Annotated in this window: 37 protein-coding genes and 2 pseudogenes; 11 read left to right on the forward strand and 28 right to left on the reverse strand. The window is 67.2% G+C overall.

The window, feature by feature from the left end; genetic code table 11:
* Nucleotides 1-65: 65 nt before the first annotated feature.
* The 11 genes from QT17_RS12550 to QT17_RS12600 all read right to left on the reverse strand — a co-directional run bounded on the left by QT17_RS12550 (nt 66) and on the right by QT17_RS12600 (nt 15,601).
* Nucleotides 66-1,880: a hypothetical protein gene (locus tag QT17_RS12550; RefSeq protein ID WP_152607420.1), complete on the reverse strand. Its 1,815-nt coding sequence runs from the start codon at nt 1,878-1,880 to the stop codon at nt 66-68.
* Between the two features lie 187 nt (nt 1,881-2,067).
* Entirely contained in the window at nt 2,068-6,072 is a 4,005-nt protein-coding gene (locus QT17_RS12555; protein WP_039460513.1) for an N-6 DNA methylase, read from the reverse strand.
* A gap of 12 nt (nt 6,073-6,084) precedes the next feature.
* On the reverse strand, nt 6,085-8,838 hold the full coding sequence (locus QT17_RS12560) for a helicase-related protein (RefSeq protein WP_039460514.1): 2,754 nt from the start codon (nt 8,836-8,838) through the stop codon (nt 6,085-6,087).
* A gap of 163 nt (nt 8,839-9,001) precedes the next feature.
* On the reverse strand, nt 9,002-10,303 hold the full coding sequence (locus QT17_RS12565) for a TRAP transporter large permease (protein ID WP_039460547.1): 1,302 nt from the start codon (nt 10,301-10,303) through the stop codon (nt 9,002-9,004).
* Nucleotides 10,300-10,761, reverse strand: a complete 462-nt coding sequence (locus tag QT17_RS12570) for a TRAP transporter small permease (RefSeq protein ID WP_039460515.1) — start codon at nt 10,759-10,761, stop codon at nt 10,300-10,302. The genes QT17_RS12565 and QT17_RS12570 overlap by 4 nt, the downstream gene beginning before the upstream one ends.
* On the reverse strand, nt 10,758-11,714 hold the full coding sequence (locus QT17_RS12575; RefSeq protein WP_039460517.1) for a TRAP transporter substrate-binding protein: 957 nt from the start codon (nt 11,712-11,714) through the stop codon (nt 10,758-10,760). The genes QT17_RS12570 and QT17_RS12575 overlap by 4 nt, the downstream gene beginning before the upstream one ends.
* A 22-nt stretch (nt 11,715-11,736) precedes the next feature.
* Complete coding sequence (locus QT17_RS12580; RefSeq protein WP_039460519.1) at nt 11,737-12,726, reverse strand: ABC transporter substrate-binding protein; 990 nt, start codon at nt 12,724-12,726, stop codon at nt 11,737-11,739.
* The gene (locus tag QT17_RS12585) at nt 12,723-13,493 is read right to left on the reverse strand and encodes an ABC transporter permease (RefSeq protein WP_039460520.1); all 771 of its coding nucleotides are present in this window, start codon (nt 13,491-13,493) and stop codon (nt 12,723-12,725) included. The genes QT17_RS12580 and QT17_RS12585 overlap by 4 nt, the downstream gene beginning before the upstream one ends.
* Nucleotides 13,480-14,253, reverse strand: coding sequence for an ABC transporter ATP-binding protein (locus QT17_RS12590; RefSeq protein ID WP_039460521.1), 774 nt, complete (start codon nt 14,251-14,253; stop codon nt 13,480-13,482). The genes QT17_RS12585 and QT17_RS12590 overlap by 14 nt, the downstream gene beginning before the upstream one ends.
* Nucleotides 14,250-14,798, reverse strand: a complete 549-nt coding sequence (locus QT17_RS12595) for a peroxidase-related enzyme (RefSeq protein ID WP_039460523.1) — start codon at nt 14,796-14,798, stop codon at nt 14,250-14,252. The genes QT17_RS12590 and QT17_RS12595 overlap by 4 nt, the downstream gene beginning before the upstream one ends.
* Nucleotides 14,792-15,601, reverse strand: coding sequence for a cyclase family protein (locus QT17_RS12600; RefSeq protein ID WP_039460525.1), 810 nt, complete (start codon nt 15,599-15,601; stop codon nt 14,792-14,794). The genes QT17_RS12595 and QT17_RS12600 overlap by 7 nt, the downstream gene beginning before the upstream one ends.
* Before the next feature lie 383 nt (nt 15,602-15,984).
* Here QT17_RS12600 and QT17_RS12605 point away from each other — a divergent pair, with 383 nt between their 5' ends.
* Nucleotides 15,985-16,782 (forward strand): endo alpha-1,4 polygalactosaminidase, encoded by a 798-nt coding sequence (locus QT17_RS12605; RefSeq protein ID WP_018112005.1) that lies wholly within the window; start codon nt 15,985-15,987, stop codon nt 16,780-16,782.
* Here the strand turns inward: QT17_RS12605 and QT17_RS12610 are convergent.
* The 15 genes from QT17_RS12610 to QT17_RS12685 form a co-directional block, all read right to left on the reverse strand.
* Entirely contained in the window at nt 16,763-17,464 is a 702-nt protein-coding gene (locus QT17_RS12610) for a hypothetical protein (RefSeq protein WP_018112006.1), read from the reverse strand. The two genes, QT17_RS12605 and QT17_RS12610, sit on opposite strands and share 20 nt — an antisense overlap.
* Nucleotides 17,445-17,921: a hypothetical protein gene (locus tag QT17_RS12615; RefSeq protein ID WP_152607421.1), complete on the reverse strand. Its 477-nt coding sequence runs from the start codon at nt 17,919-17,921 to the stop codon at nt 17,445-17,447. The genes QT17_RS12610 and QT17_RS12615 overlap by 20 nt, the downstream gene beginning before the upstream one ends.
* Nucleotides 17,922-18,031: 110 nt before the next feature.
* Entirely contained in the window at nt 18,032-18,709 is a 678-nt protein-coding gene (locus tag QT17_RS12620) for a hypothetical protein (RefSeq protein ID WP_039460528.1), read from the reverse strand.
* Nucleotides 18,706-20,127 (reverse strand): GT4 family glycosyltransferase PelF, encoded by a 1,422-nt coding sequence (gene pelF, locus QT17_RS12625; protein ID WP_052155220.1) that lies wholly within the window; start codon nt 20,125-20,127, stop codon nt 18,706-18,708. Before pelF ends, QT17_RS12620 begins: the two co-directional genes overlap by 4 nt.
* Nucleotides 20,108-22,219 (reverse strand): hypothetical protein, encoded by a 2,112-nt coding sequence (locus QT17_RS12630; protein WP_018112009.1) that lies wholly within the window; start codon nt 22,217-22,219, stop codon nt 20,108-20,110. The genes pelF and QT17_RS12630 overlap by 20 nt, the downstream gene beginning before the upstream one ends.
* Before the next feature lie 4 nt (nt 22,220-22,223).
* Nucleotides 22,224-24,173 (reverse strand): hypothetical protein, encoded by a 1,950-nt coding sequence (locus tag QT17_RS12635; RefSeq protein WP_020397795.1) that lies wholly within the window; start codon nt 24,171-24,173, stop codon nt 22,224-22,226.
* Between the two features lie 782 nt (nt 24,174-24,955).
* Nucleotides 24,956-27,037 carry a dockerin type I repeat-containing protein gene (locus tag QT17_RS12645; RefSeq protein WP_152607422.1) on the reverse strand — a complete coding sequence of 694 codons (2,082 nt, stop codon included), beginning with the start codon at nt 27,035-27,037 and terminating at the stop codon, nt 24,956-24,958.
* A gap of 360 nt (nt 27,038-27,397) precedes the next feature.
* Nucleotides 27,398-28,783: an endo alpha-1,4 polygalactosaminidase gene (locus QT17_RS12650; RefSeq protein ID WP_039460533.1), complete on the reverse strand. Its 1,386-nt coding sequence runs from the start codon at nt 28,781-28,783 to the stop codon at nt 27,398-27,400.
* Between the two features lie 17 nt (nt 28,784-28,800).
* Nucleotides 28,801-29,598 carry an ABC transporter permease gene (locus QT17_RS12655; RefSeq protein ID WP_018112014.1) on the reverse strand — a complete coding sequence of 266 codons (798 nt, stop codon included), beginning with the start codon at nt 29,596-29,598 and terminating at the stop codon, nt 28,801-28,803.
* Nucleotides 29,591-30,526, reverse strand: coding sequence for an ABC transporter permease (locus QT17_RS12660; RefSeq protein ID WP_018112015.1), 936 nt, complete (start codon nt 30,524-30,526; stop codon nt 29,591-29,593). Before QT17_RS12660 ends, QT17_RS12655 begins: the two co-directional genes overlap by 8 nt.
* Complete coding sequence (locus QT17_RS12665) at nt 30,527-32,008, reverse strand: ABC transporter substrate-binding protein (RefSeq protein ID WP_039460535.1); 1,482 nt, start codon at nt 32,006-32,008, stop codon at nt 30,527-30,529.
* Nucleotides 32,009-32,033: 25 nt separating this feature from the next.
* Nucleotides 32,034-33,122, reverse strand: coding sequence for a DUF3137 domain-containing protein (locus QT17_RS12670; protein ID WP_039460537.1), 1,089 nt, complete (start codon nt 33,120-33,122; stop codon nt 32,034-32,036).
* A gap of 3 nt (nt 33,123-33,125) precedes the next feature.
* A complete protein-coding gene (locus tag QT17_RS12675; protein ID WP_039460550.1) occupies nt 33,126-33,689 on the reverse strand; it encodes a LemA family protein in 564 nt (187 codons plus the stop codon).
* A gap of 45 nt (nt 33,690-33,734) precedes the next feature.
* Nucleotides 33,735-34,892 (reverse strand): M20 family metallopeptidase, encoded by a 1,158-nt coding sequence (locus QT17_RS12680; protein ID WP_039460551.1) that lies wholly within the window; start codon nt 34,890-34,892, stop codon nt 33,735-33,737.
* Nucleotides 34,889-36,313 carry a CoA-acylating methylmalonate-semialdehyde dehydrogenase gene (locus QT17_RS12685; RefSeq protein WP_039460538.1) on the reverse strand — a complete coding sequence of 475 codons (1,425 nt, stop codon included), beginning with the start codon at nt 36,311-36,313 and terminating at the stop codon, nt 34,889-34,891. The genes QT17_RS12680 and QT17_RS12685 overlap by 4 nt, the downstream gene beginning before the upstream one ends.
* An 85-nt stretch (nt 36,314-36,398) precedes the next feature.
* Between QT17_RS12685 and QT17_RS12690 the strand changes: the two genes are divergently transcribed.
* The 4 genes and pseudogenes from QT17_RS12690 (at nt 36,399) to nikC (ending at nt 40,945) form a co-directional block, all read left to right on the forward strand.
* Entirely contained in the window at nt 36,399-37,190 is a 792-nt protein-coding gene (locus QT17_RS12690) for an SDR family NAD(P)-dependent oxidoreductase (RefSeq protein WP_039460540.1), read from the forward strand.
* Nucleotides 37,191-37,509: 319 nt separating this feature from the next.
* On the forward strand, nt 37,510-39,072 hold the full coding sequence (locus QT17_RS12695) for an ABC transporter substrate-binding protein (RefSeq protein ID WP_039460541.1): 1,563 nt from the start codon (nt 37,510-37,512) through the stop codon (nt 39,070-39,072).
* Nucleotides 39,073-39,121: 49 nt separating this feature from the next.
* On the forward strand, nt 39,122-40,129 hold the full coding sequence (locus QT17_RS12700) for an ABC transporter permease (protein ID WP_039460542.1): 1,008 nt from the start codon (nt 39,122-39,124) through the stop codon (nt 40,127-40,129).
* Nucleotides 40,122-40,945, forward strand: a pseudogene (gene nikC, locus QT17_RS12705) (nickel transporter permease). The gene QT17_RS12700 and the pseudogene nikC overlap by 8 nt, the downstream one beginning before the upstream one ends.
* Here the strand turns inward: nikC and nagA are convergent.
* Nucleotides 40,942-42,018: an N-acetylglucosamine-6-phosphate deacetylase gene (nagA, locus tag QT17_RS12710; RefSeq protein WP_052155221.1), complete on the reverse strand. Its 1,077-nt coding sequence runs from the start codon at nt 42,016-42,018 to the stop codon at nt 40,942-40,944. The pseudogene nikC and the gene nagA overlap by 4 nt on opposite strands.
* A gap of 45 nt (nt 42,019-42,063) precedes the next feature.
* Here nagA and lysA point away from each other — a divergent pair, with 45 nt between their 5' ends.
* On the forward strand, nt 42,064-43,218 hold the full coding sequence (lysA, locus tag QT17_RS12715) for a diaminopimelate decarboxylase (RefSeq protein WP_039460544.1): 1,155 nt from the start codon (nt 42,064-42,066) through the stop codon (nt 43,216-43,218).
* Between the two features lie 540 nt (nt 43,219-43,758).
* Here the strand turns inward: lysA and QT17_RS12720 are convergent.
* Entirely contained in the window at nt 43,759-44,529 is a 771-nt protein-coding gene (locus QT17_RS12720; protein ID WP_039460545.1) for a hypothetical protein, read from the reverse strand.
* Nucleotides 44,530-44,674: 145 nt separating this feature from the next.
* Here QT17_RS12720 and QT17_RS12725 point away from each other — a divergent pair.
* The 5 genes and pseudogenes from QT17_RS12725 (at nt 44,675) to QT17_RS13910 (ending at nt 47,557) form a co-directional block, all read left to right on the forward strand.
* Nucleotides 44,675-45,855: pseudogene (locus QT17_RS12725) on the forward strand (IS256 family transposase).
* A 518-nt stretch (nt 45,856-46,373) separates the two neighbouring features.
* Nucleotides 46,374-46,568 (forward strand): hypothetical protein, encoded by a 195-nt coding sequence (locus QT17_RS14620; protein WP_235283933.1) that lies wholly within the window; start codon nt 46,374-46,376, stop codon nt 46,566-46,568.
* A gap of 63 nt (nt 46,569-46,631) precedes the next feature.
* Complete coding sequence (locus tag QT17_RS14625; protein WP_235283934.1) at nt 46,632-46,877, forward strand: hypothetical protein; 246 nt, start codon at nt 46,632-46,634, stop codon at nt 46,875-46,877.
* A gap of 264 nt (nt 46,878-47,141) precedes the next feature.
* Complete coding sequence (locus QT17_RS12735; RefSeq protein ID WP_039460546.1) at nt 47,142-47,372, forward strand: hypothetical protein; 231 nt, start codon at nt 47,142-47,144, stop codon at nt 47,370-47,372.
* Between the two features lie 38 nt (nt 47,373-47,410).
* Nucleotides 47,411-47,557 (forward strand): hypothetical protein, encoded by a 147-nt coding sequence (locus QT17_RS13910; RefSeq protein WP_161791380.1) that lies wholly within the window; start codon nt 47,411-47,413, stop codon nt 47,555-47,557.
* Nucleotides 47,558-47,653: the final 96 nt, after the last annotated feature.

Below are 47,653 nucleotides of genomic sequence, written 5' to 3' on the forward strand. Positions count from 1 at the left end.
GGAGGCATGCTGACCAGCAAAGCGTAGAGATCCCCGCAAAAAGTGGCCAGAGGCTGCTTTGGCACTTAGTCCCCCACCTTATGGGTGCCCGGGTGACGCAGTTTATCCCACTCCGTCTCGTCTGCCACACTTAGAGGGACCGTCCCCGGGTGGTAAAGCCCCCCTGCGGGCTTGCTGAGCCAGTAGACCTGAGCCACCGCTTGCTCAAGCGGTAGATCGCCCTGGGCCACCTGTATCCGCAAGGCTCGAGGCCATCCCGGATGACCAGGATGAACGAGGAGATACGCCATCTCCGAAGAGGCGAGAAAATAGGTCCCGAGGGGAAGCTTTTTGTGGGAGAAGCGTAGGTTGGTTCGTTCTATCCACACCACAGGGTGGTGGGTCCAAGAGAGGATGTTGTCCAGCGCCTGGCCACTCCCGAGGAAGTGAATCACCAAACGGTGGGGGAGTTCCTCGGTCTTGGGCAAACCGCTCCCCTTGGCGAGGACAAAACCCTCGGGGCTTAGAAGGCGCCAAAGATAGCCTTCGTCGCGACTGGTTCGTAGGCCAAGGATGGGGTGGTCAAGACAGGCCAAGGCATAGGGGACAGCGTTGCAGAGTCTGACCAGGAGGTCGTACGCAAGGGAATGTATGTTTGGCGGAGTCCCCATGAGCGTTTTAGGCTGCACCACCTGGCCTTTGGAGTTAGGGAAAAGGCTCTTCAAGCTCTGGATGAGGCGCTTTAAAGCTTCGCTTCTCACTTCGGCCGGAGCCAGGATCAGGTTGATCTGGGGCTGCGCACCTTTCTCCAGCGTTGTCGCTTCTGAGGGTGCACCACGGGCCACCTCTCCAGTTAGAGGAGCGTACCGAATGGCGGGGAGGAGGAGTTGGAGCTTCACACCCAGTCGCTCCAGTTCTTGTTGGAGGGAATTCTCCCCATTGGCGGGCGTAAAGTGGGCCAGGATTTCCTTACCTTTTTGCGACTTCTCTAAATCCGAGCGCGGCACCAGGTGGTAAAGCAAAAGCCATCTGGGGTTATAGCTGTGCTTAAGGGTGTGCGCCAGTTTGCCCGAGCGTTGCGGGGGCCTGCCCCGTTCTTGGATCTCTATATGGGTGCTGGGTTCATATTGGGTAACCGAGGTAACCTCCCCGTTAACTCCCTCGGGAAAGACGGGGCGAATATATAGGCTTTGGGGGGCGCTCAGAAAGCCCAAGCGTCGCACCTCCTTCGGTTCCGCAGCCATGCCTTTGGCCATGCGTAGGCCTCGGCCCTCCACCCGAAATAGAGCATCTGTAGGAACGGCGAGGGGCTCGGGTACGAGGAAGTCTTTAAAAGAGCCCACCTTCCTCAGGAGATCCGCAAAGTCAAACTGGCTCGCCTCAAAAGCCTCTTGCAAGGAAGAACGAAAGCCGCCTTGCTTCCCTGTAATGCCGAGTTGGCTTAGGTGTCCAGGATGGAGAAGCAGATGGGCTTTGGGCCCGGCTTCTTTCCAATCGGTGGATTTGCCCGTGGCAAGCTCTACTGCCTTAAGACGATGTCTAGGGGCGGCCGCCTCTAAGGTGCTCATAACCCCCTTGTCCAGAGCGCCAAGGGGCAGATCGCTGAGAACTTGCTTGGAAAGGTCCACCAAAGCGTAAAAGATCCCGTCCAAGCAAATGGCTTCTATGGAATAGGCCTGATGTTGCCGAATGGGAAATGGCTTGCCCTGATGGGGGCCAGAAAGCAGAAAGCCTTCAATGCGTACCCAGTCTTCCGGATCTACCCACAAGCTTCCCGCGCGGTAAAAGCCGTTTTGTTTAAGGATGCGGTTAATGTGGCTGTTGAGCGCTAGGGTGCGTTCCCGGGTGGAGCTTGCGGGAGCATCCCCTAGGTACTTGGCAGCGACCTCGGGGCGCTCCAAAGCGAAGACCCAAACCTCCTGTCTCACGATTTGTGCGTACCAACCTTGACTACGAAGGTACGCTATAAACCCCTCAGGGTTTCTGTGTACATAGCGAAAAACGCGTCCATTAGCCGGGTCCACTTTAAGGGGAAAAAGGTTCACGTAAAGGGGGCTTGCGCTCCATGGTGCCGCGGTACGCATAGGTTCACTCCTCTTTGGATAGCCGTTCCCAAGCTTCCAGCACGAGCCTCCGGGTGCGGTACTCGCCGTAGCGCTTGATCTCCTTTTCCCTGAGTACCCGGAAGGTTTCCCCGGGGAAGGCGCTGGCTCGGTGGCGCTTCTGGTAGTGGCGCTCCTCCAGGGGGTCTTCCACCTCCTCGTAATCCGACAGGATGTCGGCGAGCTCCTTTGGCGTGAGGTCCTTGGGGTCCAGGATGTAGCGGAGTTGCTTGCGGTTCAGGCCGTAGAGCCTGGCGTAGTAGGCGTCAAGCTCGGCCCGGAGGATGGCCCGCCGCTCCTCGTCCCAGCGGAAGGGCGGGAAAGGGTAGGGGCCCTCTAACCACTCGGGGGGTTCGTCTGGGTGGGTTTTGGCCTTTTCCCGCCAGCGCCCGATGGCTTCCCGGAGGCCCTCGTCCGCTTCCTCCCAGACTTCCTGGGCGAAAGGCGCCAGGTCCCAGGCGGTGTAGGTGAGTTCCAGGACGCGGGGGACGATGAAGCGGAGGTCTTCTTCCGTGTAGCGGTCGGGGGGGAGGATGGGGAGTTGCTTCACCACGTGGTATTTAAGATGGGTTCCGCCGATTTTTTGCCGGGTGGCGTAGTCCACCACCAAGGCGTTGAGGGAGCCCAGTAGGAGAAGAGCTTCCGGGGCAAGGCAAGAAGGAAGCATCTGCAAGAAGGTATCCCCTGCACCCACGCGCGGGTACACGGAGGCGATTAGGGTGCGCTCGTTAGTGGCATTGGTAATATCCCGCCACCCCATGGACCAAGGGCGCTCCCACCGCCATATCACATTTCCCTGCCTGTCCCTGACCTCGAGGCGCCCCTCCACCTCTTGAGCCGCCACAAAGTAGCGGGGCAGGGGCAGGCGGGTGGGGTCTTGGTGCTCTTCAGGGGTGAGGTCCCGGGTGTCTTCCCCCTCGTAGGTGGCGAAGCGGTGGTCGTAGTGCCAAATCATCTTGGCCTCGTAGAGGGGCAGGTAGACCTCCTCGCCCCGCACGAAGCGGTTCCCCACCAGGCGGAAGCCTTGGGCCAGAAGGGCTTCCTGGGTGCGGAAGAGGTGGGCGTCGTTGGACATGTGAAAGAGCGCCAGGAACCGCACCCCCCAGGGGTTCTCTTCAAGCCCCTCCCGCCACAGGACGGGCACCCTCCGGTAGACCGCCCGGGTGAGCTCGGCGTCCTGCCGGGTGCGGAAGACGGGGCAGGTCTTGGTGTTGGGGTTGAGGAGGGCGAAGTCCTCGGGGGCCAGGGAGAAGACCCGGGCAGCGTCCTCCAGGTCCTCGGGGCGGGTGAGGAAGAAGGCGAGGCGGGCGGGCTCCTTCCCCGGGGGCTTGAGGGCGAAGACGGTGAACTTGTAAGAGCGGTGTACCCCGGGAAAGAGGCCCTCCCGGTTCTCAAAGTCGTAGAGCGCCGCAAGCTCCCCCCGCTCCACCACCTGGGCGAAGAACTCCTTGTTGGAGTCGTCCGTGGCGATGCCCGTGGGCAGGACGAGGCCCGCCCTTCCCTGGGGGGCCCGGAGGGCGCGGGCCAGCTCGGCGAAGAGGGGATAGGTGTTCACGTCCCCTCGGGCGGTGAGGGGAAAGCGCCCTGAGTGGCGCACGAACCCCGAGACCGCCTCGGCCTCGGCCAGGGCCTCCTGGTAGGCCCGGAAAAGCTCGGGGTTTTTCTCTTTTAGGGCCTGGATGAGGCGCTTGCGCTTGGCGGCGTTCTCCGCCTGGGCGATCTCAGGGGCCTTGTCGGCGAAGAACTCCTTGTCCTGGAGCTTCAGCTTCTCCCACGGCGGGTTCCCCAGCACCACGTCAAACCCGCCCTTCTGGAAGACATCGCGAAACTCCAGCCACCAGTGGAAGAAGCGGTGGCGGCGCTTGGCGGCCTCTATAGCGTGGCGGGTGGGCGGGGAGAGGTAGGAGCTTCCCTCCCACTGGGCGAGGGAAGCCCCCATCTGCTGGGCGAGCCAGTTGAGGCCCTGGGCGTCGGGGAGGCGCACCCCGGGGGTGGGCCGGAGGAAGAAGGCGGCGGTCCAGTAGTCGGCCAAAAGCTCCCACTTCCGCACCTCCTCGCTCTCCCGCCACGCCCGGTAGCGCGCCCGCTTCTCCTCCACCTGGGCCGCGTTCTCCTCCTCAAAGTCCAGGAAGGGGGGTTTGAGGAGGGGGAAGAGGAGGCTTCCCGCCCCGGGGCCGAAGCTGAGCCCCTTGCGCACCTCCTTGGGCACGCCCTCCCGGTCGTAGGCCTCCTTGGGGATGCCCCGCGCCAGGAAGTCCTCCGGGGCCCCCACCAGGGAGTTCCCCACCTTCAGGTGGTGGTCCAGGAAGGAGAGGGGCTTGCCCTTGGCGGCGGAGGCCACCCAGAGGGCGAGCTTGGCGAGTTCCACCGCCATGGGGTTCAGGTCCACCCCGTAGAGGCACCGGGAGGCCACCAGGTGGCGGGCGGCGTAGAGGGCCTCCAGGTCGTCCTTCCCCTGGCCCCGCACCTCCAGAAGCTTCTCCGCCAGGTACTCCAGGGCCGAGATGAGAAAGGCCCCGCTTCCCATGGCCGGGTCCAACACCTTGAGGGAGAGGAGGGCCTCTTCCTGCTTTTTGGGGTCCTCCCCGGCCTCCCGGAGGCGGGCCTCCACCACGGGGACGAGGCTTTCCTGCAGGACCAGCTGGACGAGCTCCCGCGGGGTGTAGTAGCTTCCCGAGGCCTTGCGCTCCAGGAGGTGGCCCTCCAGGGTGTAGCGCCCGTCCACCATCCTGGGGGCCAGGGAGAGGATGCCCTCGTAGACGTGGCCGATCTCCTCCACCTCGAGGTCCCGGTAGTTGATGCGCTCCAGGGCCCCTTCCCGCTCCACGTGGGTGAGGAGGCGGATGGCCCGGAGGAGCTCGCCGTTCTTGGGCCGGGGGAGGTCAGGATGGAGGGCCCGCTCCCCGGGGTCCAGGACGCCCCCCGTGAGGAGGGGAAGCCCCTCCGGGGCGAAGAGCTCCCCGTTCAGGGCGGGCACGCCCAGGCGTTCGTCCCCCCGGTAGACGAGGCGGAAGGTGGCGAGGAGCTTTTCCCAGAGGTCGGTGTGGCGGTCTTCGTACGCCACCAAGAGGTCCTGGCGGGAGGCCTTTTCCCTGAGGGCGCTCACGCCGTACTCCCGCTCGTAGACCCAGGAAAGCTCCCCCCCGTGGGGGATGAGGTCGCGGCTTTCGGCGTAGAGGAGGAAGAGGAGGCGGTAGACGAGGCGGAGGAGCTCCTCGTGGTAGGCCCTGAGGTGCTCGGGGTCTTGGAGCTTTCGCCGCAGGTCCTCGGTGAGGAAGGCGTTGCCCAGGACCTCGAGGGCCTCCACCACCCCCTTGCGCAAGGCGTCGCGGGCCTTGATGCCGCTTTGGCGGGCCGCTTCGTAGTAAAGGTCCAGGGGGGTATTCTCGCCGTTACCTTTTTGGAAGCGGCTAGGGGAGAGGAGAAGGAGGAGGATTTGGAACTCCTTGAGGGCTTGTTCCCGAGGGGCCTCAAAGAGCTCCACCAGGTTGAAGGCCACGTACCCCGGAAGGGAGACGTGGTAATACTTCCGCAAAAGCCGCACCTCCCAGGGGGCCGCCAGGATGCCCCAGCTTTGCGTGGGGTGCAGGTTGAGGTAGGTCTGCAAAAGGGCCTGCGGGCTCTTTTCCCTGCGGCTTGGCCGTAGGTCTAGCTCGGTGGCCACCAGGTGCAAGGGTGGGGCATCCTCCCCGTCCCAGCCCCGGTGGCTGATGGGGAAGGACTGGTCCCCCGCCGCAAGGTGGCTTCGGTTGAAGACGGGCTGGAAGCCCAGGGCGCGGAAGAAGGGCAGAAGCCAGGACTCCCGGGCCCGGGAGGTGTCCCTAAGTTGGGATAAGGGCGGCTGGCGCTCGTAGAGGCTCAGCAGGGCGTAGAAGCGGTGCCGCACCTCCTCAGGGGTCAGGGCGAGCTCCTTGAGGGCCTCGAGGCGGGTCAGGCTTTGCAAGAACTCCTCGGTGAAGAGGCCGCCGGAAACGCGTATGGCGTGGAACACCCACAACCTCCTTTAGCTCGGCACAGGGGCCAAGAGGGTGATGGCGAGCAGCTCGGAGCCCAAGACCTCCAGCTGGTCTAGGGCTTGGAAGGCCTGGGGCAGGACGCCGTAGGCCCGTTCTAGGTCCCGCTTTAGGGCCGTTCGTTCGGCCTTTACCCGGGCCAAGGCTTCCTCGGCTCCCCGCTTCCCTAACTCCTCCAGGGGAGCCTTGAGGGCCCGCTCGGCCAAAGCCTTGGCCTGGTCCTGGGCGAGGGGGCGTGCCTTGAGCCGGGCGCGCCAAAGGGCTTCCGCCTCCTCGGGGGGGAGTTCGCTTAGATCCAAAAGGCGCACCGCCCGGCGCACCAGGGTTTCCAGCACCTCGCCGCCCGGTCCGGCGAAGCGGGCCCGGTAGTGGTAAAGGGCGACAGGGGGGGTACCCAGGGGGCCGGGAAAGGCCATGAGGGCGGTGCGGGCCCCGTCCAGGTCCCGGTAGGCCCGGTAGCGCAGGTGGGCTATCAGGTGCTCCACCAGGGGATGGGAGAGGTCCAGCACCTCCACCCCCAGGGGCGCTTCCGGATGGAAGCTGAAGGGGCCAAAGGCGTTGGGCAACCCGGGCACCGCTTCCCCCGTGCCCCGGGTGGCGGTGTAGGGGTCTTCCCCCTCCACGCGCCAGCCCAGGTAGCGGAGCCCGTCCAGGACGAAGGCTTGCAAGACCTGGGGACTCCCGGCCCGTTCCAGGGCTTCTTGAAGGCGGCGCTCCACGTCGGGGAGGCTAAACTCGCTGTGGCCGTAGAAGCCTTCCTGGATGGCCTTCTTTGCCGCCTGCAGCTCTGTGGCCTCTTCCTCGGCGAAAAGGGGGGTTTGCAGCCGCCGTTCGCCCCGCCAGTCCTGGGACCACAGGGCCTCGAGGCGGCGCCGCAGGTAAGCCTCTTCCCCGAAGAAGGCGGGTACCACCCCCAGTTCCTTGCGGATGCGCTCCGCCTTTTCCAGGAGGAGGCGGAAGACGGCCACGTCAAAGGAGCGTTCATAGTAGAGGGTCCGGATGCGGACCACGGGCTCGGGTTGACCGAAGCGGTCAATCCGCCCGTTGCGCTGCTCCAGGCGGTTGGGGTTCCACGGCAGGTCGTAGTGGACCAGCTGGGCCGCGTAGTGCTGCAGGTTGAGGCCTTCGGAGAACACATCCGTGGCCACCAAAACCCCCACCTGCTCCTTGGCGAAGGCCTGGAGCACCTCGTTGCGTTCTTCCTCATCCATCTCCCCGTGCACGGCGAAGACGGGTTGGGGAATGGTCTCCCGAAGCTTTTCCACCAAGTATTCCAGGGTGTCCCGGTAGCGGGTGAAGATCAGGGTCCGGCCCTTCCCGAGCCGTAGCGGGTCCTGGAGCATTTCCCGTAGGACCTCCAGTTTGCTGTCTTTGCGCCAGGTCTTCAAGTGGCGGAGGAGGGCCTCGAGGTAGCCCTTTTCTGCCTGGGCTCGGGCTTGGTCCGCCAAGCTAAGTTCCAGGCTGGCCTCCGCTTCCTCGGGCAGCAAGCGCTCCGGCGCGGTGTCAAACAGGGCCGCCACCTCGTCGGCGGTGGCGTCCATTCCCCCGGCCAGGACGCTTTCCAGGAGGGCCTTACGCCGTTCCAAACTCCTTTGCAACGCCCGGGGGGAACTGGTGGCGCGGCGCATCAGGTGCATGGCGAGCCAGCGCCCGAGAACGGGCACCTTGGCCGGGTCGGGGTCGTAAACCTCCGCTTGGTAGCGGCGCACCGCCTCAAAGAGTTCCAGCTCGGCGCGGTTGGGCTCCACCGCCACCTCCTTGGTGTCCCGCTCCGGGAAGGGGCTTTTTTTGCCTTCCTTGCGGAACCACTCTTCCACGTCCTTTCGGCGGCGCTGCACCACGTGCTTCTTGGCCGCTTCCCGGTCCAGGCTTCCCCCTTTGAAAAGCCCCAACCCCCGGGCGTCCAGGTGTTCCAGGAGGCTATAGAAGCTTTCCGTGTAGCCGTTGTGGGGCGTGGCGGTGAGGAGGAGGAGGTGGGGCACCCGGCGGGAAAGCTCCCGTACCAGGCGGTAGCGCTCCATCTGCTTGCCCTTTTCCGTGGGGGGGCGGGCGGCCATGTGGGCTTCGTCCACCAAAAGGAGGTCCCAGTCTTGCAAGAGGACCAGGTTCCGGACCTCGTCCTGTTTGGCGTAGTCCACGCTGGCGATGACCCGGTCAAAGTGGGCCCAGGGGTTTGCTCCCGGGGGGAGGGTGCGGGTGAGGCGCTTCAGGTTGGGCCCGGATAGGATTTCAAACTCCAAGTGGAAGAAGCGGCGGAGCGCCTCTTGCCACTGGGCGAGGAGGTGGGCTGGGGCCAGGACCAAGACCCGTCGGGCCTTGTTCCGCAGAAGGAGCTCCTTCACGATGAGGCCCGCCTCCACGGTTTTGCCTAAGCCCACGTCGTCGGCGATCAGGAGGCGCACCTCCGGCAGCCTCAGCGCCATGAGCAAGGGCACGAGCTGGTAGTTGGCGGGGACCACCCGCGAGCGCTGCAGGGCCAGGAAGGGGGCGTCGGCGTGGAGGGTGGAAAGCTCTAGGGCCCGGAGGAGCAGGTCGTGCAGGGCGGGATCCCCAGGGGTGGTGGGGGGAAGCCCCAAGGAGGTGAGTTGGAGGGCTTCCCCTTCCAGCGGGAGGTAGAAGAGGGCTTCCTCATCGGTGTCCACGGCGCGGGCAAAGAGCACGTCCCCGTGCCGGCGTTCCAGGCGGTAGTCGCGGCCTCGAGCCCGAAACAAGGTCCCGGGTTGGAAGGAGTCCACTGGGTTCACGTTGGCCCTCCTTTGGGTAGGGGATGGGAAAGCGCCTTGGGGGCACGGTAAAGCGCCCCATGCCAGCCAACCCAGGAGGGGGATGGCGTTCTGGCCCGTCCAGCCATGTTCTAAATCCTAGTACCTTGTGGGCCAGGCTTCCACAAAAAGCGACACTTCTGGGCTAACCCCCCGTCATGGTGCGGGGAAGCCAGGTGGCGAGCCCCGGGAAGGCCACCAGTAGGGCCACCATGAGGAGGAGGACGCCCATGAAGGGCAAGGCGTAGCGGGCGATCTGGAAGAGCTCCTCCCCGGTGAGGGACTGGAGGACGAAGAGGTTGAAGCCCACGGGAGGGGTGATCTGGGCCAGCTCCACCATGAGCACCAGGTAGACGCCAAACCACAGGGGGTCCACCCCGATGGCCTTCACCACGGGGAGGATCACGCTGATGGTGAGGACCACGATGGAGATACCATCCAGGAAACACCCCAAGACGATGTACACCAGGCTGAGGAAGAAGATGAGGGCCAAGGGGCTGATCCCCGCCTCCACCGCCCAGGTGGCGAGGGCCCGGGGGATGCCGGTGAAGCCCATGGCCAGGGTGAGCACCCCTGCCCCCGCCAGGATGAGGCCGATCATGCTGGTGGTGCGCACCGCCCCCAGGAGGCTCTCCCAGAAGAGCGTGGGGGAGAGCTCGCGGTTTAGGGCGGCGAGGAGAAAGGCCCCCGCCACCCCGATGGCCGCCGCCTCCGTGGGGGTGGCCACGCCGAGGTAGATGGAGCCCAGGACCAGGAGGATGAGGAGGAGCACAGGGAGGACCCCAAGGAAGTCCCGAAGGGCCTCCCCCAGGGGCTTGACCGCCTCTTTTGGCAGCTCGTCCCGCCTGAGAAAGGCGAGGAAGGCCAGGAGGAGCATGAAGAGGAGGGTGAGGACCACCCCCGGCACCACCCCGGCCATGAAGAGCCGGGCCACCGACACCTCGGCCATGACCCCGTAGACGATCATGACGATGCTGGGGGGGATGAGGAAGCCCAAAGTACCCGCCCCGGCTAAGGAGCCCAGGGCCAGGGCCTTGGGGTAGCCCCGCCGTAGGAGCTCCGGCAGGGTGAAGCGGCCCACGGTGGCGGTGGTGGCGGCGGAGGAGCCGATCACGGCGGCGAAGAGGGCGCTCGCCACCACGTTCACGTGGAGAAGCCCCCCGGGAAGCCGGGAGAGGAGGGGGGCGAGCCCCTGGAAGAGCCCCTGGGCCAGGCGGGAGCGGTAGAGGACCTCCCCGAGCCACACAAAAAGGGGCAAGGCGGCCAGGCTCCAGCCCGAGGTGGCGGTCCAGAGGGCCGTGGCCAGGTTGGGGCCCAGGGGGGCGGTGGTGTAGAGGGCCAGGGCCAAAAGGCCCACCAGAAGAAGGGCGAGGCCCACGTAGACCCCCAGGCCCAAGAGGGCGAAGAGGGCGAGGATGAGGACCAGGCTGGCCTCGAGGAGGTTCACCGCCACCCCCTTACCGTCCGCCCGAAGGCCTCCAGGAGGGCCAAGCTGAAGAAGCTAAGCCCCAGGGCGAGAAAGCTTTGCGGGATCCAAAGGGGGAGGGGCAGGAGCCCCGGGGCCAGGTCCCCGTAGCGGTGGCTTTCCAGCACCCGGGCCCAAGCGTGGTAGGTGGCGTAGAGGCTTCCCCCAAGGCCAAGGAGGAGGGAAAGCGCCTCGAGGGCCCTCCTCGGTCCCGGGGGAAGCCGCTTCGGGAGAAGCCCCACCCGGATGTGCCCCCCGGCCCGCAGGGTGGGGGCGAGGCCCAGGAAGATGAGCCCCGCCGTGGCGAAGCCGGCGAGCTCCAAGGCCGAGGGGACTACGAAGCCGAGAAAGCGCCCCACCACCTGGGCCAGGATGACGAGGAGGATGAAGAGGGCCATGAGGGCCGCCAGGACCTCGGCCAAGCGGAAGAGGAGGTTCATCGCCCCAAGTACTGGCGGTAGACCTTGATCCCCGTGGCCCCCGCCTGGCGTTGCCACTCCAAGACCATGGTCTGGCCCACCTTTTTGAGTTCGGTCAGGAGCTGAGGCGAAGGCTTCACCACCTGCATCCCCCGGCTCGCCAGGGTCTTTAGGGCCTTCTCCTCCTGCTCTTGGCTGAGCTGCCAGCCCCGCTCCTCCGCTCGCCTTGCCGCCTGTAAGAGGGCCTCGCGGTCATTCGGGGAGAGGCCCTCAAAGGCCCTGCGCCCGATCACCACCATGTTCTTGGGGATCCAGGCCTTCACGTCGTAGAAGTAGCGGGCGAAGTCCCAGGCCTGGCTGTCCACGCCGGTGACGGGGGAGGTGACCATGGCCTCCACGATCCCGGTGGCGAAGGCCTGGGGGATGTCCGCCGCCTCCACCTGCACCGGGGTCATGCCCAAAAGCTCCGCCAGCCGGGCGGTGGCGGGGTTGTAGGCGCGGAAGCGCATCCCTTTAAGGTCTTGGGCCGAGTTCACCGGGCGCTTGGTGTAAAGGCCCTGGGGCGGCCAGGGGACGGCGTAGAGGAAGACCACCCCCCGCTGGGCGAGCCACCGCTCCACCTCGGGGCGCTGGGCCTGGTAAAGCCGCCGCGCCTCTTCGTAGCTCGTGGCCACGAAGGGGATGGAGTCCAGGTTGAAGAGGGGGTTCTCGTTGGCCAAGAGGGACATGAGGACCTCCCCCAGCTGGACCTGCCCGTTGCGCACCGCCGGGAGGATCTGGGGGTGGGGGAAGAGGGACCCCCCGGGGTGGACGGTGACCTTGACCCGCCCCCCCGTGGCCTCCTCCACTTCCTTGGCGAACTGGAGGATGTTCTGGGTGTGGAAGTTGGCCGGGGGATAGGGGGTGGCCATGTTCCAGGTCTGGGCCTGGACCGTGAGGGAAAGGGCTACCAGGGCGAACAGCGCCTTTCGCATCGCTACTCACCTCCCTTCCTGTTCACCGCTTGGGCACCTGGTCCACGAAGGCGTTGGTGTAGGTGCGTTTGAGGTCTATCCGCGCCCGGGCTACGTTGGGGTCAAAGGCGGAGAGCACGGTGAGGGGCCTCAAGGGAGCGGTGTCGCTGAAGCGCCCCGTGGGGGAGAAGCTTTCCAGGGAGTTCCGAAGCACCTTCAGGTAGAGGGCCTTATCCCCCAGGAAGTACTCCTCGGGCAGGATGGCGGCGATTTCCTCGGGGGACTTGCCCTGCATCCAACGCAGGCCCCGCACCATGGCGTTCACCAGGCGCTGGGCCGTGTCGGGGTTCCGCTCCAGCCAGGCCCGGGTGGTGTAGAGGACCGCGGCCGGGTACTCCCCGCCCAGGACCTCCCGGGTTCCCTTGGTGGTGCGGGTGTCCGCCAGAACCTTGATGAGGCCCCGCTCCTCCAGGAGGGTGATGGCGGGCTCCACGTTGGAGATGGCCTCCACCTGCTTGTTCTGCACGGCGGCCACCGCCTGCGCCCCCACGGACACCCCCACCACCGCCACGTCCGTGGGCTTAAGGCCGTTTTTGACCAGCAGGTAGTTGAGGAAGAAGTGGGTGGAGGAGCCGGGGGCGGTGACCCCCACCCGGCGCCCTTTGAGGTCGGCCACCGTCTTCACCTGGTCGGCCAGGTCGGTCCGCACCCCGAGGACGATGGCGGGGTAGCGCCCCACCTCCACGAAGGCCACGATGTCCCGGCCCTGGGCCTGCATCTGAATCGTGTGGTCGTAGTAGCCCATGACCACCTCCACGCTCCCCCCGATGAGGGCCTGAAGGGCCCGGGAGCCCGCTTGGAGGTCCTGGATCACCACGTCTAGGCCCTCGTCCTTGAAGTAGCCGAGGCGCTCCACCACGGTGAGGGGGAGGTAGACCACGGCGGTCTTGCCCCCCACCCCCAGGACCACCCGCTTCTGGGCAAGGCTGAAGGCCAAGAGCACCAAGAGCGTCCACACCCAAAACCGCTTCATCTTCCTCCTCCTTCCTTAGGGCGCCACACCAGGAGCCTGCGCTCCAGGGCGCCCACCAGGGCGTCCAGCGCCAGGACGAAGGCCATGAGGACCGCCATCCCGGCGAAGACCCCCGTGGTGTCAAAGACCCCTTCCGCCTGGGCGATGAGGTAGCCGAGCCCGGCGGCGCTCCCCAGGTACTCCCCCACCACCGCCCCGATGACGGCGAAGCCGATGGAGGTCCTTAGGGAGCTGAAGATCCAGCTCGCCGCCGCCGGCAGGTAGACGTGGGCCAGGAGGTGGCGGCGGCGCGCCCCGAGGAGGCGGGCGTTCTGCAGGACGATGGGGCTCACCTCCTTTACCCCTTGGTAGGTGTTGAAGAAGGCCACGAAGAAGACCAGGGTCACCCCCAGGGCCACCTTGGAGAGGAGGCCGAGGCCGAACCAGAGGGTGAAGATGGGGGCGAGGACCACCCGGGGGATGGCGTTCAGGGCCTTCACATAGGGGTCCAGCACCGCCGCCACGCCGGGGGCCAGGGCGAGCCAAAGCCCGAAGACCACCCCAAGGAGGGTGCCGATGGCGAAGGCCAGGAGCATCTCCGCGGTGGTCACGTAAAGGTGGGGGTAGACCTCCCCGGTGGCGAACCAGCGCCAGACCCGTTTGGCGATCTCCGAGGGGACGGAGAAGAAGAAGGGGTCGATGCGGCCGGTCCTCGAGGCCCACTCCCAAAGGAGCAGGAAGCCCAAAAGGAGCCCCGCCTGCCAAAGCCTCGCCCTAAGCCCCGGCATGGGCCCGCATCACCTCCCCCCTGAGGAGCTCCCAGATCTCCCGGTGGAGCCGCAGGAACTCCGGGGTGAGCCGGACCTCCGCCACGTCCCGGGGCCGGGGGAGGGGAATGGGAAACTCCCCGATGGGCCGGGAGCGGGGCCCGGCGGAAAGGACCACCACCCGATCGGAGAGGGCGATGGCCTCCTCGAGGTCGTGGGTGACGAAGAGCACCGTCTTGCGGTCCTCCTGCCATAGCCGCAGGAGCTCGTTTTCCATGAGCTGCCTGGTCTGCACGTCCAGGGCCGAGAAGGGCTCGTCCATGAGGAGGAGCTTGGGGCCGGCGATGAGGACCTGGGCTAACCCCACCCGTTTGCGCATCCCCCCCGAAAGCTGATGGGGAAAGTGGCGGGGGAAGCGCCCAAGCCCCACCTTCTCCAGCCAGGCCATGGCCCGCCGCCGGGCCTCGGGCCAGGGGAGGCCGCGGAAGACCAGGGGAAGGGCCACGTTGTCCAGGGCGGTCTTCCAGGGCAGGATGGCGTCCTGCTGGAAGAGGTAGCCCGCCAGGGGGTTGAGGCCCTTGAGGGGCTTCCCCTCCAGGAGGACCTCCCCCCGGCTTGGGGCAAGGAGGCCCGCCGCCACGTTGAGGAGGGTGCTCTTGCCGCACCCCGTGGGTCCCACCAGGCTCACGAACTCCCCCGGGGCGAGGCGGAGGGTAACCCCCTCCACCGCCACGTAGTCCCCAAAGGCCACGGAAACCTGGCGGAACTCCAGCAGGCTCATGGGTAGTACTCGGGGTTGGGCCGGATGCCCAGGGCGTTCAGGAGGCGGTTGGTGAAGTTGAACATGGCGGCCACCTCGGCGGCCTCGAGGATGGCCTCGTCCGAAAGCCCCGCCTCCCTTAAGGGCCTCAGGTCCTCCTCCGTCATCTCGTGGTGCCGATGGGTCACCTTCAGGGCGAAGTCCACCAGGGCCCGCATCCTGGGGGGAAGCTCCGCCCGGCGGGGATTGGCGGCCAGGACCTCGGAAAGCCGCCAGTCCCCCGTGAGGTCCTTGAGGTAGCGCTTGTGGCTCGCCACGCAGTACTCGCAGCGGTTCTCCCCGCTAATGGCGATGGCCATGGCCTCCCGCTCCTCCCGGGTGAGGAGGCCCTCTTCCCGCATGAGGGCGTGGTAGTAGCGGAACCAAAGGGGGAAGCGGGGGCTTAGGGCGAAGGCCCGGGCCACGTTGGGGACGAAGCCCGTCCGCTCCCGGAACTCCTGGAAAAGCGCCCGCACCGCTTCGGGGAGCTCCTCCTCCTCGGGCACCCGGAGCCAGGAGATCACCATACCGCCACCGCCCGCACCGGGCCGCCGGAGGCCTTCTGGTGCTTGGGCCCGCCCACGAAGAGGAGGGCCCCGGCGGGGGGTACCTGGGCCAGGTTCGCCAGGTTTTCCAGCCCGTACTTCCCCGCTCCAAGAAGGGTGACGTGGGCCTTGAAGTCCTTGGAAGGGCCGTGGTCCAGGGAGAGGGTGTCCACCCCCACCCCCACGATCTCCCGCTCCCGCACCAGGAACTCCGCCGCCTCGGGGGAGAAGCCGGGGAAGTGGAGGGTGCCGGAGGCGTCCTGGTTGAGGAAGGCCTTGGGGTTGCGCCAGCGGGCCTCCCAGCCCGAGTGCATGGCCACGAAGGCCCCCTTGGGCAGGCGGCCGTGCTGGCGCTCGTAGGCCAGGATGTCGTCCACGGTGACCTGGGCGTCAGGATCCTTGGCCGCCCGCTCGTGGATGTGGATCACCGCCAGGGGGGCGATGAGGCTGGCCACGGGGAGCTTCTCGGCGGTGAGGCCCCCTTCGGCGAAGTGGGCGGGGGCGTCCATGTGGGTGCCCGAGTGCTCCCAAAGGTCCAGGCGGTTCCCGTAGTAGCCGTTTTGCCGCACCGTAACCAGGGTGGTGATGCGCATGGGCTCGGCCCCGGGAAACAGGGGGATCTCCGGGGAGAGCTCGTGGGTGAGGTCCACCGCCTTGCTGAAGGCCTTGCCCTGGACCTCCGCCTGCGCCAAGGCCTTACCCGCCAAAAGCCCGAGGCCCATCCCCAGGAAAGCCCTGCGGGAAAGGGCGCGGGCCACCTCTTCCATCACCAAGGGCGCGCACATGCTGGCCTCCTTTCTTGCCGTATAAACTTACCACGGGGCGGCAAAGGTAGGCAAGGGCTTGCCGGCCTGTCCTTTACCCGCTTTCCCCGACCGAGCCTGGTGCAGTGCGGAATTCACCCCTATTCCATGACCACCTGAACCTTCGGGGGACCTCCGCATGCGTAAGGGTGGGCCCTCATGAAACCAACACCCTGCGCTCAGGAACGGGCGGTAGCATAGAGCAAATGGGGCGATGGGGGTTTCCCCAGGGGGGGTTTAGGCGGTGGGGACGGGGGGTCTTCTGGCTGACCTTGTTGCTCCTCGCCCTCGCCGCTTGTCGCGGGACGGGCGAGGCCCCTGAGCCTCCTGGAAGCCCACCTCCTGCGCCTGGTCCTGCGCCGAGCGTGCGTACTTGGATCTACCAGCTCACGGGCTATCCGGCCTCGGGGCTCGCCGCCTTGGGAGCCGCAGCCGCCGACCTTTACGTGATTGACCTCACCAAGGACGGGGCGACGCCTTGGTCGGGCGATGATCTTGCCGCCCTCGAGGGAAAACCCGTCTTGGCCTACATGGAGATCGGGGGGATGGAAAACTACCGGCCGGAGTATTCGGTGGTCCAAAAGGATGCGCCCGATCTACTCCTGAACTCGGTGCCAGGCTGGAGTGGGGAGTGGTATGCCAAGTACTGGGACGAGCGCTGGTGGAACCTAGTGGTGCGGCCTAGGCTGGACAAGGCCTTTGCGGCGGGGTTTAAAGGGATCTACCTGGACCTGGTGGATGCCTACGAGGGGATCAGCCTAAATTTGGTCCCGGGAGAAACCCGGGATAGCTTGGCGGCCAAGATGGTGGCCCTCCTGGGGCGGATCAGCCAGTATGTCAAGGCCAAAAGGCCCGACTTTTGGGTCTTTCCCCAAAACGCCCCGGAACTCAGGATGCGGCCGGGATATCTCTCGGCCATAGATGGGATTGGCCTCGAGGAGCTCTTCTTCTACGCCACCGACAAACCCTGTACGGACTCGGGTTGCCAAGAACGCCTCGCCCACGCCCGCGCCATCCGGGATGCGGGCAAGCTGGTTCTCACGGTGGACTACGCCACCCGGCCGGAAAACGTGCGGGCGGCGTGCGAGAAGTCCCGTGCGGAGAGGTTTGTGCCGTACGTGACCGTGGTGGACTTGGATCGGATTAGCCCCTTGTGTCCGTGAGGCTCAAAAGGTACCGTTCCTGGGCGAGGACCGGCGTTAGCCCGTAGGCCAGGGCCCGCTTCCTTGCGAAGCGGGCGAGCCTAGGGTCTGGGGCGTAGTCTAGGCTGTACCGCTCCCAGGGGTATTGGGTAAGGACCAGGGCCCAGCGGGCGTTGGCGCGGAGGGCAGGCCGGGGAAGGGGCTTTCCGCCCCCTTCCCACGTGGTGGAGAAGGCTTCAAAGACGATGCCGTCCACGAGTTCCGCCAGGTGGGGCAGGAGGGCGAAGCCGCGGTTGGCGAGGAGGAAGCAGGGCCCCACCGCCCTGCGGATTTCCAAGAGAAGGCGTAGGGTGCCTTCCCGGTTCGTGGCCGCCCCTTGGTCCAGGGTGTCTAGGAAGAGGCCGCGAAAGCCTCGGGCCAAGTAAAGCAAGGCGCTTTCCACCACCTTGGCCACCCAGGCTGGGTGGGTGGGGTCCACGAGCCTCGTGTTCCAAAGGGGGTTCAGGCCCCGCTGCCAGGGCGCCTCGGGGCCCGGGTCCTCCCCGAGGCTCAGGTAGGCCAGGGGCTCGGTGGGGGCTAGGGCCGCTAGCTCCTCTGGGGTGTAGGCCCAAGGCTGCAGGACCACGCGGCGGAAGGCCCGAAGCTCGGCAAGCCTTCCTTGGCCGTAGTAAAAGGCGAGGGGCTTAAAGAAGGTAGACGCCATAGCGCTCCGGGTGGCGCAAGTACTCCAGGAAGTAGAGGAGGAGGGAAAGCCCCACGGCCCCCAGGATCAAGGGGTTTTCCGTCAGGTGGAGGAGGAGGGCGCTTGCCAGCAAGGCGAAGGCGCTGGCCCGGATGCCCCCCAGAGCGTTTAGGCCCAAGGCCACGGCGCTCGTGAAGCCCAAGAAGCCAAAGCCGAGGAGCGCCTTTCCGTAAACGTCCGACCAGGGAAGCGCCAGCAGAAGGACCAAGGTGGGGACCGAGGCGGTGAGGGCGTAGGTCCAGAAGGCGCGTTGGATGGCAAGAACGAGGGATTCCGGGCTCGCCTTTTGCCAAAGGGTTTGGCCCAAGGCCTGCACGAAGGCGGCCAGGCGCATCTCTATCAGCAAAGCGGCGAGCAGGTAAGCGGCTAGGCCCAAAAGCGCCCCTTGTCCTGCTCCTTCCACGAGGCGCCAGAGCACGAGGCCTTGCCCCAAGCCGTATGCGGCGTAGACCCATTCGGTTAGAGCGGCGTGGTACAAGAACAAGAGGCCGTGCGCTTTGGGCAGCCCCACTTCCCGAAGGAGGAAGGTTAGGGGGGAAAAAGCCCCACCCAAAGGGGAGAAGTTCCCACCATCCGGAGTACGATTGCCCCCAAGAGGAAGCCGGCGGCAACCCCTGTGGCCTTGCCCTCGAGGCCCTTAAGCGTCAAGACCCCTACCGCCACCCAGGCCACGCCCACGCTCCAGGAGGCGGCCGGGCCTAAATCCCAAGGGGCGGTGAGGGAAACGCCCACGACCCCCAGCCAGGCAAAGGCGGTGTGGACGCTTGGGATCTCGCCTGGGCCGAGCTCCACCGCCGCCTTAAGGGCTCCCCGGGCGGCGAGCTGGCTCCAGACCAGGAGGAAAAGGGCGGGAAGCCACCCCACCTCCCCCGCGCCTTGAAAAGCCACCAGGGTACCCAGCAGGGTGAGGGCCACCGCCAGGTGCCGCAACCCCAGGCCCCCTTGCGGCCTAGGGGCCTTTGCCCGGGGGCGAAAATCGCGCTGGGCCAGGGCGAAGAGGGCTTGGGCCAGGGCAAAGGTGCTCGTAAGCCCAAAGAGCCGTTCCACGCGGTAGCGGTTGTAGCCCAACACCTCAAGGTGGGCGGCAAGCTCGTAGGGGTCGCTCGCTTGGGCGAGGAGGTCTTGGAGGGTGCGGGCCAGGTCCTGAAGTGCTTGGGCACGAGGGGGTGGGAAGGTGGGGGGGCGGTACTCTCCTCGGGCGCTCACTCCGGCACCTCCACCGCCCTGCGCAGGGCTAGACCCTCGTAAATGGCGGAAAACTCTCGCAGCATTCGCTCCAGGGTGTAAAGGGAGAGCACCTTTTCCCGAGCCTTTTGGCCCAATTCCAGGCACCGCTCGGGATTTTGTAGAAACCCTAAGAGGGCTTCCGCCAACGCCTCGGGATCCATGGCGGGCACCACCTCGCCCACCCCCTCCAAGACTTCCCCCACGCTTCCCACCCGGGTACCCACCAGGGTGCGGCCCACCGCCATGTTTTCAATGACCGTGTAGGGGAAGCCCTCGGAGATGCTGGAAAGAACCCCCACCCATCCCTGGCGGTAAGCCTGGTACACGGGGCTCGCCGGGCCCATGAAGCGCACGTTCGCTCCCAGGCCGAGCTCTTCCACGTGGGCCCTGACGCTGGCGGCGTAGCCCTCGTTGCCTCGAGGCACGGGGCCGAAGAGGAGGAGCCGGGCCTCCGGCGACGCCTCCCGCACCCTGCCGAAGGCTTCCACCAGGGTGAGGAGGTCCTTCAAGGGGTCAATCCGCCCCACCCAGACGGCGGTGGGGGGGCCTTCCAGGCGGGGAGGCGCCTCGGGGAACTGGGCGGGATCTATGCCGTTGGCCACCACCCGGATGCGCTTGGGGTCAGCCCCCAGCTCCACCTCCCAACGCAGGTTGAAGCGGCTCACCGTGGTGATGAAATCGGCCTTCTGGTAGGCCAAGCGGCTCGTGAGGTGGTAGAAGCGGGCCTGGACCAGGCGCTCCGCCGGAGAGGGGTTGGTTTCCGAGAAGGCCAGGTACCGCTCCCGCAGGAAAACCCCGTGCTCCGTGAGGAGGAAGGGCACCCCCAGGTGCCGGGATACGAGCCAAGCGGGAATGACCGCCAGGCCCCCGCTGGTGGCATGCACCAGGTCCACCTCGGGAATGGGGTCTAAAGCCAGGAGGGGAAGCAGGGTGGCGCGCAGCCAGTGCAAGACGGCAAGCCCCTCCCCCAAGGTGGGGGGGCGGCCAAGGAGGAGGCTGAGGCGTTGGCTGAGGAGCCCTTGGACCTTGGGATGGAGGAAGAGGTCGTGAAGGTGGCGCTTGCGCAGAAGGAAAAGCTCCCAAAGCCCCTCTTGGAAGCTGGCGAGGTCAAGTTCCAGAAAGGAGAAGAGCTTTTCCAAGGCGGGAAGAAGGGCGTGCAAGGGAGCGGGGGAGAAGGGGAAGGACCGGGGCGGGCGGAAGAGGTGAAGGGTCCGCAAGGGGGTGCCGGGAGGCAGGGGCAGGACCGGCTTGGTCTGCTGGGGTCCCCAAAGGGCGAGCACCGTGAAGGCCCCTTCCAGGCCGAAAAGGAGCTGCTCGCACCAGCGGCTTACCCCGCCCACGGCGTAGGGGTAGGTCCCTTCGGTGATGAAAAGAACCCTAAGGCGTTTGGAAGGCATAGGTGCCCGTTCCGACAAAGCAGCGGTTCACGCCAGCGTAGGCTTCGCAGGCGGGGCCTTGGACGCCTGTCACCCAGACGGGCTTGCCCTGGAGGGTGAGGGTGCGGGCGGCCGGGTCAATCAGGGCCTTCACGCTTCCCGTCCGCACCGCCTCGTAGTGGCGGTAGCGCTTCAGGGCGTGCTCCCCGTACTCCCCCCAGGTGGGGGAGAGAAGGGGGAGGGCGGTGTAGGTGGCGTACTTGGCCACAAGGGTTTCCACCCAGTCAAAGACCAGGTTCTTGCCCGGGGCGTACTCATGGAGGTTGGCCTGGTGGAAGTAGTGGCTTCCCCCGTCGGTGAAAAGGTGCCAGAGCGCCAGGTTCGTTTCCTGCTGCAGGTATTCCGCGTAGGTCAGGTCGCGGGGCCAGTAGGGGTCAGTGCCGCCCGGGCCATAAACGCTGTTGTAGGCGGCTAGGGCTTCCTGCGCCGTGGTGACGTTGTAAAAGACGTTAGTGGGCCGGTCCGCCACCAGGTAAAGCCCGGGGGCGAGGGGGTGGGGGTAGGCGCAGGTGCGGCAGGGGGGCTTTTGGCTATCCACCGACCAGTTGATCTTGGCGAAGCGCACCTTGTACTCCGCAAGGGCCTGGAGGAAGAAGGGGTTAGAGGCCCCAAGGCCGTTGTCCGTGCGGGGGAAGTCGTAGGGGTTTTGTCCCTTCCAGCCAAAGCCGGAGTACTGGCCGCTTTTGAACACGGTGTGCTCGTAGCGGAGGCCGAGGAGGCTCGCCACCCGGTTGTTCTCGGCGATCTCGCGCTCCGCCTGGGCCAGGTCGGTGAAGTCCATGTCCCAGTGGGTGTAGGAGTGGTTGTAAAAGCGGAAGGTGTCCTTTAGGGCCTGGCTGGCCTGGACCAGGTCGTCCGCCAAGTTCAGGGGCTCTTGCGCCAGGGTTTCGGACGGGTCGCAGGGGTCTTGGTTGTCGTTGGGGTTGGGGTCCAAGACGGCCCCACAGCCGTTAAAAGCCAGGTCCAGGGTGAAGGCCTGAGCCACGGGGTAGGTTTGGCGGAGGATCGCCTGCTTGGCGGCGACGGCCTGGGCCTCGGCCCCGCTGAGGCGGAAGGTGAGGGTGTTCCCCACCCCGGAGCTATCCCCAGAGACCTCGGTGGAGAGGAACCAGTCGTCCACGTCTACCCTGAGGTAGCGGCTGTACTCCCCCACGTACACCCCTCGGGTGAGCCAGCGGATGAGCCCGGGGGCGAGGAGCCAGGTGTGGACGAGGTAGGGGCTTTGGTCAAAGGTGAGGACGAGTTGCTCCCGCCCGTCAGCAGTGGCGCGCACGATGCCGAAGAGGTTGCCATCGGCGTCCGTGAGAAGGGGGGTGGCGGCGCACGTGCCGCTTAGCGTCGCCTTGTAGGCATAGGCGTGCCGGAGGGGCAGGGTGCCCGTGAGGTCCGGGAAGAGGGTTTGGCCTTCTTGCGTCAAGGTGAGGGGGTAGCTTTGCGTGGCGAGGTCTATGCCGTTTGGGTCGTAGGCTGCGGGGCTTGGGGTTAAGAAGCCGGCCACGTTGCTCAGGCAGTGGTCCTCGGGGTAGGTTCCGGGATAGGTGTAGAGGACGAGTTCCCGAACGCCGTAATCCCGCTCGTAGGCCCAAAGGCGGTTCCAGTCGTCCGCGGACATGTGGTAGGTGGGTCCCGAGTCGGACCAGGTGGCCAGCTGGCCCTCCGCCAGGATCACCCCTTGGAAGCGCCCGGTGCCGTCGGGGTTGGTGAGGGGGACCTGGCTGAAGGGCGTCTGGCTCACGTTCACCACCTCGTAGGGGATGAGAAACGTTTCCAGGATGTCTTGGGCGGCGGCGAAGTGGGGGGCTTGCTCGGGGTCGGTGGAGGTGGTCAGGACCAGGATGCGGGCCTCGTACTTGGCCCCGGGAAGGGCCTGGGGCCTTAGGGGAAGCGTGAGGGGTACGGGCCCCTCGAGGGCCGGCAAGGGGCGGCTTGGAAGCACCGGCAAGGCCGGGGGGGCGAGGGGCGGGCCCTTCACCTGCACCTTGGGTGCCTGGGAGGACGGGCCTTGGAAGCTGCAGGCGGCGAGGAGGAGGGCAAGGAGGGCGAGGCGGCGCATGGCTTCACCTTCCCTTCTGGGGCAGGTTCAGGGGGCTTAGCCCCAGACCCTGCGGCTGGATGCTCGCTACCCCGCTTCCTTGCTGGACCCCGTTGGCGTCCAAGGTCAAGACGTGCCACCAGGTGTTGTACCCGACACCGCTTGTGGGGGCGGGGAAGTTGGCCACGGGGTAGCCCGCGTTAAAGACCTGCACCTGAGCCCCTGAGGTGCTCCAACTACCCCCGCCGAAGTACCAGTGGACGTAGACGCGGTAGCTTCCCCCTTGGTAGGCGAAGCGGAGGGTTTCCTGCCCGGGGCCTTGGGGGGTATCCCCTTCCAGGCAGGCGGGGCCGGTGGGGGGGCAGGTGCCCGGGTTGTTCCAGTAGATGTGGTTCGCCGCCGGGCTGTCGGGGTAGAAGAGGTGGAGGTCCAAGTCGGCGGCGTTGTTCCAGGAGAGGAGTATGCGCCACTCGGAAGCGTAGGTGACGGTGAGGGTGAAGTCCCAGATCCCTGGGGTGCCGCCCCCTTGGGGCGTGGCCCGAAGGCGCAAGGGGTAGGTGCCGGGGGGTGGGTTTTGCACCTGGAGGGCCACGGGTCCGCCGCTCGCCGGAAGGGTGGTGCCGGAGAGGGCGATGCCGGGAGGAGGAGGGGTTCCGTCCTGGCGGGTGAGGGTGAGGTCCAAGGGGGTGTTGAAGCCGTTTTGCGGCGTTACGTTGACCTGGAGGCTTCCTGACCCGCCCCAGGGCAGGGTTAGGGCGGTATCCCCGCTTAGGGTGAAGCCCGTGGCCCTCAAGGTGAAGCTTGCCTCCCGCACCCGGCCTCCTCCTTCCGCCCGGAGGGTGAGGGCGTAGTCCTGAGGACTCAGGCTCGGGGCCAGGGCGAGGGTGAGGGCAAGGGTGAGGGGGTTTGGGCCAAGGCTTACCTGGGTGGGGCTCAGGAGGATGCCCGAGGGCGGGTTGACCAGGCTCAGGTTTACGGGTCCGGTGAAGCCGTTTAGGGGGGTGAGGGTGAGGGTGGCCTGGGCGGTGCCGCCCACGGGGGCGGTGGGGGTGCCCGAAAGGCTTAGGACGAAGTCGGGGGCGGTGCTGTTCACCGCGATGGCCCGGCTTCCCGCGCTCCCGGCGCTGAAGAGGATGGCCCCTTGGCTCACGCTTTGGTTGGCGGAAACCCGGTAGACTTTGCCCGCGTAACCCGAAGGGGTGGTGTCCTGGACGACGAGCCCCTCGGCCGCCTGGAAGGTAAGGGGGGGAAGCGTGCCGTGCCCGGAGTTGCCCACCAGGACCAGGGCGGTTTCGCCGGGGTTGAGGTTAAGGGCCAGGGGCGCCACCTCGAGGCCCGGCCCCAGGTTCGGATTCACCACCTTGCGCAAAAGCCGTACTAGGTCCTGCTCGTCCGCGTAGCCGCTGGAGTCCAGGTCGGCGTGGTAGCGGCGGTAGGGGGTGGGGGAGGCCGCACCCGTGAGGAGGTCGGCGAGGAGGAGGGCGTCCGACAGGCTCACCCCTCCGCTTCCGTTCAGGTCACCCAAAGGGTTTTGCGCAAAAGAGGCCTCCACCTCGTTCTGGGCTATGCCAGGAAGGGGGGTGTAGCCCTGAGAGGCCAGCTGGCCTTGGGGGGCCGGGCCTCCCCCTTCCCAGGAGGGGGTGATCCGGGTTGCTTCCGCTTCCAAAACGCGGACCTCGGGTCTTGCCCCCGGTCGAAGGACCTGGAACTGGACCCGAAGCACCTCGCCGGAGCGGGCTTGGTAGGAAACCCCTGCCAGGCGCACCTGGCCCGCCTCCTGGTACACCTCGGTGAGGAGGGGGCTTTGCAGGCCCAGGTAACGGAGGGCGCTTGGGTCAAAGGTGATGTCCACAAGCAGACCCCGCGTGGCCTCGCCACGCAGGACCAGGGTGTCGGGAGAAGGGGCATGAGTCCCTTGCGGACCCCCGCAGGCGGCGAGGAGGAGAAGGACGAGCAAGTAGGGGCGTTTTGCCATATGAGCACCTCTTAGGGGCCGAGGGAAAGGCTACCCACAGCCACGGATTCCTCTTCGTAGGAGCCTGCTTGCACCAGGATCCCTTCTTCTAGGGAGAGCACGTCCCCGCCCGACCCCCTCAGGGCAACCACTCCCACCTGACCGGGACCCTGGAAGGCTTGGGTGGCTTCGCAGGCCACCAAGGCGTTCCAGAGATTCGGGTTCCGGGAAACCTGGTGGAGGTCGGCGAGGCCCTCCTTGGGTGAGGGCTCCTGGGCTGAGGGTAAGGGTGAAACCCAAGAGGACCTCGAGGCGAAACCCCGCTCCTTGGTGGGGCCGGAGGGTTTGGCCGAGGTGGGTGGCCACGAAGTAGCCGTTCTCCCCCCGCTCCGGGAGTCTTGGCTTAAGGGCCAACAGGACCAAAACCCCGAGGTCCTTTTCCTGGGCGAGGTGGCCGCTTTGCGCCCGGAGCTTGAGGGCGTAACTTCTGGGCGCAAGCGTGTCTAGGGCAGAATCCCCCAGGGTTTCGTGGACTGCGTTGCCGGAAAGCCACACGGAGGAGGGGGTCAGGGCGAAACCGGGCGCAGAGCTGCCGTCCCAGTGGGCCAAGGTGAGATGCACCGAGCCGGCGAAACCCTCTTCTGGCGTGAGGGTGATCCGGGTGGCCTGGTTCCCCCCTTGGGGAATGGTGAGGGTGGAGGGGAGGGGGCCTGAGAGGGTGAAGGAGGGACCAGGCACCCGGGGAAGCTGGGTATAAGAGGTAAGCCCTAAAAGCACGAGAAAACCCCGCATCCAAGCTGCCTTCATGGGGTCAGGGTGAGGCTTCCTCCGCTCACCGAGGTGTCCTCGGTGTAGTCGGGCTTGGTAAGCGCCACGTTCCCCACGCTCAGGGTTCCGCCGCCCGTTCCCGTGACGGTGAGGACTGCGAGCTGGCCGGGTCCGGTGAAGGAGCTGTTGCACACGAGGGCCACGTTCCACTGGTTGGGGCTCGTGGATACCTGAACGAAGTCCAGGGTGCATCCTGAGGTCAAGGCACCCGTGCCCGCGCTCAGGCTGAAGCCTGCGGGTAGCGTGACGCTAAAGAGAGCGGCGCGGTAGGCGTCCGTGGTGCCCACCAGGTTCACCCCCACGCTGTAGGTGTTGCCCGTGCGGCCCAGGAGGGTGGGTTGGAGGGCCTTGGGGGCGGCGTTAACCGTGAGGGTAAAGGCCTGGCTCCGGGCGAGGCCGCCACCTGTGGCTTGGAGGGTAAGGGTGTAGTTGCCGGGGGGCACGTTGGGCCCCACGTTCAGGACGAGGGCCACGTTGCCATTGGTGGTGGGGTTTTCGGCGAAGGCGTAGGTCACCTGGTTGCTCCCGTTGCCGAGGATGGTCCCGCTCAGGCTCAGGGACACGGGTCCAGAGAAGTGGGTGCGGTTGAGGGTGATGTTCACTGTATCCGAAGCGCCTTGTGTTATGGCGATGTCGCTTGCACTCACGGTGAAGTCGTAAAGGGTGACGCTCAGGGGCTGGCTGCGGGAGAGGCTCCCCCCGGTTGCCCGCACTTGGAGGTTGTAAACCCCAGCCGGGGCGCTTCCCACCTGCACGGTCAAGGCCACGGGGCTGCTTGCGGGCAGGGTGGCGCTAGCCGGGCTTAGCGTGAGGGGAGTGGGGTTGCCGTTGGTGTCGGTGAGCCCCAGACTCACGCTCCCACTGAAGCCGCCGTAGGTGGAGAAGAACGCTTGTAGGTTTGCCGTTCTCTCCACTGGGAGGGTGAGGGCGTTTTGGTCTAGGTAGAAGTCAAACCCTGGGCTTTCTTGAACCACCAAAGCGAAAGGTTTTTCTTGGGAGTTGCTTCCGCTTTCCGCCCTAAGGCGCAGGGTGTAGGTGCCCGGGCTGACCCCGCTTCCTACGCTAAGGGTGAGGGTACCGCTGAAGGGGCCACTCAGGTTCACCGTGGACGGGCTTTGCAGGCTCACTCCAGAGGGGGCGTCCAGGAGGCTCAGGCTCACGGTACCCGTGAAGCCGTTGACCGGGGTAAGGCTAAAACCTAGCGTGGCGGTTCCCCCGGGGGTAGTGCTGGTGCTTGGGGCGGCTAGGTCCAGGGTGAAGCTGGGGTAGGGGGCGTGGACCCGGGCGGTGCGGGTGCCGGCGGCGCCGGCTTGGCACTGAATGCTGCCTTCCAGGGTGTTGCTCTGGGCCTGCAACCTGTAGGCCTTGCCCGCGGCTCCCTGGGGGGTTTCGTCCGTCAAGGCGATCCCTTGGGGGTGGGTGCAGGACACGGTGGGAAGGGTGCCATTCCCGGAGTTGTTGAGGAGGAGATAGGCGGACGCGCCAGGGCTCAGGGTGAAGTCCTGCGGGGCGAGCTCCAGGTTAGGTTCTAAACCCGGGTTCACGATCTTCCGCAAAAGAAGGGCCAGGTCTTGGCCTGTGAGGGTGCCGCTGGAGTTGAGGTCCCCGTGGTAGCGCTGGTAAGGGGTGGGGCTCGTGAGGTTGCCGGCCAGAATATCCGCGAGCAAAACGCCATCAGCAAGGCTTACAGCCCCACTTCCGTTGAGATCGCCCAAGGGGTTTCGCACGAAGGAGGGATCGGCCTCTGCCTGGTCAATTCCTTGGACCACGGATTCCGGCAGGACCAGGGTCTGGGATTGTAGGGTTCCTCTTCCCCAGGTTTGCCTTACCGTCTGGCCTTCAGGGTAGGTTTCCACCACCCGCACCTCCGGCCGTGCCCCAGGCCGAAGCACCTCAAAGGTGAGCGCCAAGATGGGGCCCGAGGGCGCATTGGGGGCCACCGCTGCCGCCCGGACCTTCCCCGCTTCGGCGAAGGCCTCGGCGGCGTAGGGGCCTTCCGCCCCCACGTAGCGCAACGCCGCGGGGTCAAAGGTGGCCTCCACCAAAACCCCCCGCACGCCGTTACCCTGGAGCGCCAGGGTCCAGGTTTCCGGGGACCGGCTCGCGGGTTGTGAGCAGGCCCCAAGCAAGAGGCCTAGGGCCAATCCTAATACCACACGCCAACGCTCTTTCATGGCACCTCCCGAATACAACAACCCAAATCTTTTGCGGGATGGAAGACGGAAGACCAAGCCTCCCCAGTAGGAGAGAAAGGGGAACCGCTACGCTGCGGGGCAAGAAATCATCATCTATGCATTTCTGCTTCCACCCCGCTATTACAACTTTAAAGAAAGTTGAGACGCTTGTCTTCCGCCTTTGGGCTTAGGCCATAGGGACCTTAAAGTCTTAGGACTTTTGCGCAAAAAGGCCTAGGTTTCTTAGGGGGGATCCGTTAGCCGGCCTAGGGCCACGTAGGGCACAAAGCCGAGTTCCAGGGCGCGCTGTTCCGCCCAAGCCCTGGCCTCGAGGCTTGGGGCCACGTCCAAGCTCAAGGCGGGAAGCCCCCGGCTTCGGAAGGGCCAGACGGGGCTCGGGTCGGCCAAGCTGGGCCTTCCGGCGGCGTCCAGGGAGAGGCCCGAATAGACGACCCCATCTAGGTAACGGGCGGTGCGCCGCAAGACCCGGAAGCCCCGGTGTTGCAGAAAAAGGGCCCCGGGCTCGGCCTGGCGTAAGCCCCGCACCAAGGCGGCTAGGGCGGGGATTTTCTCAGGGTAAAGGTCGGCCAGGTCCAGCCCGTCCAGGAAGAAGCCTTCAAACCCCAAGGCGAGCAGCCGGGCCGCCTCGGCCCGCACGTAGGCCCGCCAAGCGGGGGACGCAGGGTCCATGAGGAGGGCGTCCGGCGCATAGGGGTTGGGCCCCAAAGCGGCGTGCTGCCACCCTCGGGCTTCCGCCTCCTTTCGGGGAACCACCCCCAGGGGCAGGTAGGCCACCACCTTCGTTCCCCCCTCCTTGAGCCCCCGCACCAGGTCCAGGGGAGCTTCTCGGGCCAAGACCACCAGGTCGTACGCCCGGAGGCGGGCAAGGGTTTTGGGATCTCCCCCGTAGTAAAGCGCCCAGCGCTTAAGCCCTTGGAGGTGGCTTGGAATGGGGGGAAGGGCCGCTTCCCGGGCCCGCACCTCTGCGGTTAGGGCCTCGAGGTCCTGCGGGGCCTGGAGGAAGACCAGGTAGCCGTAATTGCCCGGGGAGTGGAAGCTTCCCCCCATGGGCCAGAGGGTGTACTCCTGGGCACTCGGGTGGCCGCGGCCCACCTTGAGTTGCCACAGGCTCCCGGGCTTGGGGGGAGGAAGGGCTTCCCCGAAGGGGATGCGCAGGGCCGCCCACCACCCCCCCGGGAACGTCCCGGTCCGGGCCTCGTAGGAAAGGGGAGCGGTGTAGCGCCGGAAGCGCACGCCCTTGGGGTTCACCGCCAGGTGCAGGTCCGGGGCCTCCTCGTCAAAGGGGTCCCACCGCAGGAAGACCTCGAGGGTATCGTCCTGCCACCACTCGGGGTCGTCCGGGCCCCGCTCCGCCTTGGGCGGCGCCTCCTGCTCCAGGCGGGCCAGCACGTACAAGGCCTCGCCGTCGTAGGCCACCTGGAAGCTCCCGGGAAAGCGGGCGGTTTCGGGGGGGTACGTGGTGGTGAGGCGAAGGGAATAGACGGGAAGCCCCGGGTAGCTTTCCACGCCCCAGGGGCCTTGCGGGCGGGGCAGGGCTTGGGCCACCACCACCCTTTGGGCCAAGGCCAATCCACCCAGGGTCAATAGGGCTAGCAAAATTCGGAGCATGGATTCACTATAGCCCCTTAGCGCCTGGGGTCCAGCCGGTCCCTTAGCCCGTCCCCCAAGAGGTTGAAGCCGAGCACCGCCAGGGTGAGGGCGAGCCCCGGCACCAAGGCGGGGAAAGGGGAGAGGGGCAGGAAGCTTTGCGCCTCCCGGAGCATCCGCCCCAGGCTCGGGGCGGGGGGCTGGACGCCGAGGCCCAGGTAGGAAAGGGCGGCCTCGGCCAGGAGGGCGGCGGCGAAGGCCAGGCTGGCCTGGACGAGGAGGGGCCCGAGGAGGTTCGGCAGGAGGTGGCGGAGGAGGATCCGCCCCCTCGAGGCCCCCAAGGCCACGGCCGCCTCCACAAACGGGGCGCTCCGGAGGCTTAAGGCGTAGGCCCGGGCCAGGCGGAAGAAGGCGGGCACCATGGAAAGCCCCACGGCCAGCATGCTGCTCAGGGCCCCAGGCCCGAGGAGGGCGGCGAAGAGGAGGGCGAGGAGAAGCCCGGGGAGGGCGTAAAGCGCCTCCATCAGGAGGCTAAGCGCCCCGTCCCATGGCCCCGCCAAATAGCCGGCGAAAAGGCCCAAGGCCACCCCCAGGGTAAACCCCACCCCCACGGCGATGCCGCCCACCCAGAGGGCGTTTTTGGCCCCGTGGAGGACCCTCGCCAGGAGGTCCCGGCCCAAGGGGTCGGTGCCCAGGGGGTGCTCGGGGGAAGGGGGGCTCAGGCGGCGGAGGAAGTCGGGGGCGTTGGGGTCCACGGGGTAGAGGAAGGAGGCGAGGGCCAGGAGGAGGAAGAGGCCCACCAGGAGGCACCCCAGGAGGAGGCTTGGGCTACGCATACTCCACCCTCGGGTCCAAAAGCCCGTAGAGGAGGTCCACCAAGACGTTGAAGAGCACGATGAGGGCCGCCATGGTGAGGACCAGGCCCTGGAGGAGGGGGTAGTCCCGGGCCTCCAGGGCGGTGAGGGCCAGGCTCCCCAGGCCCGGCAGGGCGAAGACCGCCTCCACCACCACCGCCCCCGTGAGGAGGAAGCCCCCCTCGAGGCCGAGCAGGGTGACCAGGGGAAGGCTTGCCGGCTTCAGGGCGTGCTTGAGGAGGACGGAAGGCTCCGGCACCCCCTTGGCCCGGGCGGTGCGGATGTAGTCCTGGGAAAGCACCTCCAGGAGGCTCGCCCGGGCCATGCGGAACAGGATGGCGGCCCGGGAAAGGGCCAGGGTGAGGGCGGGGAGGAGGAGGTGGCGGAGGGCCTCCCTGGGGCTCGCCCAGCCCGGGAAGCCGCTTGCGGGCAGGAGCGGGAGATGGACGGCGAAGAGGTAAAGGAAGACCACCCCCAAAAAGAACGTGGGGAGGGACTGCAGGACGGTCACAAGGCCGCTTAGGGCAAGGTCCAAAGGGGGAAAGCGCACCGCAAGGAGCGCCAAGGGGAGGGCCAAGGCCAAGGCCCCCAAAAGCCCCAGGAAGACCAGGGCCAAGGACAGGGAAAGCCGCTCCTCTAGGAGTTCCGCCACGGGCTTGCCGTAGCGGATGGACTCCCCCAGGTCCATGCGGGCAAGCCCCCCGAGCCAGTCCAGGTAGCGCGCCAGGGGGGGCTTGTCCAGACCCAAGGACCTCTCCAGGGCCGCCCGGGCCTCGGGGGAGGCCTCGAGGCCCAGGATGGCCTGCACCGGATCCCCAGGCAGGAGGAGGAGGGAGGCGAAGACCAAGGTGGCGGCAAGCCAAAGGGTGGCCAGGGCGAGGAGGAGGCGCCTTAAGAGGAAGCCCCGCATCTAGCGCGCCAGGTAGACCCGGGTCACGTTGAGGCTCGGGGTGGGCTGGTTCTGCCACCAGCCCATCACCTCCCGGCGCATGGCGGCGATGTAGGGGGCGTTCATCACCCAGACGTTCACCGCGTCCTGGGCCAGGAGGCGTTGCATTTCCTTCATGAGCTCACAGGCCCGGTTGGGGTCGGGGGTGCGCAGGTACTGGGTGTAAAGCTCCCGGAAGCGAGGGGAGTCGTAGCGGAAGTAGTAGCTCGGGTTGGCGTATATCCCGATGTCGTGGGGCTCGGAGTGGCCGATGATGGTCATCTGGTAGTCCGCCCCGCGGAAGACCCGGGAAAGCCAGGTGGCCCACTCCACCACCTCCAGCCGGGCCTGGACCCCGATCTGGCCCAGCTGGGCGGCGATGGCCTCCCCGAGCCGCCGCTCATAGGGGTAAGGGGCCGCCAAGGTGAAGGTGAAGCGCAAGGGGTTATTGGGCCCGTACCCCGCCTCCTGCAAAAGGGCCCGGGCCCGGGCGGGGTCGTAGGGGTAGAAGCCGGAGAGGTCTTCGTAGCACCGCTCTCCCGGCGAGCGGTGGCTGCCGATGGGGGTGCCATAGCCCAGCATCACCCCCTCCACCAGGGCCTTCTTGTCCACGGCGTGCTGCATGGCCCGGCGCACCCGGAGGTCGTTGAAGGGGGGGCGGCTGTTGTTCATGCCCACGGTGATCTCCGTGGTGGTGAAGCCCGTGACCACCTTGAAGGCGGGGTCCCGCTGCAACACCAGGGCGTTTTCCGGGCTCACCCCCAGGCCGATCACGTGGATGTCCCCGGCCCGGAGGGCGGCGAGCTGGGCGTTCGGGTCGGGGAGGAAGCGGAAGAAGACCCGGTCCAGGTAGGGAAGGCCGGGCTCGTAATAGCCGTCAAAGCGCTCCAACCGCACCCCCACCCCCCGCTCCCAAGCCACGAAGCGGAAGGGTCCGGTGCCGATGGGGTTCGTGCGCTGCTCCTCCACCCGCCCTTTGGGCCCGATGACGGAGTCGGGGCGGGCCAGGTTGAAGAGGAAGTCCTGGTTGGGCTGGCGCAGGCGGAAGACCACGGTGTAGGGGTCCTTGGCCTCCACGCTTTGGATGTCCTGGTAGTACTCGGGGTGGGTGTGGCCGGACTTGGGGTCCCGGGCGCGGGTGAACTTGAAGACCACGTCCTCGGCGGTGAAGGGGCTCCCGTTGTGGAAGCGTACCCCCTTGCGCAGGTAGAAGGTCCAGGTGAGGCTCGTGGGGCTTCCCTGCCAGCGCTCCGCCAAGGCTGGGACAATCTCCCCCTTCTCGTTGAACTTCACCAGGCCTTGGAGGACGTTGTCGTAGAGCATGCGGGGGATCTCTTGGCTGGTGGAAGCGGTGGGGTCCAGGACCGGGGGCTCGGCCAGGATGGCCACCCGAAGCTCCCCGCCCCGGGTCTGGGCCAGGGCGAGGGAGAATCCGAGGGCAAGGAGCGCCAGGGTGCGTTTCATGGGTTCCTCCCTTACGGAAAGCGTATCACAGGGTTCCAGGGGTGGGGCCCTCGCCGCCAAAGAGGCCCCGCTTCCTGGCCTCGAGGTCCAGCCCCACCGCCTCCAGAAGCCGCTTCGCCTCCATGAGGTCGCGGGTCCAGGTTTCCACGTAGTCCCGAAGCGTTTCCTGGCTCAGGGGGCGGAGGAGGCTCGGCTCAAGGCGGTTTCTTCCTTGGATTAAAAACCAAGCTTCGTTTCCCCGGAAGGCCGCCCAAAAGGGCTTGCCCAGGGCCTTCCTGAACGCCACCAAAGCCTCCTGCACCCTGGGGGTGAGGAGCTTCCTCGCCTCGATCTGGTCGCCGTACACGTCAAAGAGGCGCTCGAAGGAGCTGGACTCCAGGGCCACCCGCTCCCTTCCGCCGAACCTCCAGCCCAGGCCCCAGAGGAGGAAGGGGAGGGACACGAGGGCCATGAAGCCCACCACCGGGGGCACCTGGCCAGCGCTCCCCTCCACGGGCTCTCCCAGGGCGAGGAGAAGGAGGAGGACCCCCCAGAAGAGGGCGAGGAAGAGGAGGACGGTCCCGCGGGAGGCCCCGCCCGCCTGGAGGGGCGCCCCTTGGGGGGCGAGGCGGGTTTCGCCCGGGACGGCGAAGGGAAGCGCAAAGCGGTAGAGGGTGCCCGAGAGGAGGCGGACGTGGTAGGTGCCGTTCTTGGTGCGCACCTTGCGGTAGAGGGCGATGTCCGAGGAGCGGAAGGCGAAGGGACCCACCGTCCCCTCCAGGTAGTCCTCGCCCTCGTAGCGGTCCGCCCGGGGCAGGAGGCCCGAGGCCTCCGCCTCGTGCCAGGGCAGGCCCGGGACGGGGCGGTAGGTGAAGCCCAGGGCCTCCGCCAGGGGGGCTACCAGGGCCCGCTTGAGCCGCAGGCGCAAGGCGCGCAAGAGTCCAAGGGCGAGGCCCGGGGGAAGGGCCACGAGGAGGGCGTAGAGAAGGCCCACTCCCCGGAGTTCCAGGGCCTGGAAGCCGAGGAAGAGAAGATAGGCCCAGAAGGGGGTGGCGAGGAAGAGGAGGAGGGCGAGGAGGAGGGTGCGCTGGCGGTGGGCCTCGAGGGGGGCGAGGTCTTCGGAAAGGCGCTCCATGGGTTAGGCGAAAAGCTTGCCCAGGTCTGGCGTCTCCCGCTCCTCCTCGGGGATGGTGAAGACGGGCTTCCGACCCAGGCCCATGAGGGGAGCGAGGAACCGACCCGGGATCTGCTCGATGGCGTTGTTGTAGTCCGTCACCGCCTGGTTGTAGAAGCGCCGGGCGGCGGCCAGGGAGTCTTCCACCTCCGTGAGGGCCGCCTGGAGCTGGAGGAAGTTCTGGCTCGCTTTGAGGTCTGGGTAAGCCTCGGCCCGGAGGCGCACCTGGGCGAGGAGGCGGGAAAGCTCGCCCTCCAGGCGGAAGGCCTCCTCGGGGCCCTTCCCCTCCGCCTCCTTCGCCCGCTCCCGGAGTTCCACCAGCCTCTCCAAAAGCTCCCGCTCGTGGGCCATGTAGCGCTTCACCGCCTCCACCAGGTTGGGGATAAGGTCGTGGCGCTTCTTGAGGTAGGCTTCCACGGCGCCGTAGGCGTTATCCACCTGGTTTTTGCGGGCGATAAGGGTGTTATAGGTGAGGAAACCCCCCAGGACGAGGAGCGCCGCTACCCCGAGCACGAAAGCCAGGTCCATGCTCTTCCCCTTCTCCATTCTAGCGCTGAAGACTTTCCAGCGGCCCTACGCTAGGTAGAGCGCCGCCAAGGCGGCGTAGACCCGCGCGGCCAGGACCACCTCCTCCAGGTCCACCCACTCGTCCACCTGGTGGGGGAGCGTCTTTCTCCCCGGGCCCATGACCACCACGGGAAGGCCGCCCCAGGCCCGGAGGAAGGTGCCGTCCGTGGCGCCGGGCACGCCGCCCAGGCGCGCGGGAAGGCCCAAAAGCCTCAGCGCTTCCTCGGCCGCTTGCACCAGGGGGTCTTCCCTGGGGGTTTCCACCGGGGGGCGGTCTTCCAGCACTTCCACCCCCACCCCGGCCAGGGCCTCCAGCTCCTTGAGCAGGCTGGGGTGGTCCACCCCGGGCACGGTGCGCACGTCCAGGGCCACCTCCGCCTGGGCGGGGATCACGTTCAGCTGCCCCTCCCCGGCGCTGGCCAGGAAGCGGGTGGGGGTGAGGTAGGTGGGGCCCAGATAGGGGTGGGGATGGGCCTCCTGCAGGCGTGCCTCCAGCTCCCGGAGGGCCACGACAAAGCGGGCCGCCTTGGGGATGGGGTTATCCCCGGCGTAGGGCATGGCCCCGTGGGCCATCCTCCCGGGGAAAAGGAGGCGGATGCGCAAGGCCCCCTTCTGCCACAGGCACATCTCCATCTCCTCGGGCTCCGCCACCAAGGCCCCGCGGAAACCCTGGGCAAGCCCGGCCTTTAGGAAGGCCTTCACCCCCAGCATCATCCCCTCCTCGTCCGCCAAGGCGGCGAGGCGCAAGGGGCGCTTGGGCCTGCCCAGGGCCCGCTTCACCGCCAGCATGGCCCCCACCAGGGCGGCGAGGCCCCCCTTCATGTCGCATGCCCCCCGGCCGTAGAGCCTTCCCCCCTCCACCACCCCGGCGTAGGGAGGGTAGGTCCAAAGGGCCTCGTCCCCCGGGGTGACCACGTCGGTGTGGCCCTCGAGGAGTAGCCCTCCTTCCCCCTCCCCCAGGTCCGCCACCAGGTTGGGCCTCCCCGGGGCCGCCTCCTGGAGGAAGACGGACAGGCCCCGCTCCTTCAGGTAGCCTTCCAGATAGGCCACAACCCCCGCCTCCCCCGGCCCGGGGTAGTGGCTCGGGATGCGAACGAGGGCCTGGAGGAGGTCCACCACCTCCTTCTCCTCCACCGCCTCCGCCGCCCGCAGGGCCTCGGTCACCACCGTTCCACCACCACCTTTCGTTGGGTGTAGAAGAGGAAGGCATCGGGCCCGTGGGGGTGGAGGTCGCCGAAGAAGGAGTCCCGCCAGCCGGAGAAGGGGTAGAAGGCGAGGGGCTGGGCCACCCCCACGTTCACCCCCACCATGCCCGCCTGCACCCTTTCCCGGAAGGCCCGGGCCGCCTTGCCGCTTTGGGTGAAGACGCAGGCCATGTTCCCGTAGGGCACGGCGTTGGCCTGGGCGATGGCCTCCTCCAGGGTCTGGGCGTAGGAGACGGAGAGGACCGGTCCGAAGATCTCCTCCCGCCCCACGGCCATCCTGGGGGAGACCCGGTCCAGGACCGTGGGCCCCAGGAAGAAGCCGGGCCCCTCCACGCCCCGCCCGTCCAGGGCCAGGCCCGCCCCCTCCTCCAGGCCCCGCTGGATGTAGCCCACCACCCGCCTGCGGTGCTCCTCCCGGATGAGGGGGCCCACCTGCACCCCCTCCTCCCACCCGGGGCCCACCTTGAGCCTCTGGGCCGCCTCCACCACCCGCTCCAGGAGGAGGGGCCCCACCTCCCCCACCGCCACGGCCACGCTCCCCGCCAGGCACCTTTCCCCGGCGTTGCCGAAGGCGGAGTTGAGGATGGCGGGCACCGCCTGCTCCAGGTCGGCGTCGGGGAGGACCACCAGGTGGTTCTTGGCCCCCCCGGCGGCGGAGACCCGCTTGCCGTGGGCGGCGGCCAGGGCGTAGAGCCTGCGGGCCACGGGCTCCGAACCCACGAACTGGACCGCCCGCACCTGGGGATGGGCGGCCAGGGCCTCGGCGGCCTCCTTGCCCCCGTGGACCAGGTTGAGGACGCCCTCGGGGAAGCCGGCCTCCAGGAAGAGCTCGGCCAGGCGCACCGCTCCCAGGGGGGTGCGCTCGGAGGGCTTGAGGACGAAGGTGTTGCCGGCCACCACGGCGATGGGGAACATCCAGAGGGGGATCATGACGGGGAAGTTGAAGGGGGGTATGCCCGCCACCACCCCCAGGGGATAGTGGAAGAGGTTCTGGTCCACGCCCCCCGTGACCTCCCGCAGGGTCCTTCCCTGGAGGAGGGTGGGGGCGGAGAGGGCGAAGTCCACCACCTCAATGCCCCGGCGCACCTCGCCCCGGGCCTCCTCCAGGGTTTTGCCGTGGTGGAGGGTGACCAGGCGGGCCAGGTCCTCAGCGTGCTTTTCCAGGAGCTCCTTGAAGCGGAACATGAGGCGCACCCGCTCCAGGAGGGGTGTCTGGCTCCAGTGGGGGAAGGCCCGGTCCGCCGCCCCCACCGCCCGGTCCACCTCCTCGGGGCCCGAGAGGGGGACTTCCTCCAGCACCTCCCCCGTGGCGGGGTTGTAGACGGGGAGGGTGGGGCGGTTGGCCTCTTCCCAGCGGGCGCCAATGAGGTTTTTGAGCATGCCTTTCCCCCTTTGCCCTCATCATCCTCCGCCGGGCCTTGCTTGGCAAGGGAGGGCGTGGAGGGGTAGGATGGGGCCAAAGCCTATGGACTACCGGCGCCTTTTTGATCTGACGGGACAGGCGGCCTTGGTGGTGGGGGCGGCTTCGGGCATTGGGCGGGCTGCGGCGGAGGCCTTGGCCGCCTTTGGGGCCCAGGTGGCCCTGGCGGACCGGGACGAGGCGGGGCTTTTGGCGCTTCTGGAAACCCTCCGGGCCCAGGGCCACGCGGCGGAAGCCTATCCCCTGGACATCGCCGAGAAGGAGGCGGCGGACCGCCTCGTGGCCTGGGCCCTGGACCGGTTCGGCAGGCTGGACACCCTGGTCACCACCCCGGCCATTAACGTGCGCAAGCCCCTCCTGGACTACACGGACGAGGAGGTGGACCGGGTGGTGGACCTGAACCTGAAGGCCACCTTGCGCCTCCTCCGGGCCGGAGGGCGGGTGATGGCGGAGCAAGGCTCGGGAAGCCTCATCGCCTTCGCCTCCATCCGCGCCTTGGTGGTGGAGCCGGGCCAGGGGGTTTACGCCGCCACCAAGGCGGGGATCTTGCAACTGGTCCGGGCCCTGGCGGCGGAGCTTGGACCCAAGGGGGTGCGGGCCAACGCCATCGCCCCCGGGCCCATCGAAACCCCCCTCACCGCCCCCATCAAGGCGAACCCCGAGTGGTACCGGGTCTACGCCGAGAAGACGGCGCTTGGGCGCTGGGGGAGGCCGGAGGAGGTGGCCATGGCCGTGGTCTACCTGGCCTCCCCCGCCAGCAGCTACGTCACCGGGACCCTCTTCCTGGTGGACGGGGGTTGGACGGCGGTGGACGGGCGCTACTGGCCCCCCCTTTAGGGGGTGGGGGCCGGGCTTGCCGCCCCGTGGCCCCAGGGAGGAGGGGGGCGCCCCGGACCCCGCTGGTGGGCCCTCCGGGGCTTGGGTGTGACCGCTACGCCGGGCGTTCTGGCCGGGTCCTTGTGGCGGGCGCGGGCCTGAGCCTCGCCGGAGCCTGCGGGGGTGGGTACCGGCCCAGGCGCCCCGAACCGGGGTCGGGCGAAGCCTAGCGGGTAGGCGGATTCTTCCGAAGGGACGCCCGCCCCCACGAGGGCGGTTGACCCCTGTGGCCTACTTGGACAAGATAACCCCCCAGGGTTATCGCCCGAAAGGAGGCGGTATGTGGCGCTGGTTATGGACGGCGCTCTTGTTGGCGGGTATTGCCTTGGCCCAGGACCGGACCCAGGTGCTGGTCTACGGCGGGGACTGGACCGATCTCATCACCCTGGACCCGCAGGTGGTTTACGAGTTCAGCGGGGTGATGATCGCCGATAACATGTACGAGACCTTGGTGCGGTTTGAGGGGAACGACCTCGCCACCTTGCGCCCGGGCCTGGCGGAGAGCTGGAAGGTGGAGCGGGGAACCACGGACTGGATCCTCACCTTCAACCTCCGGCGGGGAAGCCGCTTCTCCAGCGGGCGGGAGGTCACGGCCAAGGACGTGGTCTTTAGCTTTGAGCGGGCCCTTGAGCGCAAGGGCCCCGGCTCCTTCCTCTTCACCGACATCGCCCAGCTCAAGCCCGGGGCCACCAAGGCCCTGGACCCCTACACCTTGGAGGTCCGCATTCCCAAGTCCGCCTCCCCGCAGTCCTTCCTTTCCATCCTCACGTTCACCATCGGGGGCGTGGTGGACTCGGAGGAGGTCCAGAAGAACGCCAAGGGCGGGGACTTGGGCAAGGACTGGCTCACCAACAACTCCGCGGGTTCCGGCCCTTACCGGCTCGTGCGCTGGGACCGGGGGAATCAGGTGTTCCTCGAGGCCAACCTCCACGCCCGCGTCAAGCCCAAGATCCCCCGGGTGGTCCTGCGCTACATCCAGGAGCCCGCCGTGCTCCGCACGGCCTTGGAGTCGGGGGAGATCGACATCGCCGAGGGCCTCACCCCCGAGGGGCTCAAGGCCATCGCCGCCAACCCCCGCTTCAAGGTGGTGCGGGCCGAAACCCTGCGCCTCCAGTACCTGGGCATGAACATGAAGGCGGGGAGTCCTTTCGCCAACGCCAAGCTGCGGGAGGCCATGCGCTACGCCGTGAACCAGGACGAGCTCATCCAGGGCCTCCTCCAGGGGAACGCCATCAAGATCCAGACCTTCATCCCCAAGGGGCTTCTCGGCTACAACCCGGCAACCTCCTACAAGTACGACCCCGAGCGGGCCCGCAAGCTCCTGGCGGAGGCGGGCTACCCGCAGGGGCTGGAGTTTGAGCTTTTGGTTAGCACGGGCATCTGCGGGGGCAGGGTGCCCTGCCCGGACGTGGCGGCCAAGCTCCAGGCGGATATGGCCAAGGCCGGGTTCCGCGCCCGGATCCGGGCCATCGCCAACGCCGAGGTCCTCGCCACCTACCGGGCCCAGAACCACCAGGTGGTCCTGGCGGGCTGGAGCCCGGACTTCCCGGACCCGGATGGGAACGCCACCCCCTGGGCGGACTACGGAGCCCGCTCCCTGGCCTGGCGCAACAGCTACAACGACGAGGTGGCGGCCAAGCTCGCGCGCCAGGCCGCCCTCGAGGCCGACCCCCAAAAGCGCAAGGCGCTCTACAAGGTTCTCACGGAAAAGGTGTTGCGGGAAGGTCCCTACGTGGTCCTCTACCAGCCGGCCCAGCCCATCGGACTCTCGGCGAAGGTGGAGGGCTTCTTGAAGAACCCGATGATGTCCGCCCCCCTCTGGCAGGTGAGCAAGCAGCCCTAAGCCCTTGGGGTGTCGTGGAGCCCGTGGCCGCGAGCCACGGGTTTCCCTTATGGTCGCTTACCTGGTCCGACGGCTCTTCATGGTCCTCTTCGTGGGCGTGGGCATCACCTTCGTTACCTTCGTCATCGCCCAGGTGATCCCCATAGACCCCGTGGTGGCCGCCTTGGGAGAGAATGCGAGGGAGGAGCAGATCCGGGAGTTTAGGGAGCGCTACGGGCTGGATCGGCCCATCCTGGTGCAGTACGGCATCTACCTAAGGCGGCTCTTGCACCTGGACCTGGGCCGTTCCCTGCGCACGGGCTGCCCCGTGGCGGAGGACCTTAGGGAGTTCTTCCCGGCCACCTTGGAGCTATCCTTGGCGGCCTTTTTTGTGGCGGTGGCCTTGGGGCTTCCCGCAGGGATCCTGGCCGCCCTCCGGCAAAACCGCCTGCCCGATGTCTTGGTGCGCTTCTTCGCTCTCCTCCTTGGTTCCACCCCGGTCTTCTTCCTGGCCATCCTGCTGCTGGACGTGTTCCACCGCCAGCTGGGCCTCCTGCCGGGCCCGGGGCGGCTGGACCCCTACCTCATCCCCCCGCCCCGGGTGACGGGCCTCGTCACCCTGGACGCCCTCCTGGCCAGGGACCTCGCTGCTTTTTGGGATGCGCTGCACCACCTCCTCCTTCCCGCCTTCGTCCTGGGGTCCGCCTCCGCCGCCCTCCTCGCCCGCATGACCCGGGCGGCCATGCTGGAGGTCCTCTCCCAGGACTACGTGCGCACCGCCCGGGCCAAGGGCCTGGCCGAGGGACAGGTGGTCCTGCGGCACGCCCTTAAAAACGCCGCCCTGCCCATCCTTACCCTGTTGGGCGGCCTCCTTGGGGGCCTCCTTTCGGGGGCGGTGCTCACGGAAACCATCTTCTCCTGGCCCGGGTTTGGGCGCTACGTGACCCAGTCCGCCACCAGCCTGGACTTCCCGGCGGTGATGGGGGTGACCCTGCTGGTGGGCGTGGTCTACTCCCTTTTGAACCTCTTGGTGGACCTCCTTTACGCCCTCTTGGACCCGAGGATCCGCTATGCGTAGGCTTGCGAGACGCTTTCTTCGCAACCCCGGGACGGTGGTCGGCCTTGTCCTCCTCCTTTTCCTCGTCCTGGTGGCCCTTTTCGGCCCGGGCTTGGTGGGGGACCCCTTAGAGCAAAACGTCCTGGAGCGCCTCAGGCCCCCGAGCCTCGAGCACCCCCTGGGCACGGACCAGCTGGGGCGGGACGTCCTGGCCCGGGTGGTCCACGGGGCCCGCATCAGCCTGGGGGTGGGTTTCGGCGTGGTCCTGCTGGCGAGCCTCCTGGGTACAGCGGTGGGCCTTTTGGCCGGGGGGCTTGGGGGGCGGTGGGACAACCTCCTCATGCGCCTCACCGACGTCTTCTTCGCCTTCCCCTCCCTGATCCTCGCCATGGCCATCGCCGCCGCCTTGGGGCCCAACCTGGTGAACACCGTCTTGGCCGTGGCCCTGGTCACCTGGCCCATCTACGCCCGTTTGGTGCGGGCCCAGGTTCTGGCCCTGAGGGAAAGGGAGTTCGTGGAGGCGGCCCGGGCCCTGGGGGCGGGGCAGGGGCGGATCCTCCTCCGCCACCTCCTCCCAAACGCCCTCACCCCCGTCCTGGTCCAGGCCAGCTACGAGGTTGGGGCGGCCATCCTCACGGCGGCGGGCCTTTCCTTCATCGGCTTCGGGGCGCAGCCCCCCCCCTGGAGTGGGGCGCCATGGTGGCGGAAACGCGCAACTACATGGCGGAGGCGCCCTGGGCGGCCACGGCTCCCGCCCTCGGCATCCTCCTCACCGTCTTGGCCTTCAACCTCTTGGGGGACGGGCTCAGGGACGTCCTGGACCCGCGGGGGTGCTAGGCCACCCGCTGGCCCCCCAGGTAGACGGCCCGCACCCGCAGGTCCTCGTCCAGGATCACCAGGTCCGCCCGCTTGCCCGGGGCGATCTCCCCTCGGTCGGCGAGGCCCAGGTAGCGGGCGGGGTAGAGGGAAAGCCGCCTCGCCGCCTCCTCCAGGGGGATGCCCCAGGCCACCAGGTTCCTGAGGGCCTGGTCCTGGGTGAGGGTGCTCCCCGCCAGGCTCTCTCCCAGCCACACCCCTTCCCCCCGCTTCTCCACGCGGTGGGCCCCGAGGGGATAGGTCCCATCCGGCATCCCCGCCGCCGCCACGGCGTCCGTCACGAAGTAGAGGCCGGGGATGCTTTTCAGGACCAGGCGGAGGGCGGCGGGGTGGACGTGGAGCCCGTCGGGGATCAGCTCGGCCCACGGGCCCCGCTCCAGGGCCAGGCCCACCACCCCGGGGGCGCGGTGGTGGAGGCCGGTCATAGCGTTGTAGAGGTGGGTGAAGCCCGTGGCCCCGGCCTCCATGGCGGCCAGGGCCTCCTCGTAGCCCGCCTCGGTGTGGCCGAGCTGGACCCGCACCCCCCGCGCCACGAGGAAGCGGACCAGGTCCAGGGCCCCGGGAAGCTCGGGGGCCAGGGTCACGGCCCGAACGGGGGCCAGGGAGAGGAGGCGGGAGGCCACCTCCGGGTCGGGGAGGAGGGGGTAAGGGGGCTGGGCCCCGAGGCGCCTTGGACTGATGAAGGGGCCCTCGAGGTGGGCTCCCAATAGGGCCTCTCCGAAGGGGCCTTCGGCCGCTTCCCGGATGCCCCTTAGGGCCCGCTCCAGCTCGGGCAGGGGTGCGGTGACCGTGGTGGCGAGAAGTCCCGTGGTGCCGTGGCGGAGGTGGAAGCGGAGGGTTCCTTCCACCCCTTCCCGGCCTGCCATGACCTCGTACCCCCCGCCCCCGTGGACGTGGAGGTCCAAGAAGCCGGGGAGGATGTAGGGACCTTCCACGGGGGCTTCCTCCACCCTTGCGATCCGCTCGCCAAAGTGGAGGCGGCCCTTTAGGAAGCCCGTGGGGGCGAGGATGCGGCCCGCCAGCACCTTGTTCATCCCCATTAGGGTAGCGTGCGGGGTCGCCTTTGCTAAGCTCTGCCCATGAGCCCGGAGTTCCTTAAGGCCCTAGAGGACGCCCTGCGCCGCTTTCCCACCCCCTTCTACGCTTACGACTGGTGGGCGGTGGCGGACCGGGTGGCGAGGCTAAAGGAAGCCTTCCCCTTTGCCCGCCTCTTCTACGCCATCAAGGCAAACCCGCGCCTCGGCCTCCTGCGGCGGCTCAGGGCCCAGGGCCTGGGGGCGGAGGCGGTGTCCTTGGGCGAGGTGGTGCGGGCCTACCGGGCGGGATTCTCCCCCGAGGAGGTCCTCTGGAACGGACCCGTGAAGCCCCGGGAGACGCTAAGGGCCCTCCGGGGCCGGGAGCCTGTGGTGGTGCTGGACTCGAGGGGTGACCTGGAGCGGGTGGCGGAGGAGCTTCCCCGGGCGCGGGTCCTCCTCCGGGTGAACCCCGATCTCCCCGTGAAGACCCACAGCCACCTGGCCACAGGGCGGGGGGAGAGCCAGTTCGGCGTCCTGCCGGGGGAGGTGCCGGCCATGCTCCGGGAGGCGCAGGAGCGGGGGCTCGAGGTCCTGGGCCTACACCTCCACCTGGGCTCGGCCTTGGAGAACCCGGAGGATTTCCTCCAGGGCTATGGGGTGCTTCAGGCCTTAAGGCAAGGGGTGGGGCTGTTCCCCGTGCTGGACCTGGGAGGCGGGTTCGGCCTTGACCTGGACCTTAAAGCCCTGGCTCCCGCCATGGTGTCCCTGGCCCGGGCCTATGGGGCGGAGGTCTGGCTGGAGCCCGGGCGCTACCTGGTGGCGGAGGCCGGTGTTCTGGTGGCCCGGGTGATGGGGATCAAGGAAACCCGCAGACGCTACATCCTCCTGGACGCTGGCATGACCACCTTCCTGCGTCCTGCCCTCTACGGCGCCCGGCACCCGGTCCTGCCCCTTTACCGGGGTGGGGAGGAGGAGGTGTACGACCTGGCGGGGCCCGCCTGCGAGGCCGGGGACATGCTGGCCCGGGGGGTGCGCCTTCCCCGGCCGGAGGAGGGGGACGCCGTGGCCATCCTGGAGGCGGGAGCCTACGGGGCCAGCATGGCCCTCCCCTACTTGGACACCCCTAGGCCCCTGGAACTCCTTTGGACGGGGGAGGCCTGGGAGGTCTTGCGGCCCCAGGACACCTGGGAAAGCCTCTTCGCCGAGGAAGAGCATTAGAGAAAAGAGGGAGCGTGGGGAAGCTCTGTCATGGCCTAAGCCCGTAGCCTGACTCCCCCGCCTCTTCAGAGCGGGATACACGGTGGTCCCCACGCCGCCAGGTTCTGGTGGCTCAGCACGGCGCAAGGCTCACCGAGGGTAGAACCATACCAAGGACGCGCCAAGCGTTCCACATACTGCCCCCACCTCACCAAACCCACGGCCAAGGACCTAGACGCTCGCTGGGGCTCTGCCGCCGTCTCTGCAACGCAGCCCTCCAAGCGCAGGAGCCTGGACTGCTCGGTTTGCGCCCATGGGTTTGGGAGTTTTTGTGCCCGAGTTGCGGGACTTCCCTCCACCGAGGCGCGGCCGGGGCCATCCGTTGGCTCGCTGAAGGAGGCGGAAGAAGTGGGGCGGCGAACGGCGCCGGGGGGCATCGGTTTTGGCCCTCTTCCTCTGGGAGAAGCTGGGGATGGGGGTGTGGGTTTTTGCGGGGTGTTCGGGTCGTGCAGGCTTTGAGGTAGAAGGGCCTAGCAACCGCCTCAGAAGGAGAATGGGCCTCTAGGGCTTCTCTGGAGGTAGCTTGCGGTTGGTGCTCAGGTCAAACGCCGAGACGCTTCGTAAAAGGGCCTCCTCGTTTACCAAGAGCCATTTCCTGACCTCAAAAGGAGCGTTCCGCATTAGCCAATCCTTGGCTGCGGCTCCGCGACCAATGACCAAAGCGTTGGCCCAGTAGCCCAGGGCGTTGCCCTTCATCGCTTCCAGATCGCCTCGTTTCTTCCCCTCCAGAAACCCCTTCCGGTAGTGTTCCATCTCTCGCAGGCTCAGCCTGGGGAAACGCCGTGTGGCCTCGTAGAATACCATTCCATCATAGGCGTAGACCCGAACCACTCCCGGGGAGAGGGCAAACGGGAGGTCGCCAAAATAGCTGTAGATGCGAGTGAGGACCAGCTCGGAGCGGCCGTCCCCATCTAGGTCCCGAAGCTCAAAAACCCCATCCCCCAATTCCTCGTAAAGCAGGTTTCGCAGCTCCCCCTCCTGGCTGAAAAGGTAAAGGGTAAGGCAGCAGTGAGCCCCACCCGAAAAGTCCGTGACCAAGAGTTCCCTCGGGGCCTTGCCTGTGACTTCCACAAAGGAGGCGCTGAGCAACCAGCCCTCGATTTCCACCGCTGTGCGCCCGCCTGCCAGAATTCGGGCCACCTGGCCTCCTCCAGGGCTTCCTTCTATGCGCACTGTGTAGCTACCCCAAGGGAGGGTTTTTAGAGGCTTCTGGGCAAGGCCTGAAAGGCTCAAGACCAAGGACACCAGGACAAGGGAAAGGGGGAACTTCACGGCGTCATTTTACCCCCTTAGAGGTCAGGCTTTTCCCCTTGTTCCAGGTCCTTTGGGGCATTTCTCGGTGGTGTTCTGCCTTCGTGTGCTACCCCAAATCCCCACTCCCGCCATCCTGAGAATGGTCGTGTAAGGAATTATGTGTATGGGTTTGTGTAAAAAAGGGGGGGTACAGGAGCCATACAGGAGGTACCCCATGGACCCGTCTACCCTGCAAGTCCTGCTACGGGAAGCGGTGAAGGAAACGGTGACCGAGGTGCTCCAGCTCCTCCTGGAGGCGGACCGGGACGCCTTTCTCCGGCAAAAGGGCGGGCGCGAGAACGGCCACTACCCCCGCAGGTTGGAGACCGCCTTCGGCCAGGTGGAACTGGCCATCCCCCGGGATCGGGAAGGGCGGTACTACCCCAGCTTCCTCCGCTATCGCGGGGACTCCGTCAACCAGCCCTACGCCCGCCGCCAGGTGGACGTGGGGGAGGTGGCGGTGGCCTTGTACGCCGCCGGGGTCACCCAGCGCAAGGCGGCGGAGGTGATGAGCCTCCTCCTGGGCCACCGCTACACCCACGAGACCAAGGGCGCCATCACGGACGAGGTGCTGGAGAAGGCGGAGGCCTTCCGGGGGAGGCCCTTGCCGGAGGAGGAGGTGCTGAGGGAGGGACTTGGGGTGGAGCGGGTTGCTTTGCCCGAAGGGCAAACATCTTGGATCCGTGTACGTGGCCCTTGGGGTGACGCCGGATGGGGCGCGGCGGGTGCTGGGCTTCTGGCTTTTGCCCACGGAGAACGCCTTAGCCTGGGAGGGGGTTTTGCGGGAGCTATGGGAGCGGGGCCTGCGGCGGGTCTTGCTTTTCCTCACGGATGGGCTTCCGGGTATAGAGGAGGCCATCCGGCGGGTGTATCCCCTGGCGGAGTGACAGCGGTGCGTGGTGCACCAGGTGCGGGGGAGTTTGAGCCAGGTGCGGTCTCGGGACCGGGCTGCCCTGGCCCAGGACCTGCGGGGGGTTTACATGGCGGAGAGCCGGAGGGAGGTTTGGGGGGGCAAGTATCCCGCTTTGGTGGCGGCCTGGTGGAAGGGTGCTTTGGCCGTACTTGCGGAGCACCAACCTCATGGAGCGGTTGATTCGGGAGATCAGGCGGGGGACGAAGGTGCGGGACCACAAGTTTCCTCGGCCGGAGGCGGTGTTCAAGCTTTTGTACTTGGAGGGGGAGCACTTGGAGGGGAGGTGGGGGGAGCGAAGGCTGAAAGGGTTTGCCGAGGCGCGGGAGGTGTTGGAGCGGATGCTTCAGGAGCGGTATGCCCCCCGTACACAGACCTTGACACATAACTCTTGACATGACCTCCACCGTCCTGAAGGGACCTTTCATGGTGTTTCGCAATGGCTACCGAAACCGGTAGCGCCCATCCTTCAGATCTGCCATCTTCCCCCGGGTCCGCCAAACCCGGAAGTTGTTCTCCGCCCTGGCCTTGGACTGGCCAAGGTGTTCCTCCAAGAAGGAGATGCCTTCGTGTGCTACTTGATCTGAAGCCCTGGGGTGTGAAAAAAAGGGGGGTGCTATGGAAGCTGACCGCGAGCACCCCCGGAACATAGCCTCCGGCTGACTTACTATCTTGACGCGGAAACCCTCCTGGTCGCCACCTACCGCTGGGTAGACGACACCTTAAAGGCCCTCCAAGCCCAAGGCATTAAGCTCCCCAAGAGCCAAAAGCATCCAAAGGCTACCTCGCCGCTAAGGTCACCCTCCGCGCTTACTTCCCCTCTCTCCCCCACCTCTCCCGCTTCCACCCGGCGCTCAAAAACGCCCATTCCCTTTTGGCCCACCTCGCCCAAACCCTGGCCGGGGGAGAAGGCTTGCGCAAGCTACGGGCTTCGCCCGTGACCCAGGGGGTGGACCTCAAACCCATCCCCTTAGCCCACGGCCACCGCGTCCACCGCTTCTCCCTTCCCGAGTCCGCCGTGGGGGTGGGGCCCTTGGGAGCCTTCGCGGGCTACGTCTTGGTGGCGGTGATGAACGAGAGAGGCCTGTTTCCCAAGGTGTTCCCCTGACGGGGAAGCGGCCGCTTTGGCCTCCTGCCCGGCAACGCTCGGGAGACTTGGGGGGAAGCGCTTTTGCTTGGGCTTCCCGTGGTCCTGGGGGACCGGGGGTTTCGCTGGGTCCGGGGGGTGAGGAACTGGATAGAAACCCGCTTCAGCGTGATGGCGCGCTCTTTGGGGTTTCATCGGGTAGAGGCCAGGTCCTTCTGGGGTCTTTGGGGGCGGGTGAACCTCATCCGCAAGGTACGCTATCGCGTGACTTTGGCGCACAACCTCATCCGGAGCCGGATCCTTCTCAGGATGGCGGGGGTGGGGATTTGAGGTAGCACACGAAGGAATCTTTGTAAGACCGGATATTTTATCCGAGCGCGTAACCTCCCTACTGGGGAAATACCACGTTCTTTGATGCGCCAGAGGCCCTCGGGGCTTCCTGCGTCACGGCCCAGACTCGGGCCGGGGAGCTCCGGGTGATGGCCTTGGCCGAGAGAAGGGCGGGGAAGGTTTTTGCCCCCCATCTAGATGGGAACCTGGAGGCGCGGATTATCATGGGGGCGAAAGCCCCTAGGCGTGGGAGGTGGGGAAAGAATGGAGGAAGCGGCCCTGAACAACCTGGATTGGAACACCAAGCGGGAACTGGCGGGAAACCCGGGCACGCCCCCAGAGGTTCTCGACATCCTGGCGGGGGATGAGGACTGGAGGGTGCGTCGGGCGGTGGCGGAGAACCCCAGCGCGCCCCCGGAACTCCTCGAGCGCTTGGCGGGGGATGGGAAGTGGCGGGTGCGGGAGGGGGTGGCGAAAACCCCAACGCGACTCTAGAGATCCTCGAGCGCCTGGCGGGGGATGAGAGTGAGGCGGTGCGGGGGGCGGTGGCGGAGAACCCCAATACGCCTCCCGAAACCCTCGAGCGCTTGGCGGGGGACGAGAGCGGGGAGGTGCGGGAGAAGGTGGCGGAGCACCCCAACCACGCCTCCAGAACTCCTCGAGCGCCTGGCCGGGGATGAGTTTTGGCGGGTGCGGAAGAGGGTAGCGGAAAAACCCCAACGTTTCCCCGGGACTCCTCGAGCGCTTGGCGGGGGATGAGAGCGAGATGGTGCGGG

The organism is Thermus sp. 2.9 (assembly GCF_000794385.1).
GTDB lineage: Bacteria > Deinococcota > Deinococci > Deinococcales > Thermaceae > Thermus > Thermus thalpophilus.

Coding starts and splice junctions, on each gene's coding strand:
- QT17_RS12570 (WP_039460515.1), bottom strand. CDS start 10,761: ATGAACCTCCTCTTCCGCTTGGCCGAGGTCCTGGCGGCCCTCATGGCC.
- QT17_RS12575 (WP_039460517.1), bottom strand. CDS start 11,714: ATGCGAAAGGCGCTGTTCGCCCTGGTAGCCCTTTCCCTCACGGTCCAG.
- QT17_RS12580 (WP_039460519.1), bottom strand. CDS start 12,726: ATGAAGCGGTTTTGGGTGTGGACGCTCTTGGTGCTCTTGGCCTTCAGC.
- QT17_RS12585 (WP_039460520.1), bottom strand. CDS start 13,493: ATGCCGGGGCTTAGGGCGAGGCTTTGGCAGGCGGGGCTCCTTTTGGGC.
- QT17_RS12590 (WP_039460521.1), bottom strand. CDS start 14,253: ATGAGCCTGCTGGAGTTCCGCCAGGTTTCCGTGGCCTTTGGGGACTAC.
- QT17_RS12595 (WP_039460523.1), bottom strand. CDS start 14,798: ATGGTGATCTCCTGGCTCCGGGTGCCCGAGGAGGAGGAGCTCCCCGAA.
- QT17_RS12600 (WP_039460525.1), bottom strand. CDS start 15,601: ATGTGCGCGCCCTTGGTGATGGAAGAGGTGGCCCGCGCCCTTTCCCGC.
- QT17_RS12610 (WP_018112006.1), bottom strand. CDS start 17,464: ATGGCGTCTACCTTCTTTAAGCCCCTCGCCTTTTACTACGGCCAAGGA.
- pelF (WP_052155220.1), bottom strand. CDS start 20,127: ATGCCTTCCAAACGCCTTAGGGTTCTTTTCATCACCGAAGGGACCTAC.
- QT17_RS12630 (WP_018112009.1), bottom strand. CDS start 22,219: ATGCGCCGCCTCGCCCTCCTTGCCCTCCTCCTCGCCGCCTGCAGCTTC.
- QT17_RS12635 (WP_020397795.1), bottom strand. CDS start 24,173: ATGGCAAAACGCCCCTACTTGCTCGTCCTTCTCCTCCTCGCCGCCTGC.
- QT17_RS12650 (WP_039460533.1), bottom strand. CDS start 28,783: ATGCTCCGAATTTTGCTAGCCCTATTGACCCTGGGTGGATTGGCCTTG.
- QT17_RS12655 (WP_018112014.1), bottom strand. CDS start 29,598: ATGCGTAGCCCAAGCCTCCTCCTGGGGTGCCTCCTGGTGGGCCTCTTC.
- QT17_RS12660 (WP_018112015.1), bottom strand. CDS start 30,526: ATGCGGGGCTTCCTCTTAAGGCGCCTCCTCCTCGCCCTGGCCACCCTT.
- QT17_RS12665 (WP_039460535.1), bottom strand. CDS start 32,008: ATGAAACGCACCCTGGCGCTCCTTGCCCTCGGATTCTCCCTCGCCCTG.
- QT17_RS12670 (WP_039460537.1), bottom strand. CDS start 33,122: ATGGAGCGCCTTTCCGAAGACCTCGCCCCCCTCGAGGCCCACCGCCAG.
- QT17_RS12675 (WP_039460550.1), bottom strand. CDS start 33,689: ATGGACCTGGCTTTCGTGCTCGGGGTAGCGGCGCTCCTCGTCCTGGGG.
- QT17_RS12685 (WP_039460538.1), bottom strand. CDS start 36,313: ATGCTCAAAAACCTCATTGGCGCCCGCTGGGAAGAGGCCAACCGCCCC.
- QT17_RS12690 (WP_039460540.1), top strand. CDS start 36,399: ATGGACTACCGGCGCCTTTTTGATCTGACGGGACAGGCGGCCTTGGTG.
- QT17_RS12695 (WP_039460541.1), top strand. CDS start 37,510: ATGTGGCGCTGGTTATGGACGGCGCTCTTGTTGGCGGGTATTGCCTTG.
- QT17_RS12700 (WP_039460542.1), top strand. CDS start 39,122: ATGGTCGCTTACCTGGTCCGACGGCTCTTCATGGTCCTCTTCGTGGGC.
- nagA (WP_052155221.1), bottom strand. CDS start 42,018: ATGAACAAGGTGCTGGCGGGCCGCATCCTCGCCCCCACGGGCTTCCTA.
- lysA (WP_039460544.1), top strand. CDS start 42,064: ATGAGCCCGGAGTTCCTTAAGGCCCTAGAGGACGCCCTGCGCCGCTTT.
- QT17_RS12735 (WP_039460546.1), top strand. CDS start 47,142: ATGGAGGAAGCGGCCCTGAACAACCTGGATTGGAACACCAAGCGGGAA.